General features: G+C 61.9%; 55 protein-coding genes and 1 other RNA gene (2 of these 56 only partly in view). 37 read left to right on the top strand and 19 right to left on the bottom strand.

The features are described from left to right. From AB8A33_RS05865 to AB8A33_RS05875, 3 genes are all read left to right on the top strand, one after another. Nucleotides 1–695, top strand: the 3' portion of a protein-coding gene (locus AB8A33_RS05865) for an SAM-dependent methyltransferase (protein ID WP_439091912.1). Its footprint begins 334 nt before the window's first position; 695 of the gene's 1029 nt are visible here — the last part of the coding sequence; the start codon falls outside the window, past its left edge; the stop codon is at nt 693–695. A 236-nt stretch (nt 696–931) separates the two neighbouring features. Next, nucleotides 932–2146, top strand: a complete 1215-nt coding sequence (locus AB8A33_RS05870) for an efflux RND transporter periplasmic adaptor subunit (protein ID WP_439091913.1) — start codon at nt 932–934, stop codon at nt 2144–2146. Nucleotides 2147–2156: 10 nt separating this feature from the next. Further along, nucleotides 2157–5315 carry a multidrug efflux RND transporter permease subunit gene (locus AB8A33_RS05875; protein WP_439091914.1) on the top strand — a complete coding sequence of 1053 codons (3159 nt, stop codon included), beginning with the start codon at nt 2157–2159 and terminating at the stop codon, nt 5313–5315. A 66-nt stretch (nt 5316–5381) separates the two neighbouring features. Here the strand turns inward: AB8A33_RS05875 and AB8A33_RS05880 are convergent, their stop codons facing one another. The 9 genes from AB8A33_RS05880 to tkt all read right to left on the bottom strand — a co-directional run bounded on the left by AB8A33_RS05880 (nt 5382) and on the right by tkt (nt 15187). Then, nucleotides 5382–6173 (bottom strand): inositol monophosphatase family protein, encoded by a 792-nt coding sequence (locus AB8A33_RS05880; RefSeq protein WP_439091915.1) that lies wholly within the window; start codon nt 6171–6173, stop codon nt 5382–5384. A gap of 102 nt (nt 6174–6275) precedes the next feature. After that, a complete protein-coding gene (locus tag AB8A33_RS05885; protein ID WP_439091916.1) occupies nt 6276–7346 on the bottom strand; it encodes a tetratricopeptide repeat protein in 1071 nt (356 codons plus the stop codon). Nucleotides 7347–7353: 7 nt separating this feature from the next. Beyond that, entirely contained in the window at nt 7354–8037 is a 684-nt protein-coding gene (locus tag AB8A33_RS05890) for a thiamine phosphate synthase (RefSeq protein WP_439091917.1), read from the bottom strand. Between the two features lie 2 nt (nt 8038–8039). Then, entirely contained in the window at nt 8040–9065 is a 1026-nt protein-coding gene (locus AB8A33_RS05895; RefSeq protein WP_439091918.1) for a class I fructose-bisphosphate aldolase, read from the bottom strand. Between the two features lie 166 nt (nt 9066–9231). Next, entirely contained in the window at nt 9232–10299 is a 1068-nt protein-coding gene (gene fba / locus AB8A33_RS05900; protein WP_439091919.1) for a class II fructose-bisphosphate aldolase, read from the bottom strand. Between the two features lie 163 nt (nt 10300–10462). Then, nucleotides 10463–10675 (bottom strand): hypothetical protein, encoded by a 213-nt coding sequence (locus AB8A33_RS05905; RefSeq protein WP_439091920.1) that lies wholly within the window; start codon nt 10673–10675, stop codon nt 10463–10465. Nucleotides 10676–10752: 77 nt separating this feature from the next. After that, nucleotides 10753–11946 carry a phosphoglycerate kinase gene (locus AB8A33_RS05910; protein WP_439091921.1) on the bottom strand — a complete coding sequence of 398 codons (1194 nt, stop codon included), beginning with the start codon at nt 11944–11946 and terminating at the stop codon, nt 10753–10755. A 116-nt stretch (nt 11947–12062) separates the two neighbouring features. After that, nucleotides 12063–13073 carry a type I glyceraldehyde-3-phosphate dehydrogenase gene (gene gap, locus AB8A33_RS05915; protein WP_439091922.1) on the bottom strand — a complete coding sequence of 337 codons (1011 nt, stop codon included), beginning with the start codon at nt 13071–13073 and terminating at the stop codon, nt 12063–12065. A gap of 128 nt (nt 13074–13201) precedes the next feature. After that, complete coding sequence (gene tkt / locus AB8A33_RS05920) at nt 13202–15187, bottom strand: transketolase (RefSeq protein WP_439091923.1); 1986 nt, start codon at nt 15185–15187, stop codon at nt 13202–13204. A 308-nt stretch (nt 15188–15495) separates the two neighbouring features. On the opposite strand from tkt, the gene AB8A33_RS05925 reads away from it, so the two are divergent. The 5 genes from AB8A33_RS05925 (at nt 15496) to AB8A33_RS05945 (ending at nt 17977) form a co-directional block, all read left to right on the top strand. Further along, on the top strand, nt 15496–15825 hold the full coding sequence (locus AB8A33_RS05925; protein ID WP_439091924.1) for a DUF4164 domain-containing protein: 330 nt from the start codon (nt 15496–15498) through the stop codon (nt 15823–15825). Between the two features lie 6 nt (nt 15826–15831). Continuing rightward, a complete protein-coding gene (locus AB8A33_RS05930) occupies nt 15832–16215 on the top strand; it encodes a cell division protein ZapA (protein ID WP_068735170.1) in 384 nt (127 codons plus the stop codon). A gap of 59 nt (nt 16216–16274) precedes the next feature. Beyond that, nucleotides 16275–16434, top strand: a non-coding RNA gene (gene ssrS / locus AB8A33_RS05935) — 6S RNA. 129 nt (nt 16435–16563) lie between these two features. Beyond that, nucleotides 16564–17151 (top strand): 5-formyltetrahydrofolate cyclo-ligase, encoded by a 588-nt coding sequence (locus AB8A33_RS05940; RefSeq protein ID WP_439091925.1) that lies wholly within the window; start codon nt 16564–16566, stop codon nt 17149–17151. 1 nt (nt 17152) lies between these two features. Continuing rightward, complete coding sequence (locus AB8A33_RS05945; RefSeq protein WP_092144867.1) at nt 17153–17977, top strand: TIGR00282 family metallophosphoesterase; 825 nt, start codon at nt 17153–17155, stop codon at nt 17975–17977. Between the two features lie 6 nt (nt 17978–17983). Here the strand turns inward: AB8A33_RS05945 and AB8A33_RS05950 are convergent, their stop codons facing one another. From AB8A33_RS05950 to AB8A33_RS05970, 5 genes are all read right to left on the bottom strand, one after another. Then, nucleotides 17984–19330, bottom strand: coding sequence for a c-type cytochrome (locus AB8A33_RS05950; RefSeq protein ID WP_439091926.1), 1347 nt, complete (start codon nt 19328–19330; stop codon nt 17984–17986). Continuing rightward, nucleotides 19327–21519, bottom strand: a complete 2193-nt coding sequence (locus AB8A33_RS05955) for a molybdopterin cofactor-binding domain-containing protein (protein WP_439091927.1) — start codon at nt 21517–21519, stop codon at nt 19327–19329. Before AB8A33_RS05955 ends, AB8A33_RS05950 begins: the two co-directional genes overlap by 4 nt. Nucleotides 21520–21528: 9 nt before the next feature. Next, the gene (locus tag AB8A33_RS05960; RefSeq protein WP_439091928.1) at nt 21529–21993 is read right to left on the bottom strand and encodes a (2Fe-2S)-binding protein; all 465 of its coding nucleotides are present in this window, start codon (nt 21991–21993) and stop codon (nt 21529–21531) included. A 307-nt stretch (nt 21994–22300) separates the two neighbouring features. Then, nucleotides 22301–23227 carry a polyphosphate kinase 2 gene (gene ppk2 / locus AB8A33_RS05965; RefSeq protein ID WP_439091929.1) on the bottom strand — a complete coding sequence of 309 codons (927 nt, stop codon included), beginning with the start codon at nt 23225–23227 and terminating at the stop codon, nt 22301–22303. A 604-nt stretch (nt 23228–23831) separates the two neighbouring features. Beyond that, nucleotides 23832–25583, bottom strand: a complete 1752-nt coding sequence (locus tag AB8A33_RS05970) for a methyl-accepting chemotaxis protein (RefSeq protein ID WP_439091930.1) — start codon at nt 25581–25583, stop codon at nt 23832–23834. Nucleotides 25584–25594: 11 nt separating this feature from the next. Here AB8A33_RS05970 and AB8A33_RS05975 point away from each other — a divergent pair, with 11 nt between their 5' ends. The 7 genes from AB8A33_RS05975 (at nt 25595) to AB8A33_RS06005 (ending at nt 29702) form a co-directional block, all read left to right on the top strand. After that, the gene (locus AB8A33_RS05975; RefSeq protein WP_439091931.1) at nt 25595–25741 is read left to right on the top strand and encodes a hypothetical protein; all 147 of its coding nucleotides are present in this window, start codon (nt 25595–25597) and stop codon (nt 25739–25741) included. A 27-nt stretch (nt 25742–25768) separates the two neighbouring features. After that, nucleotides 25769–26515: a YebC/PmpR family DNA-binding transcriptional regulator gene (locus AB8A33_RS05980; RefSeq protein ID WP_439091932.1), complete on the top strand. Its 747-nt coding sequence runs from the start codon at nt 25769–25771 to the stop codon at nt 26513–26515. Nucleotides 26516–26600: 85 nt separating this feature from the next. Then, the gene (ruvC, locus tag AB8A33_RS05985; RefSeq protein WP_439091933.1) at nt 26601–27128 is read left to right on the top strand and encodes a crossover junction endodeoxyribonuclease RuvC; all 528 of its coding nucleotides are present in this window, start codon (nt 26601–26603) and stop codon (nt 27126–27128) included. Further along, on the top strand, nt 27125–27742 hold the full coding sequence (gene ruvA / locus AB8A33_RS05990; protein WP_439091934.1) for a Holliday junction branch migration protein RuvA: 618 nt from the start codon (nt 27125–27127) through the stop codon (nt 27740–27742). Before ruvC ends, ruvA begins: the two co-directional genes overlap by 4 nt. Beyond that, the gene (locus tag AB8A33_RS05995; protein ID WP_439091935.1) at nt 27739–28239 is read left to right on the top strand and encodes a hypothetical protein; all 501 of its coding nucleotides are present in this window, start codon (nt 27739–27741) and stop codon (nt 28237–28239) included. The genes ruvA and AB8A33_RS05995 overlap by 4 nt, the downstream gene beginning before the upstream one ends. Then, nucleotides 28236–29285: a Holliday junction branch migration DNA helicase RuvB gene (gene ruvB / locus AB8A33_RS06000; RefSeq protein WP_439091936.1), complete on the top strand. Its 1050-nt coding sequence runs from the start codon at nt 28236–28238 to the stop codon at nt 29283–29285. Before AB8A33_RS05995 ends, ruvB begins: the two co-directional genes overlap by 4 nt. 6 nt (nt 29286–29291) lie before the next feature. Continuing rightward, entirely contained in the window at nt 29292–29702 is a 411-nt protein-coding gene (locus tag AB8A33_RS06005) for an NUDIX hydrolase (RefSeq protein ID WP_439091937.1), read from the top strand. Nucleotides 29703–29920: 218 nt separating this feature from the next. On the opposite strand, the gene rocD is transcribed toward AB8A33_RS06005, so the two are convergent. Beyond that, a complete protein-coding gene (gene rocD, locus AB8A33_RS06010) occupies nt 29921–31138 on the bottom strand; it encodes an ornithine--oxo-acid transaminase (RefSeq protein ID WP_439091938.1) in 1218 nt (405 codons plus the stop codon). Nucleotides 31139–31375: 237 nt separating this feature from the next. Here rocD and AB8A33_RS06015 point away from each other — a divergent pair, with 237 nt between their 5' ends. The 3 genes from AB8A33_RS06015 (at nt 31376) to AB8A33_RS06025 (ending at nt 35474) form a co-directional block, all read left to right on the top strand. Then, nucleotides 31376–34159 (top strand): UPF0182 family membrane protein, encoded by a 2784-nt coding sequence (locus tag AB8A33_RS06015; RefSeq protein ID WP_439091939.1) that lies wholly within the window; start codon nt 31376–31378, stop codon nt 34157–34159. Between the two features lie 319 nt (nt 34160–34478). Beyond that, entirely contained in the window at nt 34479–34925 is a 447-nt protein-coding gene (ybgC, locus tag AB8A33_RS06020; protein WP_439095867.1) for a tol-pal system-associated acyl-CoA thioesterase, read from the top strand. 81 nt (nt 34926–35006) lie between these two features. Further along, nucleotides 35007–35474 carry a nuclear transport factor 2 family protein gene (locus AB8A33_RS06025; protein WP_315843247.1) on the top strand — a complete coding sequence of 156 codons (468 nt, stop codon included), beginning with the start codon at nt 35007–35009 and terminating at the stop codon, nt 35472–35474. On the opposite strand, the gene phnF is transcribed toward AB8A33_RS06025, so the two are convergent. Continuing rightward, nucleotides 35475–36209: a phosphonate metabolism transcriptional regulator PhnF gene (gene phnF / locus AB8A33_RS06030; RefSeq protein WP_068735417.1), complete on the bottom strand. Its 735-nt coding sequence runs from the start codon at nt 36207–36209 to the stop codon at nt 35475–35477. It abuts the gene before it with no gap. A 125-nt stretch (nt 36210–36334) separates the two neighbouring features. Here phnF and phnG point away from each other — a divergent pair, with 125 nt between their 5' ends. The 10 genes from phnG to AB8A33_RS06080 all read left to right on the top strand — a co-directional run bounded on the left by phnG (nt 36335) and on the right by AB8A33_RS06080 (nt 43859). Beyond that, a complete protein-coding gene (gene phnG / locus AB8A33_RS06035) occupies nt 36335–36796 on the top strand; it encodes a phosphonate C-P lyase system protein PhnG (RefSeq protein WP_439091940.1) in 462 nt (153 codons plus the stop codon). A 2-nt stretch (nt 36797–36798) separates the two neighbouring features. Then, nucleotides 36799–37407, top strand: a complete 609-nt coding sequence (gene phnH / locus AB8A33_RS06040) for a phosphonate C-P lyase system protein PhnH (protein ID WP_439091941.1) — start codon at nt 36799–36801, stop codon at nt 37405–37407. A gap of 2 nt (nt 37408–37409) precedes the next feature. Continuing rightward, on the top strand, nt 37410–38516 hold the full coding sequence (locus AB8A33_RS06045; RefSeq protein ID WP_439091942.1) for a carbon-phosphorus lyase complex subunit PhnI: 1107 nt from the start codon (nt 37410–37412) through the stop codon (nt 38514–38516). After that, a complete protein-coding gene (locus AB8A33_RS06050) occupies nt 38513–39397 on the top strand; it encodes an alpha-D-ribose 1-methylphosphonate 5-phosphate C-P-lyase PhnJ (RefSeq protein ID WP_439091943.1) in 885 nt (294 codons plus the stop codon). The genes AB8A33_RS06045 and AB8A33_RS06050 overlap by 4 nt, the downstream gene beginning before the upstream one ends. Further along, nucleotides 39390–40214, top strand: a complete 825-nt coding sequence (gene phnK / locus AB8A33_RS06055; RefSeq protein WP_439091944.1) for a phosphonate C-P lyase system protein PhnK — start codon at nt 39390–39392, stop codon at nt 40212–40214. Before AB8A33_RS06050 ends, phnK begins: the two co-directional genes overlap by 8 nt. Nucleotides 40215–40221: 7 nt before the next feature. Further along, on the top strand, nt 40222–40923 hold the full coding sequence (gene phnL, locus AB8A33_RS06060; protein WP_439091945.1) for a phosphonate C-P lyase system protein PhnL: 702 nt from the start codon (nt 40222–40224) through the stop codon (nt 40921–40923). A gap of 11 nt (nt 40924–40934) precedes the next feature. Next, on the top strand, nt 40935–42089 hold the full coding sequence (locus tag AB8A33_RS06065; protein ID WP_439091946.1) for an alpha-D-ribose 1-methylphosphonate 5-triphosphate diphosphatase: 1155 nt from the start codon (nt 40935–40937) through the stop codon (nt 42087–42089). Next, entirely contained in the window at nt 42086–42664 is a 579-nt protein-coding gene (gene phnN, locus AB8A33_RS06070; protein WP_439091947.1) for a phosphonate metabolism protein/1,5-bisphosphokinase (PRPP-forming) PhnN, read from the top strand. The genes AB8A33_RS06065 and phnN overlap by 4 nt, the downstream gene beginning before the upstream one ends. Nucleotides 42665–42687: 23 nt before the next feature. Further along, nucleotides 42688–43308: a pyridoxamine 5'-phosphate oxidase family protein gene (locus AB8A33_RS06075; protein ID WP_115030117.1), complete on the top strand. Its 621-nt coding sequence runs from the start codon at nt 42688–42690 to the stop codon at nt 43306–43308. Between the two features lie 251 nt (nt 43309–43559). Beyond that, nucleotides 43560–43859 (top strand): HU family DNA-binding protein, encoded by a 300-nt coding sequence (locus AB8A33_RS06080; RefSeq protein ID WP_068735221.1) that lies wholly within the window; start codon nt 43560–43562, stop codon nt 43857–43859. Between the two features lie 260 nt (nt 43860–44119). Here AB8A33_RS06080 and AB8A33_RS06085 read toward each other — a convergent pair whose 3' ends face one another. The 3 genes from AB8A33_RS06085 to AB8A33_RS06095 are packed head-to-tail and all read right to left on the bottom strand — an operon-like array spanning nt 44120 to nt 46505. Continuing rightward, the gene (locus tag AB8A33_RS06085) at nt 44120–44467 is read right to left on the bottom strand and encodes a 5-carboxymethyl-2-hydroxymuconate Delta-isomerase (protein ID WP_439091948.1); all 348 of its coding nucleotides are present in this window, start codon (nt 44465–44467) and stop codon (nt 44120–44122) included. 15 nt (nt 44468–44482) lie between these two features. Then, nucleotides 44483–45268, bottom strand: a complete 786-nt coding sequence (locus AB8A33_RS06090) for an IclR family transcriptional regulator domain-containing protein (protein ID WP_439091949.1) — start codon at nt 45266–45268, stop codon at nt 44483–44485. Between the two features lie 16 nt (nt 45269–45284). Then, nucleotides 45285–46505: an NAD(P)/FAD-dependent oxidoreductase gene (locus AB8A33_RS06095; protein WP_439091950.1), complete on the bottom strand. Its 1221-nt coding sequence runs from the start codon at nt 46503–46505 to the stop codon at nt 45285–45287. A 242-nt stretch (nt 46506–46747) separates the two neighbouring features. Between AB8A33_RS06095 and AB8A33_RS06100 the strand changes: the two genes are divergently transcribed. The 9 genes from AB8A33_RS06100 to AB8A33_RS06140 all read left to right on the top strand — a co-directional run. Then, nucleotides 46748–48448, top strand: a complete 1701-nt coding sequence (locus tag AB8A33_RS06100) for an amidohydrolase (RefSeq protein ID WP_439091951.1) — start codon at nt 46748–46750, stop codon at nt 48446–48448. Between the two features lie 36 nt (nt 48449–48484). Continuing rightward, complete coding sequence (locus AB8A33_RS06105; protein ID WP_439091952.1) at nt 48485–49852, top strand: aromatic ring-hydroxylating dioxygenase subunit alpha; 1368 nt, start codon at nt 48485–48487, stop codon at nt 49850–49852. 31 nt (nt 49853–49883) lie between these two features. After that, nucleotides 49884–51320 (top strand): glutamine synthetase family protein, encoded by a 1437-nt coding sequence (locus tag AB8A33_RS06110; protein WP_439091953.1) that lies wholly within the window; start codon nt 49884–49886, stop codon nt 51318–51320. Between the two features lie 109 nt (nt 51321–51429). After that, nucleotides 51430–52605 carry an ABC transporter substrate-binding protein gene (locus AB8A33_RS06115; RefSeq protein WP_231079751.1) on the top strand — a complete coding sequence of 392 codons (1176 nt, stop codon included), beginning with the start codon at nt 51430–51432 and terminating at the stop codon, nt 52603–52605. A gap of 3 nt (nt 52606–52608) precedes the next feature. After that, entirely contained in the window at nt 52609–54318 is a 1710-nt protein-coding gene (locus tag AB8A33_RS06120) for an amidohydrolase (protein WP_439091954.1), read from the top strand. A gap of 8 nt (nt 54319–54326) precedes the next feature. Next, nucleotides 54327–55196 (top strand): branched-chain amino acid ABC transporter permease, encoded by an 870-nt coding sequence (locus AB8A33_RS06125; RefSeq protein ID WP_439091955.1) that lies wholly within the window; start codon nt 54327–54329, stop codon nt 55194–55196. Beyond that, nucleotides 55193–56194, top strand: a complete 1002-nt coding sequence (locus AB8A33_RS06130) for a branched-chain amino acid ABC transporter permease (protein ID WP_439091956.1) — start codon at nt 55193–55195, stop codon at nt 56192–56194. The genes AB8A33_RS06125 and AB8A33_RS06130 overlap by 4 nt, the downstream gene beginning before the upstream one ends. Further along, on the top strand, nt 56191–56955 hold the full coding sequence (locus AB8A33_RS06135) for an ABC transporter ATP-binding protein (RefSeq protein WP_439091957.1): 765 nt from the start codon (nt 56191–56193) through the stop codon (nt 56953–56955). The genes AB8A33_RS06130 and AB8A33_RS06135 overlap by 4 nt, the downstream gene beginning before the upstream one ends. Continuing rightward, nucleotides 56936–56997, top strand: the 5' portion of a protein-coding gene (locus AB8A33_RS06140; RefSeq protein WP_439091958.1) for an ABC transporter ATP-binding protein. 652 nt of this gene lie beyond the right edge of the window; only the first 62 of its 714 coding nucleotides appear in the window; its start codon is at nt 56936–56938; its stop codon lies beyond the right edge, outside the window. The genes AB8A33_RS06135 and AB8A33_RS06140 overlap by 20 nt, the downstream gene beginning before the upstream one ends.

Genomic DNA, 56997 nt, shown 5'->3' on the forward strand with positions numbered 1-56997 from the left:
CCGGTCTGGTCGATGGTCAGTCGATTCTCGAACTTGGCTGCGGCTGGGGTTCAATGTCGCTATGGATGGCGCGGCAGTTTCCCAATGCACGGATCACTGCCGTGTCGAACTCCAATTCACAGCGCGCCTATATCGAAGGCGAGGCTGCGTCGCGTGGTCTCTCCAATCTGCTTGTCATCACGCAGGACATGAATGTCTTCCAGCCCGAGCAGACATTCGATCGCATCGTCTCGGTCGAGATGTTCGAACACATGATGAACTGGCGCGAGTTGATGACGCGCGTGCGGTCATGGCTGGCGCCGGGCGGCCGCTTCTTCATGCACATCTTCACGCATCGCTCCGGGACCTATCTGTTCGACCGCACTGACAAGGAAGACTGGATCGCGCAACACTTCTTCACCGGCGGGGTGATGCCCAGCCATCATCTCATCCGGCAGTATGCAGATCTCTTCGCTGTGGAGAAGGAGTGGCGCTGGAGCGGCACGCACTACGCACGCACGGCGACTGACTGGCTCGACAATTTCGACTGCAACTGCGACAAGATCGAACGCATCCTGCGACCGGTCTATGGGCGCGACACAGTGCTGTGGATGCGGCGCTGGCGCTGGTTCTTTCTCGCGACCGCGGGCTTGTTTGGCTATGTTAATGGAAGCGAATGGGGCGTGAGCCACTATCGAATGGCCGCCGTTAACTAAACGTATGCCGGTTCCATCCGATTCACGTTCACGTGAGCCTCGAAAGGCTCTATGAGTTCAATACGATAGGCCGTGTGGCAATGCGCCGCCTCGATATGTATTGCGCCGCAGCAGTGCGGTTTTTATTCTAAGCTATCAAAGAAGTTCGATAAATCCGGCTGCGCGCATGAAGACCACAGAGGTCCGGCGTATCCGTTGATGCATGTTCGAATTCGCAACTTGGGATATCAAAGTAAATGACGATGTTGAACGCACGCTCTGCAGGCTTCGCGGTTCTGCTGGCGGGACTCGCGCCCGTGCTCGCAGGATGCAACGAACCCAAGGACGCGGTGGCGTCGGCGCCGCCGCAGGTGAGCGAGCCTGAAGTGAGCATCATTTCCGTCACGCAACAGCGACGTGCGCTGGTTCGCGAATTGCCCGGACGTATCGCGCCGACGCGCGTTGCCGATGTGCGTTCGCGTGTGTCGGGCATTATCATCGAGCGCGCGTTTCATCAGGGCACCGAGGTGAAGGCGGGTGATACGCTGTATCGCATCGATCCGAAGCCGTTCGAGGTGGAATTGCAGTCCGCAAAGGCGTCGCTTCACAAGGCGGAAGCTGCCTATGACCTCGCGTCGATGCAGGCCAAGCGCGTGTCGGGTCTTGCACTGCAGAAAGCAGTCTCCGAAGCGGAAGCCGAGAAAGCAGTCGGTGCACAGCGCCAGGCTGAAGCCGAGATTGCATCCAAGAAAGCCGACGTCGCGCGTGCGCGCCTCAATCTGGACTATGCAACCATCCGCGCGCCGATCGACGGCATTGTCGGAGCCGCTCTCGTGACCGAAGGTGCGCTGCTTGCGCAGAACGACAATACGAATCTCGCCACCATTCAGCAGCTCGATCCGATCTATGCCGATTTCACGCAGTCAGTGTCCGAACTGAATAACTTGCGCCGCTCTTTCGAGACCGGCGATCTCGAGCGGATCGCGCCTGGCGCGGCCAAGGTGAGACTGATGCTTGACGACGGCACGCTCTATTCGCTGCCGGGCAAGCTGCTGTTCTCCGAAGCCAAGGTCGACACCTTCACGGGTCAGGTAACGCTGCGCGGCGAATTTCCGAACCCGAAGCGTGAGCTGTTACCGGGCATGTATGTCCGCGTGCAGATTGAGCAGGGCATCGACACCGACGCCATTGCCGTTCCGCAGCAGGCAGTGCAGCGTAATGGCGGTGGCGGTGCCGAAGTGTTCGTCGTCAAGGATGACGGTCATGTTGCAGTCCAGATGGTACGAACGGGTGCCGTGCAGGACGGTCAGTGGTTCGTGACCGAAGGCCTGAAGGGCGGCGAGCGCGTCGTGGTCGAGGGCTTCCAGAAATTCGCTGCAGGCGACAAGGTCAAGGCGACCGCCTGGACTGATGCGAATGCCACTGCGGGCCTGCCGCCCGAGGGGCAGAAAACCACTCAAGCGCGTCCCTGAGTAAATCGACATGGCTAGTTTTTTCATCGACAGGCCGATTTTTGCCTGGGTCGTCGCACTTTTCATTTGTCTTTTTGGCGCCATCGCAATTCCGCAGCTGCCGATTGCGCAGTATCCGATCATCGCGCCGCCATCGATTTCGATCTCGACCAGCTATCCCGGTGCGTCGCCGGAGAATCTCTACAACAGCGTGACGCGGCTGATTGAAGAGGAGCTCAACGGCGCTGCGGGTATCCTGAACTTCGAATCGACGAGCGACTCGCTGGGTGCCGTCGAAATCATCGCGAACTTCCAGCCCGGCACCGATACCAGCCAAGCGTCAGTCGAAGTGCAGAACCGCCTGAAGCGCGTGGAAGCGCGTCTGCCGCGTGCCGTGATTCAGCAGGGCATCCTGGTCGAGGAGGCCTCTGCCGCGGTGCTGAACATCATCACGCTGCGCTCTACCGACAACAGCCTGGATGAAGTTGGCCTCGGCGACTTCATGATCCGCAACATCCTTGGCGAAATTCGCCGTATCCCCGGCGTCGGTCGTGCCTCGCTGTATTCCACCGAGCGCTCGCTGCGCGTCTGGGTCGATCCCGCCAAGCTGGTTGGCTATCAACTCACCTCGGACGACGTCAATAAGGCGATCACTGCGCAGAACGCCCAGGTCGCCTCGGGCAGCGTCGGCGCCGAGCCGTCGACAGCGACCACCAAGACGTCGTCACTGGTGCTCGTCAAAGGCCAGCTCTCCACGCCGGAAGAATTCGGCGCCATCGTGCTACGTGCCAATTCCGACGGCTCGACCGTGCGGCTGCGCGACGTCGCCCGTATCGAGATCGGTGGCCTCAGCTACCAGTTCACCACGCGCCTGAACGGCCAGCCGACGGCCGGCCTGTCGGTGCTGATGTCGCCGAAAGGCAACGCGTTGGCGACGGCGTCCGCGATCGAAGCCAAGATGAAGGAGCTGTCGAACTTCTTCCCTGCTAACATCGCTTACGACATTCCGTACAACGTCACGCCGGTGGTCAAAGCATCGATCATGAAGGTGCTGATGACGCTGATCGAGGCGGTTATCCTCGTCTTCATCGTGATGTTCATCTTCCTGCAGAATTTCCGCTACACGCTGATCCCGACCATCGTCGTGCCCATCGCGCTGCTCGGCACCTGCACGATGCTGTTGTTGGCTGGCTATTCGATCAACATGCTGACCATGTTCGGCATGGTGCTGGCTGTCGGTATCCTCGTCGACGATGCCATCGTCGTGGTCGAGAACGTCGAGCGCATCATGAGCGAGGAGGGGCTTCCGCCGAAGGAAGCCACCAAGAAGGCGATGGGCCAGATCTCCGGCGCCATCATCGGTGTCACGCTGGTGATGATCGGCGTGTTCGTGCCGATGGCGTTCTTCCCCGGCTCGGTGGGCATCATCTATCGCCAATTCTCGGTCACCATGGTCGCCTCGATCGGGTTCTCCGCGCTGCTGGCGCTGTCGCTGACGCCGGCGCTTTGCGCAACCTTCCTGAAGCCTATCAAGGAAGGACACGGCCATGCCAAGAAGGGCGTGTTCGGCTGGTTCAATCGCAAGCTCGACGCCACCCGCGATGGCTATTCAAGGACAGTGGGCTGGTCGATCCAGCGCACCGGACGCTTGCTGATCGTCTACGTCGCGTTGCTGGTGGGACTGACCTGGGGCTTCATGCGGATGCCGGGCGGCTTCCTGCCGATCGACGACCAAGGTTTCATCACCACCGACGTCCAGACGCCATCGGATTCCTCGTTCGCCCGCACCGAGGGCGCCATTGAGAAGGTCGAGGAATATCTGAAGAAGCGCTCCGGCATTGAGAGCGTCGTGTTTCTCACCGGCTTCAGCTTCCTCGGTCAGGGAATGAACACCGCGCAGGCCTTCATCACCTTGAAGGACTGGTCGGAGCGTCCGCCGAAGGACTCCGCGGCGGCCCTCGTTGATGATATCAACAAGAGCCTGTCATCGATCCGCGACGCCAAGATTTCGGCGCTGCAGCCACCGCCGATCGACAACCTCGGCAACTCGTCGGGCTTCAGCTTCCGCCTGCAGGATCGCGGCCAGAAAGGCTTCGTCGCGCTCAATGCCGCGTCCGACAAGCTGATTGCGGACGCCAATGCCAGCCCAGTTCTGCAGAAGGTATTCGTCGAAGGCCTTCCGCCGGCGCCATTGGTCAACCTGATGATCGACCGCGAAAAGGCCGGCGCCTTCGGCGTCACTTTCGAGGACATCAACAGCACGATCTCCACTAATCTCGGTTCGAACTACATCAACGACTTCCCGAACCGGGGCCGTATGCAACGCGTCGTGGTGCAGTCGGAAGCCGCCAACCGGATGAACGCGGCTGACATTCTGAACTACAATGTCAAGAACAGCCGCGGGCAGCTGGTGCCGTTCTCGTCCTTTGCCACTGTGGAATGGGCGAAGGGTCCGACCCAGATCGCCGGCTTCAACTTCTATCCGGCGGTGCGGATCTCCGGCGAGGCACGGCCCGGTTTCACCTCGGGCGACGCCATCAAGGAGATGGAGCGTCTGGCTGGCCTGTTGCCGCGCGGTTTCGGCTTCGAGTGGACCGGCCAGTCGCTGCAGGAGAAGCTATCGGGCTCGCAGGCGCCGTTCCTGCTCGCGCTGTCGGCGCTGGTGGTGTTCCTGGTGCTCGCAGCGCTCTACGAGAGCTGGACGATCCCGGTGGCTGTGCTCATGACGGTGCCGCTCGGCATCGTCGGCGCCGTACTGGCGGCGAATTTGCGCGGCCTGCCGAACGACGTGTACTTCACGGTGGGTCTGATTACGATCATCGGGCTGGCGGCCAAGAATGCGATTCTGATTATCGAATTCGCCAAGGACCTGCGCGCGCAGGGCAAGTCGCTGGTGGATGCCACAATGGAAGCCTGTTTCCTGCGCTTCCGCCCGATTGTGATGACCGGTCTCGCCTTTATCTGCGGCGTGTTGCCAATGGTCGTTGCATCGGGCGCCGGCGGTGCCAGCCAGCAGGCGCTTGGTACGTCGGTGACCGGCGGCATGATCGCGGTGGTGATCCTGGCGCTGCTGATGGTGCCGGTGTTCTTCGTGTCAGTGCAGCAGCTGTTCTCGCCGGACAAGGCGCCGAAGACGGAAGAGACGAAGCAGCACGAGCCGACCGCATCGCCGTCCGTGTCGCACAGCTAAGGCAATCAAACAAAAAGCCCGGATGGCGCAACGCCATCCGGGCTTTTTCTATTCGAGCGATCAATCTTACTTCGTCAGCGGCCGCAGGATCTTCGTCAGAGCGTCGTGGACGAATTCGTTGCCTGCAACGACATTGCCGGTCGTCAGCACGTCACCGCCATTGATATCGCCGACAGTGCCGCCGGCTTCCTTGATCAGGATCAGGCCCGCAGCAACGTCCCAAGGCTGCAGGTTGCGCTCCCAATAGCCGTCGAGCCGACCGGCTGCCACGAAAGCGAGGTCGAGCGAGGCTGCTCCGAAGCGGCGGAGGCCGGCGACCTTCGGCTGCAAGGCTGCCATTTCGTTGCGTGACAATTCGAAGTCGCCGCGGCCGATATGCGGCAGGCCGCAGGCGATGACGCATTCGTTGAGCTGCTTGCGGCCGGCGACGCGCAGACGCGTGTCGTTGAGGAACGCGCCGGAGCCTTTCTCGGCCATGTAGAGTTCGTCATTGGCCGGATTGTAGATCAGACCGGCAATCACCTGACCTTCGCGCGCCAGACCGATCGAGACTGCGAATTGCGGGATGCCGTGTAGGAAGTTGGTGGTGCCATCGAGCGGATCGACAATCCAGGTATGGCTCTTGTCAGTGCCGTCGCGATTGCCACCTTCCTCGCCGAGAAAGCCATAGCCCGGGCGGGCCTTGTTGAGGTCCGTATAGAGCATCTCCTCGGCCCGCTTGTCGGCGAGGCTGACGAAATTGGCGGGGCCCTTCATCGAGACCTGCAGGTTCTCGATCTCGCCGAGGTCGCGCTTCAGGCTGCGGCCGGCGCGGCGCGCGGCTTTCACCATCACGTTCATAAGGGCTGAATTGATCATGCGTTCGTCTCACGACGACCTGACGGCAGGTCTGATTGGGGGTTGCTTAGGCGATGGGTGCCCTGCGGGCGGCATCTCGTCAAGGCAAGATCGCTGCAGGGGTCATTTCTGGGTTGTGCCCAGCCACTTCTTGGCGGCTTCCTGGGCCTTGGTCTTTTCCTCAGGGGTGGCCTGGGCCAGAAGCTCGTCGAGCATCAGGTCGCCCTTTCCGGCGGTTTTTGCGACGATGTGCCATTTCAGGCCTTCCAGCCGGTCGTCGGTATTGGTGCGCAGCGCCAGCACCCGGGCGAGACGGTTCTGGGCGATCGGGCTGTTCTGCTTGGAGGCCTTGCGGAGCAGGGCGATGGCCGCAGCCTCGTTCTTGGGGGTTCCCGTGCCATTATAGAGCGCGATGGCATATTCGACCTCGGCATCGACATTGTCGGCCAGGGACGCCGCCTGGAGCAGGCGGACCGCCTTGTCGATGCTTTTCTCGACCCCGGTACCCTCCTTGTAGAAGGTCGCCAGCGCGTATTGCGCTTCGGGATTGCCGGCATCGGCAGCGACGCGGAGCAGTTCTGCCGAGCGCTTGACGTCCTGCGGCAGCGTCTGTCCGTCGAGATAGAGAAGCGCCAGATTGTAGGCCGCCTTCGGATTGCCGAGCTTGGCTGAGGAGGCCAGCAGTTTCACGGCCTCGTCGCGTTTGCCGACATTGCCGCGATCCGACAGCCGCAGCATCGCCAGCGCGAACATGGCCTCGCGGTCGCCACGCTCCGATGCGCGCTGATACCATTCAGCGGCCTTGGCGTAGTCGCGTTTTACGCCCAATGCATTGGCATAGAGTTCACCAAGCATGGTCATCGCCTTCGGGTCGTTGTTCTCCTGCGCGCGCTTGCTCGCGAGTTCGAAAGCGGTCTTGTACTGACCGCGCTGATAGGCGCCATAGACCAGATCGGCATTGGGGTCGGTTGGTGCAGCTTCTGCAGGCTGCGCGGGCTTTTCAGCAGGCGGCGTAGGAGCTTTCTTCGCTGCTGTCGGCGCTTTCGCCGGTGCTGGCGCCTTTTTTGGCGCTGTCTTGCTTGCAGCCGGTGGCGGTGTCTGTACCCCCGGTGGCGTCAGCGAAATCTGCGCGGTCGCGCAGGCTGCCCAGGTTGCGCAGCCGGCAATCACAGTGAGGGAACGCAGAATTTTCATTCCGGCGTTATTCCTGTTCGACCTTGGACTGCCCCGAGACGAGCGTCGCGTATCCCTGCTGGATTGCCTTCTCGGCGTCTACCAAGGCTGCAGCAGCACCGCGCGCGTCGTTCCAGATAACGTCTCCGACCAGCACGAAGTCCGCGCCGGCAGCTGCGAATTCCCTGGCCTCATCGAGCGTAGCGGCGAAGCCCACGCAAGGCGGTTCGAACAATTCGGCCCACCACTGCAGGCGTTCAGTGATCGCTTCGGTCGATGGGCGCTGGCCCTTGGTGTCGGGTTCGCCGAACAACACGTAGTCGGCACCGGCTTCGCCTGCAGCCATCGCGTTATGGCGTGTCGACAGTCCGCCGCAGCCTGCAATGCGATCGGGCTTCAGCGAGGGCAGTGCATCCTGCAAGGGAGCAAGACCGGGCAGATGTGCGCCATCGGCGCCGCCGCGTGCCACGAGCTCGACATTGCCTTCGACCAGCATTGCGGCGCCGCTGCTCTGGATGACAGGCGCCAGCGCCTTGATGCGCGTGATCATGGTGCGCTGGTCGGTCGTCGCCAGTCGCACCAGGACGGCAGCGACATCTGCTTTCTCAAGAAGAGCAGGCAGGTTCGCGGCCAGCGCTGATGGATCCTCGACGACGGGAGTCGCGAGATAGAGGCGCGGCATCGGCGGTGGCGGGACGGGTTTGGAAGCCAAGATTATAGCGCCTTCTGTTCTTGATCAGTCGTCCACTCGCCCTTGCTGGCGAGTGAATTCATGTGTGCACGATGGGTGAAGGCCTGCTGACCGGCGGGCACATTGTTGGCTTTGCCGGACCACGCCTTTTGCGGCGCTGCCTGAAGCGCTCGGCCATAGGAGAATGTCAGTGGCCAGGGCAGGCTGCCGATCCTGTTCATAGCGTCGAGATGCGCGGTCGCATCTTCGTCGGATTGGCCGCCGGAGAGGAATGCGATGCCGGGCACCGATGCAGGCACGCAGTTCTTCAGCATGCGCACGGTCTTCTCGGCCACTTCAGCCACACCAGCTTGCGTCTTCGACTTCTTGCCCGAGACTGCCATGTTCGGCTTCAGGATCATGCCCTCCAGCGCGACCCGCTGGACCCGCAATTCCTGGAACGTCTTGTTGAGCACGCGCTGTGTCACCTCGACGCAGCGGTCGATGTCGTGATCGCCGTCCATCAGCACCTCGGGCTCGACGATCGGGACGATCTGAGCGGCCTGGCATAGCGCGGCATAGCGGGCGAGCGCGTGCGCGTTGACGGAGATTGCGGTCATCGATGGAATACCGGCACCGATATCGATTACCGCGCGCCACTTCGCGAAGCGCGCGCCGCGTGCGTAATATTTGGCAAGACGCTCGGCGAGCTTGTCGAGGCCTGCTGTGACCAGCTCACCGGGACAGTTCGGCAGTGCCTGCGTGCCCTCATCGACCTTGATGCCGGGAATAGCACCGGCTTCCTCGATCAGCCGCACCAGTGGCGTGCCATCCTTGGCGTTCTGCCAGATGGTCTCGTCGTAGAGGATCACGCCGGAAATGTAGCTGCTCATCGCCTCGCGCGAGCGAAACAGCATTTCACGATAATCGCGGCGGTTGTCCTCGGTCGACTCGACGCTGATCGCATCGAAGCGCTTCTTGATCGTGCCTGACGATTCATCTGCGGCAAGCAAGCCCTTGCCCGACGCGGTCATGGCGCGGGCGATTTTATTGAGTTCGGCGAGATTCATGGGCATGTCCTGAGTGGGCTAGTCCTGCAGGTCAATCTAGACCGTTCTCGGGCAAAATCCGAGCATCTGGCCGGCCAATGAGCCCGTCCGCATCCGATTCCGGCAAAAATTCAGCCTGCCATAGGCTGTATGGCAGGCTGAAACCCAGTCAATTGGCAGTTTGGGCTCAGGCGATCTTCGCGTTCAGCTCGCCCGATGCGTAACGCTTGGCCATTTCGGCCGTGGTCAGCACCTTTTTGATCTTGCTGGCCTGGCCGGCGGTATTGAATTCCTGCAGGCGCTGCTTGCAGAGCTTCACCATGGCTTCCATCGCCGGCTTCAGATATTTGCGCGGGTCGAATTCGCTGGGGTTCTCGCTCAGCACCTTGCGGATCTGGCCGGTCATGGCCATCCGGTTGTCGGTGTCGATGTTGATCTTGCGGACGCCGTGCTTGATGCCGCGCTGAATCTCGGCCACCGGCACGCCCCAGGTCGGCTTCATCTGGCCGCCGAACTTGTTGATGATGTCCTGCAGGTCCTGCGGGACCGAGGACGAGCCGTGCATCACCAGATGGGTGTTCGGCAGCTTGCGGTGGATTTCCTCGATCACGTTCATGGCGAGGATATCGCCGTCGGGCTTGCGGGTGAATTTGTAGGCGCCGTGCGAGGTGCCCATGGCGATCGCCAGCGCGTCGACCTGGGTTTCCTTGACGAACTTCACGGCCTCGTCGGGATTGGTCAGCAACTGGTCATGGCTGAGCTGGCCTTCCGCGCCGTGGCCGTCTTCGGCCTCGCCCATGCCGCTCTCCAGCGAGCCGAGGACGCCGAGTTCGCCTTCCACGGAGATGCCGCCGAGATGCGCCATGTCGGTCACTGTCTTGGTCACGCCGACATTGTAGTCCCAGTCCGCCGCTGTCTTGCCGTCCGATTTCAGCGAACCGTCCATCATCACCGAGGTGAATCCGGCCTGGATTGCGGTCATGCAGGTTGCAGCTTCGTTGCCGTGATCGAGATGCACGCAGACGGGAATGTGCGGATAGATTTCGGTGACCGCGTCCATCATGTGCTTGAGCATGATGTCGTTGGCGTAGGAGCGGGCACCGCGCGACGCCTGGATGATCACGGGCGCATCGACGGAGTTGGCCGCGTCCATGATGGCCAGGGCCTGCTCCATATTGTTGATGTTGAAGGCCGGCACTCCGTAATCGTGTTCTGCCGCGTGATCGAGCAGTTGACGCAACGTAATACGGGCCATGCAGGAAGCTCCTTGTAAATTGGGACAGGCGCAAACGCCGCGCCGAGGGATATATGGCTCTTAGCGCGAGGAGACGGCGAATCCAAGACGCCATCAGTCGCGCATACAGCCAACGTTAATCGCCACGATGGCCCAGCGTTCCAGCTAATGGAATTCCCGGTAACTAATGTTCGCGAGCTTCGAGTGCCGCGACGTGCTCTTCCACTTCAGTCACGCGCTCGTCGAAATCGCCAGCAGTCGCACGCATCATTACGAGCATGCCGGCAGCGTCCCGACGCTGCTTACGGCCCATTTCTTCCAGCCGATCAAGACGCTGTTCAACCGAGTTACGAAACGACGCAATATCCTTGCGGATCGCGATGAGGGTATCGGTCATTATGCTGATCGCTTGGGGCAGGAACATACCATAAACATCGTGAGCCCCACAAGTATTACGGCAAAAATGCGGAGCTACTACTTCTTCAGCACTTCCACACCCGGCAGCGGCTTGCCTTCCATCCATTCGAGGAAAGCGCCGCCGGCGGTCGAGATGTAGGAGAAGTCATCGGCGACGCCGGCGTGATTGAGCGCAGCCACCGTGTCGCCGCCGCCGGCTACTGAAATCAGTTTCTTCGCCTTGGTGCGTGCCGCGGCGTGCTTGGCCCCAGAGACTGTGCCGCGATCGAACGGCGTCATTTCAAACGCGCCGACCGGACCGTTCCAGACCAGCGTGGCGGCATCGTCGATGGCCGAGTTGATGCGTTCGATCGACTGCGGACCAACGTCGAGGATCATGCCCTCATCGGGGATCGCATCGAGGCCGTAGGCGTGAGACGGTGTGTTGGCGGCGAAGTGGAATGCGACGATGGCATCCACCGGCAGGATGATGGCGCAGCCCGACGCTTCAGCCTTGTCGATGATGCGCAGTGCGGTCGTCGCAAGATCTTTCTCGCACAGCGACTTGCCGACCTTGACACCCTGAGCATGCAGGAAGGTATTGGCCATGCCGCCGCCGATCACGAGCGCATCGACCTTGGTGACGAGATTTTCGAGCAGATCGATCTTCGACGAGACCTTGGCGCCGCCGACGATGGCGATCACCGGCTTGGTCGGTGCGTCCAGCGCCTTGCCGAGGGCGTCCAACTCGGCCTGCATGGTGCGGCCGGCATAAGCGGGCAACTTGTGGCCGAGCCCCTCGGTGGAGGCGTGGGCGCGATGCGCCGCCGAGAATGCGTCGTTGACCCAGATATCGCCAAGCTTGGCGAGTTCGGCGACGAAAGCCGGATCGTTCTTCTCCTCAGCAGAATGGAAGCGCGTGTTCTCAAGGCAGAGGATGTCGCCGTCCTTCATGGCGCCAACGGCCTTGGTTGCGACGTCGCCGACGCAGTCGTCGGCAAAGGCGACCGGCTTCTTGATCACATCGGCAAGTGCCGCAGCAACGGGCTTCAGTGAGTTCTTGTCGTCGCGGCCCTTGGGGCGGCCGAAATGCGCGAGCAGGATGACCTTGCCGCCCTTGTCGGAAATTTCGGTGATGGTCGGCGCGATGCGTTCAAGCCGCGTTGCGTCGGTAACCTTGCCACCATCCATGGGCACGTTGAGATCGACGCGCACGAGAACGCGTTTGCCCTTCACATCGACGTCGTCGAGGGTGCGGAAAGAATTGGTCATGATGTTGTGTCCCAAACGCAGGTCAGCGCACAGCGGCGCGCCGCGAAGCGGGGACCGCTACATTCGTTGCTCCCGGACGCAGCGTCTTGCGCTACGCCCGGGATAACGCTCTTGTTTTAGAGTAGCTTGCCCATCGCGACGGCGGTATCGGCCATGCGGTTGGAGAAGCCCCACTCGTTGTCGTACCAGGAGAGCACGCGCACCAGCGTGCCGTTCTGCACCTTCGTCTGGTCGAAGGCGAAGGTCGACGAATGCGGATCGTGGTTGAAGTCGATCGACACGTTCGGATGGCTGGTGGTACCAAGCACGCCCTTCAGCTCGCCGGCAGCAGCCTTCTTGATGGCTTCGTTGATCTCTTCCTTGGTGGTGCTCTTCTTGGCGATGATCTTGAGATCGACTACCGAGACGTTCGGGGTCGGCACGCGGATCGAAACGCCGTCAAGCTTGCCGGCCAGTTCGGGCATCACGAGGCCGATGGCCTTCGCGGCTCCGGTCGAGGTCGGGATCATCGACATCGCAGCAGCGCGGCCGCGATAGAGATCGCTATGCAGCGTGTCCAGAGTCGGCTGGTCGCCGGTATAGGCATGGATCGTGGTCATGAAGCCGGTCTCAATGCCGACGGTCTCGTTCAGCACTTTGGCGACGGGCGCCAGGCAGTTGGTGGTGCACGAACCGTTGGAGACCACGAGGTGCTCCTTGGTCAGCGTCTTGTGGTTGACGCCGTAAACGATAGTTGCGTCGGCGCCGTCAGAAGGAGCCGAAACCAGCACGCGCTTGGCGCCTGCGGTCAGATGCGATGTCGCTTTTGCCTTAGCGCTGAAAATGCCGGTGCATTCGAGCGCGATGTCGATGCCGAGATCCTTCCACGGCAACGTGTTCGGATCGCGCACCGCGGTGACCTTGATCTTGTTGCCGTTGCCGAGCTGGATGCTATCGCCATCGACAGTGACTTCGCCGGGGAAGCGGCCATGCACGCTGTCGAAGCGCAGCAGATGCGCGTTGGTTTCAACCGGCCCCAGATCGTTGATGGCGACGACTTCGATGTCGGTGCGCTTGGACTCGTAGATCGCCCGCAGGACGTTGCGGCCGATGCGGCCAAAACCGTTGATCGAAACCCGGACTGCCATTCAACTTCTCCCTTTTATTAGGCTCAAACCTCGCGTGAGGGCCTTCATATAGTGACGTGTGACGGGCGTTTCATGCCCTGAATGGAACGCTGGTGCAATGTGTCAAATTTACCAACGTTCCGATAGAGTTAAGCCGCGTTGTGCTTGCTGGTTGCAGCCTCGACCACGGCTTCGGCCGTGATGCCGAACAGCTTGTAAAGCTCCTTGGCCGGCGCGCTCGAGCCGAAGCCCTTCATGCCGATGAAGGTGCCATCGTGTCCGATCACGGCATCCCAGCCGAACCGGACTGCGGCTTCGACGGCGATCTTGATCGGCGCGTCGCCAATGATCGCCTTCTGGCGCTCTTCAGGCTGCTCCAGCAGTAGTTCGAGCGAGGGGACCGAGACGACCCGCGTCGCGATGCCCTTGTCGGCCAGTTGCTTCTGCGCAGCGACGGCGATCTCGACTTCCGAACCCGAGGCGAAGATCGACACGGCGGCTTTGCCCTTGGCCGCGATCAGCTCGTAGCCGCCGGTGGCGCAGAGATTGTCGTCGTGGTGGGTGGTACGCACCGGCGTCAGATTCTGGCGCGATAACGCCAGCATGGTTGGGCCGTTGGTCTTCTCCATGGCGAGCTGCCAGCATTCGGCGGTCTCGACCGTGTCTGCCGGGCGGAACACGCGCATGTTCGGCATCGCGCGCATCGCGGCCAGGTGCTCCACCGGCTGGTGGGTAGGGCCGTCTTCGCCGAGACCGATCGAGTCATGGGTCATGATGTAGATGACCGGAATCTGCGCCAGTGCGGAAATGCGCATCGCCGGGCGTGCATAGTCGGTGAAGCACATGAAGGTCGCGCCGGCCGGAATGAAGCCGCCATGCAGTGCGATGCCGTTCATGGCTGCGGCCATGCCCATTTCGCGAATGCCGTAGTGAATGTAGCGGCCCTTGAAGTCGCCGGGCTTCACCTCAATGGCGTGCTTGGTGCGGGTGTTGTTCGACGGCGTCAGGTCGGCTGAGCCGATCACCATTTCCGGCACGACCTGGACCAGTGCTTCGAGTGCGAATTCGCTTGCCTTGCGGGTCGCCACAGTCTGCGGCTCGGCGATCAACTTCTTCTTGAGCGCCCGAATCGCATCTGCCATAGCGGCCGGCCGAACGTGATCGTTACGGCGAGTGAATTCGCTGCGCTTGTCTTCCGGCAGGGCCTCGAAGCGCTTGGTCCAGTCAGCATGGGCGGACGCGCCCTGCTTACCGACATTGCGCCAAGCCTGCAGGATGTCATCCGGCACTTCAAACGGGCCGTAATTCCAGTCCAGCGCCTTCTTGGCGCCTGCGAGTTCTTCAGCGCCCAGCGGTTCGCCATGGGCCTTCGACGTGCCAGCGCGCGTTGGTGCACCGAAGCCGATGGTGGTCTTGCAGGCGATCATCGACGGACGGTCGGAGGCTTGCGCCTGCTTGATAGCGGCGGCAATGGCCACCTGGTCGTGACCATCGACGTGCACGGCATTCCAGCCATGAGCCTTGAAGCGCGCAACCTGATCGACGCTGTCGGCGAGCGACAGCGGGCCGTCGATCGAAATGCCGTTATCGTCATAGAGGAAGATCAGCTTCGACAGCTTGAGGTGGCCGGCAAGCGCCATCGCTTCGTGGCTGATGCCTTCCATCAGGTCGCCATCGGAGCACAGCACGTAAGTGTAGTGATCGACCACGTCGCCATATTCGGCGGCCAGCATGCGTTCGGCGAGCGCGAAGCCGACGGAGGTGGCAATGCCCTGGCCGAGCGGGCCTGTGGTGGTCTCGACGCCTGAGGTGTGGAAGTTCTCAGGGTGCCCGGGGGTCTTCGAATGGAGCTGGCGGAAGTTTTTCAACTGATCGAGCGTCATCTCCTTGTTGCCCGTCAGATAGAGCAGGGCATAGAGCAGCATCGAGCCGTGACCGGCCGAGAGGATGAAGCGGTCGCGATCCGGCCACTTCGGATCGGCTGCGTCAAATTTGAGAAACTGCGTAAACAGCACGGTGGCGACGTCGGCGGCGCCCATCGGCAGCCCAGGGTGACCGGATTTGGCCTTTTCCACGCCGTCCATGGCGAGGGCACGAATCGCATTGGCCATTTTGGAGTGATCAACCTGCGCCATGTCGGTTTCCGTCTAAATTGAAAGGAATGGAATATTTTGCGTCCGCAAGAGGGGCGGTCTGCAGCGAGATGTTGGGATCGCTTTGGAGAAACTGGTGGATAGCATCTGGGTTCCTGGGAGTCCAAGGTCTCCCGGACAGTTCTGATCTGTGGATATCTACGGGCGGTTTTTGTCGGCTTTGCGGTGCATAGCTTTTAAGCGGCGTTGCGTCCGGCTCGCTTGCAACCTAAGTTTCAGGGCCTAAACGCTTGCGGAGCCGTGGTTTTTGAGCTCCGGTCGCATAACACCCAAGGTCCGCGTAACCCAGTATGATCGAACGCCCCGCCCATCTCACAGCCTCCGATCCCGCCAATGGCGGTGCGGCCGAGATCGACGCTGCCACGCGGCGGTTGATGGCGGCGCTGGATGCTCTGGAAAGTGCGGTCGAGCGCCGCCGTGAGGCGGATCGCGACGAGGATGAGCTTGCCACCCGTATTCAGGCGCTCGGCGCCGACCGGTCACGGCTGGCGGATGAGCTCGATGGCACGCTGGTGAAATCGCGCCGGCTAGAGCGCGCCAATCGCGAGATCGCCGACAAGCTCGATACCGCCATCGGCACCATTCGCGCGGTGCTGGCGACTGACAACGCGCATGAGTAAAGTGAGATGAGCCACGTCAACGTCACCATCAATGGCCGGCAATACCGTATGGCCTGCGAGGAGGGGCAAGAAACCCGCCTGCTGCGGCTGGCGGAAAGCCTAGAATCGCGCGTCGAAAATCTGCGTGGCAAATTCGGTGAGATCGGCGATGCGCGGCTGACGGTGATGGCAGCGCTGACCATTGCCGACGAACTGGTCGATGCCAATCAGCAGATCCGTGCCCTGCAGGAAGAACTCGCCGCATTGCGCGATGTGCGCGTTGTCGCCGCGGATCGCGCGCGGGCGACGCAGACGGCGGTTGCCGCGGCCCTGAATGCTGCGGCAGAGCGGATCGAGAAGACGACGCAGGTGCTCAACCGCACCATCGGCGGCGGCGTTGCTATTGGATAACGTAGGCTGCGGTCCTAACGGCACTGGCGCATCCGTCTCATAACCCCTACATTGCGGAGGCGAGGCTGCGTCGCGCGTCAGGAGCCATATATCCCCGGGGCCTTATCGATCCTTCAGGGAACTGTCCCTGACCAGGTCCGTGGACCTGGTCACATGGTGCCCACCTACTTTCGTAGGTGCTCCGGGATCGAGTGCTTCAACGGCCATCGTGGCTTCGCGCTTTCACTTTCTTGATGGCTGCGCCCGTTTGCGTGGCATTTGCCGTGCATCTTAACCTCGCTCGCCAAAGATGATCGCGAAGACCGGTCCTGCGCTTCCGCAGGCTCTGCGGACAGCATATCGTGCGGCATGTCCGACACGCCGCCCACTCCGACAAAGATTGAGCTCCGCATCGCCGCGTTGGCGCGCCGCACGGCGCTGAGTGAGGCCGAACGGTCGGCAGCCGCACAGGCGATCGCAGCGCGTGGGCTGCCTTTCCCTGTCTGGGCCGGTAGCATCGTCGCTGGCTATTCTCCTATTCGCAGCGAAATCGATCCGATCCCGTTGATGCAGCATCTTGCCGTCCGGGGGGCGCAATTGGCACTCCCGGTGATCATCGCCCGTGATGAACCCCTGATGTTTCGGATCTGGAGCCCGAACGATGCGCTGGTGCGCGGTTCACTAGGCATTCCGGAACCAGCACCCGAGGCGCCGCCACTGATCCCCGATATCCTGCTGGTACCACTCGCGGCATTCGACCGCGCCGGCCACCGCATTGGCTATGGCGCGGGGCATTACGATCGCACCTTCGCGCAACTGCACGCCATCAAGCCATTTATCTCCGTGGGCGTGGCCTTCGACACCCAGGAAATCGAGGCCATTCCCATGCAACCGCACGACGTCGCGCTGGATTATGTGCTAACCGAGACCCGGACGATTGATTTTCGGAGCATTTGACTTGCGTATTCTCTTCATCGGCGACGTGGTCGGCAAAACCGGCCGCGTGGTGATCCTCGAAAAACTGCCGGGCTTGATCCGCGACTGGAAGCTCGATCTTGTCATCATCAATGGCGAGAACGCCGCCGGCGGCTTCGGTATCACCGAGACGATCTATAACGATTTGGTCGACGCCGGCGCCGATGCGGTGACGCTCGGCAATCACGCCTGGAATCAGAAAGAGGCGCTGGTGTTCATCGAACGCGCGCCACGTCTGATCCGTCCGTTGAACTTCCCGCGCCACACGCCGGGCCGCGGTGCTGCGCTGATCGACGCCAAGAACGGTGCGCGTGCGCTGGTGATCAACGCCATGGGGCGTGTCTTCATGGAGCCACTCAACGATCCGTTCAGCGCTGTCGGCAAGGAGATCGATGCCTGTCCGCTGGTGGAAGCCGCGGACGCCATCGTGGTGGATTTCCATGGCGAAGCCTCGAGCGAAAAGCAGGGCATGGGTTACTTCTGCGATGGCCGCGTCAGCCTTGTCGTCGGCACGCATACGCATGTGCCGACCGCTGATCATCAAATCCTCGCAGGCGGCACCGCCTACATGACCGATGCCGGCATGACCGGCGACTATGATTCCGTGATCGGTATGCAGAAGGAAGAGCCTGTCAGGCGCTTCACGACCGGCATTCCCTCCGGCCGTTTCGAGCCCGCCTTCGGCCCGGCGACCTTGTCGGGCGTTGCGGTCGAAACCGATGACAAGACGGGGCTTGCCTCGCGCATCGCGCCGGTGCGGCTCGGTGGCCGACTATCGCAGGCCGTGCCCGAGTTCTGGCTGAACTAGTTCGGCCTACTGCTCCGTCTGCTTGCGGAGATCCGCGACGTCGCTTGCCGTGATCTGCGATCCCTTGCTGCCGAAGCGCGCGGTCACGTAATTCGCGACAGCCGCGATCTCCGTATCTGAATGGCTCTTGCCGAAAGCTGGCATCGACAGCGCGCCTTGCGGCGTATGCCGCTTGGTGCCGGAGATCACGATCTGCGCCACATTCGTCGCGCCGGGATCGTTAACGGCCCACGCGCCGGTCAGTGTGGCCATGGGCGAGAGTGCGCTCTCGCCTGTCCAGCTATGGCAGCTCACGCATGCGCCCTGGAAGACCGTCTTGCCAAGCGCGTTCGCTGTCATGCCGTCCTTGTGCGAGGGCGGTGCGGGTGGCGCGAGTTTTGCGGGCAGGTCAGGCGAGGGCAGCGCCGGCACTGTGCGCAGGAATGCGACCATCGCCTTGATATCCGTCGGCGCCATCTTGCTGAAACTGTGGTCCACGGCTTCGCCCATTGGCCCCGAAGCGGTGCCGTGACCCTTGGCATGTCCGATCGACAAATAGGAAACGACATCGTCGTCGCTCCAGCTCCCAAGGCCTGTTGTCTTGTCCGAGGTGATATTGAAGGCCCGCCATCCGGCGGTCAGGGCGCCAGCGAATTTCTTGCGGTTGTCGAGCGCGAAGCCGAGATTGCGCGGCGTGTGGCATTCGCCGCAATGCGCCAGCGCTTCGACGAGATAGGCGCCCCTGTTCCATTCCGGGCTTTGCGATGTATCGGGCTCGAAGCGCGTATCGGGATTGAACAATGCCGACCAGAACGTCATTGCCCAGCGCTGATTGAACGGAAAGGCCAGCGTATTCTCAGGCGGTGCTGCGCGCACCGGTGCGAGGCTGAACAGAAAGGCCTTGACCGCGAGCGTGTCCGCATCGGTCATGTAGGTGTAGGACGTATAGGGCATGGCCGGATAGAGCCGGGCGCCATCGTGGCGCTTGCCGCTTCGAACGGCGTCGAGAAACTGCTGATCGGTGTAGTTGCCGATGCCTGTCTCTTTGTCCGGCGTGATGTTGGTCGAGTAAAGCGTGCCGAACGGCAGTTTGAACGCGAAGCCGCCGGCATATTCCTTTCCGCCGGGTGCAGTGTGGCAGACCATGCAATCCGCCGCACGCGCGAGATATTCACCGCGCTCGATCGGGCTGGCGTTGGTCATGTTGGCGGGAACGCCGGTGGGATTGGGGCCCTTGTAGTCGGCCAGCGCCACCTTCGGCCCGACCGAGAAGGCCATCGGTCCGGGGCCGCGTACATAGAGCGCAGCGCCGGCGGCGCCGACAACACCGATCAGGATGACGCTGCCTAGAATGCGACGTGCGGCGGGCGTCATGACTTCTTCCTTTCGGCGATCGCATCACGGTCGACCGGCATCCTCCGCAGCGCAACGCCAGTCGCGGCATAGATCGCATTGCGCAGTGCCGGCGGGCCGCCGATCACGCCGCACTCGCCTATACCGCCGGGCGCTTCACCGCTCTTGATGAGATGGACATTGATTTTCGGCATCTGGTCGATCCGAAGCATGCGATAGTCGTGGAAATTGGACTGCTGCACGCGTCCCTTCTCGATGGTGATGTCGCCATAGAGCGCGGCGGTGAGGCCGAACACGATGCCGCCTTCGAGTTGCGCAACAATCGTATCGGGATTGACGGCGATGCCGCAGTCGACCGCCACGTTGACCTGACGCAGACGAATTTCACCCTGCGAATCGATCTCCGCTTCGACCACAGTCGCGATCGAGGTATCGAAGGTGGGCTGGATACTCACGCCGCGTCCGACGCGCGCTGGCAGCGGCTGCCCCCAATTGGCCTTCTCCGCAGCGAGATTGAGGGCCGCCAGCATCCGCGGCGCCTTGCCGAGTAACTCACGCCGGAACACGACGGGATCCTTGCCGGCCTTGCGAGCAAGCTCATCCATGAAGCTCTCGATGGCGAACACGTTGTTGTTCGGGCCGACGCCGCGCCAGAAGCCGGTTGGCACCGCCGGCGGTTCGACGCGGACATATTCACACTGGAAATGCGGGAAGTCGTAGGGCTGGTCCGCAGCACTATCGACAGCGTCGATGTCGATGCCCTTCTGGAACGCAGGCGGCAGCCAGCGCGCGATCACGGCCGAACCTGCGATCTTGTACTTGAAGCCGACCACTTTGCCGTTCGACAGTGTCGCCGAAATGTTGTCGCGATAGACGGGGCGATAAATGTCGTGCTGGATGTCCTCTTCGCGGGTCCACACCACCTTGACCGGTCCATTGACCTGTTTGGCGATGCGCACCGCTGTCACCACCATGTCAGGCTCAAGCCTGCGGCCGAAGCCACCGCCAATCATGTGCTGGTTGACCGTCACCTTGTCGACCGGCAAGCCAGCGGCTTTGGCAGCCTCGGACTGCACCCGCGACATGATCTGCGTGCCCGTCCAGACCTCGCAGGAATCACCCTTGAAGTGCACCGTGCAATTCAAGGGCTCCATGGTCGCGTGCGCAAGGAACGGCATCTCGTAGGACGCGTCGATCCGCTCGCCGGTGGCGAGACCCTTCGCGATGTCGCCGACGGATTTGGCGATCACGCCGTCCGTCTCGCTGGCCGTGCGCAAATGCGCCCAGATGTCCTTCGAACTGATCTTGGCGTTGGGGCCTTCGTCCCAAGTGATATCGAGCGCTTCGAGCCCGGACCTGGCGGCCCACATGTGATCGCCGACCACGGCCACGAGGTCGTCGAGCACCACGATCTGCCGCACGCCCGGAATCTTCTTCGCCGCGCGGTCATCGACCTTGGCGAGTTTGCCGCCGAACACCGGGCATTGTGCCAGCGTCGCGAATGTCATGCCCGGGACCATCGCGTCGATGCCGTAGATCGTCTTGCCGTTGACCTTGTCCGGCGTGTCGAAGCGCTTCAGCGGCTTGCCGATCACCGAGAAGTCTTTCGGATCCTTGAGCGCGATGTCCTTCGGCGGCGTGAGTTTGCCGGCGGCGTCGCACAACTCGCCATAGGACAGTTTGCGCCCGCTGGCCGCATGCATCACTTGCCCGTTCGACGCCGTGCAGCTGGCAGGTTCGACCTGCCACTGTTCAGCTGCGGCTTGCACCAGCATCGCACGCGCAGTTGCGCCGGCATTGCGCAGCGGCTTCCAGAAGGCGCGAACCGAGGTCGATCCGCCTGTCGCCTGAATGACAAAAAGCGGATTGCCATAGAGCTTGTCGCTGGGCGGCGCGTGCTGCAGCGCGATCTGCGCATAATCCGCGTCGAGTTCTTCGGCGAGGATCATGGCGATGGCCGTATAGATGCCTTGCCCCATCTCAACCTGCGGCATCACCAGAGTGGTTTTGCCAGTAGTATCGATGCGGATGAAGGCATTGGGGGCGAACTTGCCTTCGGTTGTATCGGGGGGCTGCGTTGGTTCATTGGCTGCGCGCACAGGTATGCGGAAGGCAAACAAAAAGCCTCCAGCAAGACCGCCAGCGAGGAGATCGCGCCGCGAGAGGCCCGGAACCTTGTCTGCAACAAGCGTCTTGTCCGTAATGGTCATGGCTGGCTCCTACGATTGCCGTTCGGAAGCAGCATGCTTGATGGCTTCGCGGATGCGCACATAGGTGCCGCAGCGACAGATATTGCCGGCCATCGCAGCATCGATGTCGGAATCGTCCGGGCGCGGCGTGGTGGCCAGCAGCGCCGCCGCCGACATGATCTGCCCGGATTGGCAGTAGCCGCATTGAATGACTTCGAGGTCGAGCCACGCCTTCTGCACCTTGGCGCCAACCGGTGTCGCGCCGACGCCTTCGATTGTGGTGATGGCGCGGCCGCTCGCTGCGCTGACTGGTAGCAGGCACGAGCGCACGGCCTTGCCGTCGATATGTACGGTGCATGCGCCGCATAGCGCGACGCCGCAGCCGAATTTTGTGCCGGTCATGCCAAGAATGTCGCGCAGCACCCAGAGCAGGGGCATGTCGTCTGGTGCGTCGAAGGTTTTCTGCTCGCCGTTGATGGTAAGATTTGTCGCCATAGAACCCCCAATCGACCGGCAGCCAATTCGACAGGGATGTCCAATAACGCCCCGTCGGAAGACCGATTGGAATTAGTATAATCTTACAGCCATCATTTCAACAGAAGGAAATATCCCAACTGCGTGATGCAAGCGCGCGCAATTGTTGCGATGAGCAACTATCGATGCAGTTGCCGACAACAGCGCAACTATCACGGGCCGCCAATAGTGCGTATATACGTTTTACTCAAAACTTAGATGCTTTGTTCAAGCACGGCGTTGTCAGGTCGGAGGCAGCGCACAAAGTGCGCTGCCTCCGCTGATATACTCAATACTTTTCCGGCACATACATTTCTGCTGGCACCGGGGTGCGGTGATAGTCGGGATTGCGCACGCGTGCCGGCAGGACCACGGGCGGATGCTCGACCTCCTGATAGGGAAGCTGTTCGAGCAGATGCGCGATGCAGTTCAGGCGCGCCTTCTTCTTGTCGACGGCCTGCACCACATGCCACGGGGCTTCCGGAATATGCGTATGCTCGAGCATCGCTTCCTTGGCCTTGGTGTATTGTTCCCAGCGGGTGCGCGCCTCGACATCCATCGGGCTGAGCTTCCACTGCTTGAGCGGATCGGCGATACGCATCGAGAAGCGCAGGTGCTGCGCTTCATCGGTGATCGAGAACCAGTATTTGACCAAGATGATGCCCGAGCGCACCAGCATGCGTTCGAATTCCGGCACCGAGCGGAAGAATTCCTCCACGTCATCCTCGGTGCAGAAACCCATCACGCGCTCGACGCCGGCGCGGTTGTACCAGCTACGATCGAACAGCACGATCTCGCCGCCGGCGGGGAGGTGCGAGACGTAGCGCTGGAAGTACCACTGGGTGCGCTCGCGCTCGTTCGGTGCGGGGAGTGCGGCAACGCGGCAGACACGCGGATTGAGCCGCTGGGTGATCCGCTTGATGACGCCACCCTTGCCCGCGGAATCGCGACCTTCGAAGATCACCACGACCTTGAGCTTGTTCTGCTGCACCCAGCTCTGCAGCTTCACCAACTCGCCCTGCAGGCGGAACAGTTCCTTGAAATAGAGGCGTCGCTCGATGGTCTCAGCCGGGCTGTGGTCGGACATTTCGTTGGTTAGGGCGTCGAGACGATCGTCATCGATCTCGAGCTCGAGTTCTTCGTCGAAGCCGTCCAGCATTTCTGCGCGAATGCGGTCGTGGATCGCTTGCGCGTCGTCGAGGGAATGTTCGGTCATGGCAGCTCCGCTTGTATCGAATGGGTCCACGGTTATGGACCGATGCAAATGTCAGCGGTGTGACACTGCCTCCCAGGCCCGGGGCGAATGGGGAAATGGCCCCAATGGGTCTCGCCGCCGCTGTCCATGCAGGACGGGGTACCGCAAGCCGAAATTCAACTACGCGTGATTGGCGCTACCTTGAGAGCCAAGCGTGCGCATCTGAGGTCGCGGGGCTCATTGACCAAGGAAAAATGTGATGAATAAATTCATTCTGTTGGGCGCCGCTTTACTGATCGCCGGCACTGCGAGCTGGACCGCGCAGGCCAAAGACGGGCATAGCGCTGCCAGCAAGCATCGACGGATCATGTCCTCTCACGCGCGGTATGAGGGAAGCGCCCCCGTAACGGTCTATCGCGGATTTGGTGCTGGCCCCGGTTCATACGGATACAGCGCGCCATATGGGTATGGCGGCGGTTCATACGGCGGAGATGACAATGCGGAAGGCCGAACGAGCGGCGGCTAGGAGGCTCTGACAGTTTGGGCTGCGAGCCGACTCACAGAGAGATCATGCGGCGCTGCGCCAAGTCTCAGGTAATAGCGCAGCGCCGTGTGCAAACCCAGATCATAATTTGTACGCCGTGCGGAAGCCGCCCCAATGGCGTCCCTTTATGCGCACAGGCACGTCGATCTCGCGCATCATCACGATCTGACCGTTGCCCATGTCGCGGGCATAGCTCTGGATCAGGTAGGAACGGGTGTTGCGACCGGCGGCCAATCCAGCCGGATCGTTGAAGATGCGGCGGTTGCGGCAGTTGGCGGTGTTCCAGGCGACGTCGCCCGGGCGCTGTGGCTTCGAATAGATGCTGTTGTGCACCGGCAGATAGCCGTTGCGGTCGATCATGGCGCAGAATGCCATACGGGAGTCCTTCGCCAGAAAGGCATCCTGGAATTCGGGGAGTGCGCGGTCGGCCCAGCCGAGAATCTTTGTCCGGTACTGTACCGGATTGGAGCCGGGGATCTCGACGTAGTTGTCGTCGAACATGTCGTCGATGCTGATAGCGCCGGATGCAATACCGTCGGCATAGATCTTGTTGAGCGCGGCGCCGGCATCAATGGCGCGGGTGATGAATTCGGTGTTTTCATCATGAATCGCCCATAGCCGGTCTTCGATCCGGCTGACGAGAGCCCCGTCGGGCGCGACGAACAGTGCCTGTGCGCCGGCAGTGGAATGTTCGGCAATGCGCAGGCGGCAGGGGCCGACCTCGCTGAGTTCGGCAGCAACGATGTCGTGCAATGGAAGCCGGTTTGCGTCTGGTCCGCCGATGAGGATGCCGTCCATCGAGATTTCATAGACCGGCGCGCTGATCTGGCCGCCGCGCGCCTGAAGATCGACGTTGAGGTGACATGGCAGCTTTTCGCGTCGTCGCTCGTCTTCGCGCTCGCTCTGTTTGAGCAGCACCGCGCAACGCGACTTCAGCCGCGAGGCAAACATCGTCACGGCTTGGCCGGCCTGCGCGACATGCTCGCCATGGGCAGCCGCTTCCTTTGCAGCGCTATCGATTTCCGCGGCGCTGTCGCCGACCGAGACGATGAACTGCGAGGCGTTGGCAGCGTTATGCGACATCTCGCTGGTCGTTGCGTTCTGCTCGGCGACTGCGCCATTTACATTGGCAAAGACCGGGCGGATCGCGTCGATGGCGGTGGAGATGCGATGCACCGCATCGACCGAACTCGCTGCGTCGCGCTGCAGGGTGCCGATCTTCTTCCTGATCTCTTCGGTCGCGTTCTGCGTCTGCACCGCTAGCGCCTTGACCTCGGTGGCGACGACCGAGAAGCCGCGGCCTGCGGCGCCTGCGCGTGCCGCCTCGATGGTCGCGTTCAGGGCCAGCATCGTTGTCTGCCGGGCGATCTGCGCGATCAGCTCCAGCACATTGCTGATTGCAGCGGAGGAGTCGCGCAGCCGGTCCACATTGGCGCTGGCTTCATGGGCGGCGGCGCCGGCCTCGTCCGCAAGCCGGCTGGCATCGCGCACCTGGGCGCCGATGCCCTTGGCCGAATGGGTGAATTTGTCGGCGGCCTGCGCAAAGGTGGTGGCGGTGGATTGCGCGGCGCTGCTGCGGTCGGCCAGCACATCGGTGCGGGCGCGGATGGCGGAGAGGGTGGTGGCGGTCGATTCGGCGCCGCCGGCGACGGATGTCGCGGCACGCTCAAGCTGGCGGATAAGCGCGCCCAGCTCGAGTTCCAGCAACTCCAGGATGTCCCGAGCGGTATCTGGTTCAGGATGCTGCGGTGCCAAAGAAGGTGCTGTGTTTTCAGCAATTATGACCACTTCAGCCGCTTCCGGCTGCCGCTTGCGGAACAGTCCAAACGCCATCGGTGACCCCAATGAATACAATCTATGCGGGTAACCTTGCACCTCGGCGTGAAGTGATGGTTAAGGTCGGTTGCGGTATTGCGAAGATCTGCCGGTTTCGGCTGCAAATTTTTGATTTTGCCGATTTCGCGGCCTATAACCCCGCGCCGCAGCCCTAAATACCCTGACGATTCAAGAGAGACCGCATGGCCGGACATTCCCAATTCAAGAACATCATGCACCGCAAGGGCCGGCAGGATGCCCAGAAGTCCAAGCTGTTCAGCAAGCTGGCGCGCGAAATCACCGTCGCTGCCAAGATGGGGACGCCCGACCCGTCGATGAACGCCCGGTTGCGCGCCGCCGTGATCGCTGCCCGTCAGGAGAATATGCCGCGCGACAACATCGAGCGCGCCATCAAGAAGGCGATCGGCACCGACGGCGAGAACTATGATGAAATCCGCTACGAGGGCTATGGCCCCGGCGGTGTGGCGGTCATCGTCGAGGCGCTGACCGACAACCGCAACCGCGCCGCCTCCGACATCCGTTCCTACTTCACCAAATCCGGCGGCAATCTTGGCGAAACCGGCTCGGTCTCCTTCATGTTCGACCATGTGGGCGTGATCGAATACGACGCTGAAAAGGCCTCGGCCGATGACATGCTGGAAGCCGCCATCGAGGCTGGCGCCGATGACGTGGTGTCGGGCGAGGGCGGCCATGAGGTCTACGCCTCGCAGGAGACCTTCCGCGAGGTTGCCAAGGGGCTGGAAGCCAAGTTCGGCGAAGCCCGCAAGGCTGCGGTGATCTGGAAGCCGCAGAACACGCTGTTGGTTGATGACGAGACCGGCGAGAAGCTGATCAAGCTGATGGACCTGTTGAACGAGCATGACGACGTGCAGAACGTCTATGCGAACTTTGAGGTGTCCGACGCGCTGATGGCCAAGATGGGCGGCTGAGCGCGGGCTCAGTTTCCTCTCTATTCCTTTGGGACGGCCGCGTGTTTCTATTTCGTTCCGGTCCGAGCGGCGTTATTCCTGTGGGATGACACACCCTGCGATTCGCCCTCCTGTCCGCATCATCGGCATCGATCCGGGCCTGCGCCGCACCGGTTGGGGCGTGATCGAGATCGACGGCAACCGGCTGACCTATATCGGCTGCGGTTCGGTGGAACCGCCGGACAATCTGCCGCTGGCGAGCCGGCTGCTTGGCATTCATGAAGGGCTCGCCAAGGTGCTCGGCGACTTCCAGCCGGCCGAAGCTGCGGTGGAGCAGACCTTCGTCAACAAGGACGGCGTCGCCACGCTGAAGCTCGGCCAGGCGCGCGGCATCGCCATGATGACGCCGGCGATGTTCGGTATCGCAGTCGCCGAATATGCGCCCAATCAGGTCAAGAAGACCGTGGTCGGTGCCGGCCACGCCGACAAGAACCAGATCCAGGTGATGCTGAAGATCCTGCTGCCGAAGGCCGAGCCGAAATCCGCCGACGCAGCCGATGCGCTCGCCATCGCCATTACGCATGCACATCATCGCCAGAGCACGATGCTGCGTCTCAAGGTCGTCGGCGCGTGATCGGTAAACTCAAAGGCCTGATCGATTCCTACGGCGAGGACTACGTGATCCTCGACGTACAGGGCGTCGGCTATCAGGTGCATTGTTCCGCACGTACGTTGCAGGCATTGCCGCAGACTGGCGAAGCCGCGGTGCTCTCCATCGAAACCTATGTCCGCGAAGACCAGATCAAGCTATTCGGTTTTCGCAGCGATATGGAGCGCGAATGGTTTCGCTTGCTGCAGACTGTGCAGGGCGTTGGTGCCAAGGTCGCGCTTGCCGTGCTTAGCACGCTGCCGCCGGCCGACCTCGCCAATGCCATCGCGCTGCGCGACAAGACGGCCGTGGCGCGCACGCCGGGCGTCGGTCCGAAAGTGGCCGAGCGCATCGTCAGCGAATTGAAGGACAAGGCGCCGGCCTTTGCGTCCGTCGATCCGGTGGTCGCGCAACTCGCCGGCGCGATGGACGACAACCGCGCGCCAGGCGCCGTCAGGGATGCGATCTCCGCGCTGGTCAATCTCGGCTATGGCCAGCCGCAGGCAGCGGCCGCCGTCGCAGCCGCGTCGCGCAGCGCAGGCGAGGGTGCGGAGACGGCGCAACTCATCAAGCTCGGGCTGAAGGAATTGGCGAAGTGAGCCTTGCCAGGATCGCCCGCGTGATCGGCATTGTCATTATCTTCGGTGTTGTCGGTTCGCTATCCGTGGCTGCGCTCGTGTCGTTGCTCGTCGTCGGTCTGGGGGCGTCGATCCTGCAATTGATCTTCTCTGTCGCCGATCTCGATGGTTTCAGATCGCTTGTCTCGATTGCACTGTGGCTGCTGGCATTCGTTGCTGCATTGGCGGCGCTTCTGCCGTCGCTTGGTGCCGGCGTTGTCTTCGCGCTGTCGGCCGTTTATGCCGGGCAAAACGCGATCTGGATGGCGTGGCTTGCTGCGGCCGTCGGCATTGCCGGCTTCGTCGGTTTTGGAATGTTCGTTCAGCCCTCGGAACCGTCGGCGGTGATTTTGCCAGGCGTTCAATCATTCACGCAGGCGCTGTCGCTCTCGGTATTGCTCGCGGGTATTGCCGTGATTCCAGCCAGCCTGTGCTGGTGGTTCGCGCGGCCGTTGCACCGTGGTAACGTCGCATCATGAATACGCCACCCGATCGCATGATTACACCTGAGCGCCGCTCCGACGATGTCGGCGACACCGCGCTGCGCCCGCAGTCGCTCTCCGATTTCGTCGGCCAGGCACAGGCGCGCGCGAATTTGCAGATCTTCATCGATGCAGCTCGTAAGCGCGGTGAGGCACTGGATCACACATTGTTTGTGGGCCCGCCCGGCCTCGGCAAGACCACGCTGGCGCAGATCGTGGCGCGCGAGCTCGGCGTCGGATTTCGTGCGACATCCGGTCCCGTCATCGCCAAGGCCGGCGATCTCGCGGCATTGCTGACCAATCTCGAAGAGCGCGACGTTCTCTTCATCGACGAGATCCACCGTCTTAGCCCTGCAGTGGAAGAAGTGCTCTATCCGGCGATGGAGGATTTTCAGCTCGACCTCATCATCGGCGAAGGTCCTGCCGCACGGTCGGTGAAGATCGAACTGTCGAAATTCACTCTGGTCGGCGCCACCACGCGCGCGGGACTGCTCACCAATCCGCTGCGCGACCGCTTCGGCATTCCGCTGCGGCTGAACTTCTACACGATCGACGAACTCGAAAAGATCGTCACGCGCGGCGCCCGCGTGCTGCAGATCGGCATGACGCCCGAAGGCGCCAACGAGATCGCGCGCCGTGCTCGCGGCACGCCGCGCATCGCCGGGCGTCTGTTGCGCCGCGTGCGCGACTTCGCGTCTGCAGCCGATGCTGCGGCTATCGATCGCAAGATCGCCGACCACGCGCTCTCTGCGCTGGAGGTCGACAGCGCCGGTCTAGACGCAATGGATCGCCGCTATCTCACCACCATCGCGATGAACTATGGCGGCGGCCCGGTCGGTGTCGAGACCATGGCGGCAGCGCTGTCGGAGCCGCGCGACGCCATCGAAGACATCATCGAGCCCTATCTGATCCAGTGCGGCTATCTGCAGCGCACCCCGCGTGGGCGGCTGCTCACCTCCCATGCGTTCAAGCATCTCGGTTTGCAGGAGCCGAAGCGCGATGCGAGCCAGATCGGGTTGTTTGGATCGGGCGAAGAGGAGTAGCGCACAATGACCGACAAGATGATCGGCGTGGTGGCCGCGGTGATCCGTGACGAGGCTGGGCGCATGCTGGTGGTGCGCAAGCGTGGCACCGAGGCCTTCATGCAGCCGGGTGGCAAGCGCGATGCCGGCGAGGACGATTTGACCGCGCTGGAGCGCGAGATCAGCGAAGAGTTGGGATGTCGAATGGTGCCGGGTTCTGCGCAAGCGCTCGGACAGTTCGACAGCGTCGCCGCGAATGAGCCGGGATGGCGGGTGCGGGCGAATGTCTATGCGGTGAAGGTCGATGGCGCGATCGCGCCCCAGGCCGAGATCGCCGAAGCGCTCTGGATCGATCCCGCCGCACCGGAGGCCATCGTTTTGGCACCATTGACGCGCGATCACGTGTTGCCGCTCGCATCTCACGGTTTTTCGCAATGACAGTCTCGACGACTTCCCATCTCGACGGCGCCATCGCCGACGGCCTGCATCGCATGCAGGTGCGCGTCTATTACGAAGACACCGATTTGGTGGGAAGCTTGTAATTGCCTTTCGGAGACAGACTTTAACGCGCCCGGTTCTAAAGACCGGACTAAGGCAAATCTTTCGCTTTGCTTCGGCAATCCTCAGACAGTGGGCTTGCCCAACATTGGCGGCCGCTAGGCCTGAACCGTCGATGCGGCGATCTCGTCAAGTACTTCGGTCAATCGGTCTACCGCCCAATCCACCTGTGACTCGTCGACAATCAAGGGGGGTGCAAAGCGTATCGTGTTCCGGTGAGTATCTTTGGTCAGCACGCCCGCCTGAAGCAAGCGCCTGATCACCGTACCGGCACTAGCCATGTTGCGGTGTAACTCGATCCCCGCAAACAAACCGCGACCGCGCACCTCGCGAATGATCGGATTTTTGATCGCAGAGAGCCGATCGAGGAGATGCGCGCCGACAGTCGCGGCACGTTCAATCAATCGCTCGTCGATCAGCGTGTCGAGGGCGGCTAATCCAACCGCTGATGCAATCGGGTTTCCTCCGAACGTGCTGCCGTGATCACCGGGAGTGAAAACCTGCATGACCTCGCGACGGGCGAGGAAAAGCGAAACCGGCAACATCCCGCCGCCGAGCGCCTTACCGAGCATCAGACCGTCGGGTGTTACCCCTTCATGCTGACACGCGAGCAGACGCCCGGTGCGTCCCAGACCGCTCTGGATCTCGTCGCACAGCAGCAGCACGTTGTTCGCCTTGCAAATGCGCGCGGCCTCAGCGAGATATCCAGGGGGCGGCACGTTGATCCCGCCTTCGCCTTGAATTGGTTCGATCAGAAAGGCCGCGGTGTCAGGGGTAATGGCCGCGGCGAGCGCCGACGCATCGCCGAACGGCACGCACGTGAAGCCGGGCGGGAACGGCCCGAAGCCGTCGCGATATTGCGCTTGTGAAGAAAAGCCGACGATCGAGATGGTGCGGCCGTGGAAATTTCCCTCCGCGACAATGATTTCGGCCCGGTCAGTCGGCACTCCCTTGACTCTGTAGGCCCATTTACGTGCCGCCTTGAGCGCTGTCTCGACAGCTTCCGCGCCGCTGTTCATCGGCAATGCGGCGTCCATACCGGTAAGTGCACAAGCCCTGGCGAGGAAGGGCCCCAGCCGATCGCTGAAATAAGCGCGCGAGATCGTATCCAGGCGCTGTGCCTGTTCTGTCAGCGCCTTGACGAGGCGCGGATGGCAATGGCCGAAGCTCGCCGCCGAATACGCTCCCATCATGTCGATGTAGCGTCTACCAGACTCGTCCCACACGTAGACACCAGCCCCGCGGACGATCGTCACCGGCAACGGTGCATAGTTTCCTGCGCCAAAACGGGCTTCAAGACCGGCGAAATCGGTCATGACAAGCGCTCCTGCCGCGTTCCTCCCCCGCGCCGGCGCGGCATGCCATCCCGACCGTGGGTAAAGACGCACAACCCGACTCTATCGTGAGATCACCGCTCATGGCGCGCGCTCCCGATTGGGCGCGCGTAAGGTGAGGCGCGCCTCAACTCTGATGTAGGGAGGCCGACATAAAAAAACAGGTGCGAGGGCTCACGATAGGCACCGCCATCTTTCTCGTTCTGCTATAATTCCTCCATGACGATCGGGATTACCGGGCCCGAACGGAAGACGCCAGGGCGCAACGCCGTGGTCGGGGTGATTGTGACTGCCATCTTCTCCGGAATTTGCCTGATCCTTCTCGCGATTGTCGGCGACTTCCTGGTCGATTGGATGTGGTTCTCCGCGGTCGGCTATTCGCAGGTTTTCTGGACATCGATCGGCGCGAAAGCCGCAGTCTTTTCCGTCGTCTTCGCGGCAACTGCCGTCATTGCGTGGGCGAACGCCCGGCTGGCACTTTTTCTTGTCCGGCGGCGGCGAGGCCGGCTTCCCGTCGACTTCGACTGGAAGCTTGCGGCCACCGCGGTGCTGCCCGATCCGTTCGAATTCATACGTGATCGGTTGCCATGGCGCCTTGCCATCGCTGGCGGCGCCGGATTCCTCGCTCTGCTTGTCGCATGGGAGGAGGTCGGCAACTGGAGCATCATTCTGCAGTTCCTCTATCAGGTGCCATATGGCGCGAATGATCCGCTGTATGACAAGGATATTGGATTCTATCTGTTTTCGCTGCCCGCCTATATCGCCATCAAGAATTGGGCATTGCTAACGCTGTTCATGAGCGTGCTTCTCGCCGCAGTGATCTATTGGCTGCATGGTCAGATCGAATACCAGGTCCAGCGGTGGTCGATATCACCGACAGCGGTTGCTCACGGCTCGGCGCTGCTCGGCTTGCTCTTTGCGGTGAAGGCATGGTCCTACGCACTCGACCGCTATTTGCTGCTCTACGGAGACAATGGCGTAGTGGTTGGCGCGAGCTACACCGATGTCCACGTGCAGCTCCCCGTTCTCTGGTTGCTGATCGGGCTTTCGATCGTCGCGGCATGCGCCGCGTGGGCGAACCTGTGGGCGCGTACCTACTGGCTCCCCACTGCCGCGATGTTGCTCGTCTTCGGGGGCGCCTTCCTGTTGTCCGGCGTGATCCCGACGCTGTTTCAGCGGTTCTACGTGAAACCGAACGAACTGGAACTGGAGCGGCCCTACATCGAACGCAGCATCCGTCTGACCAGGGAAGCCTATAATCTCGACAAGATCGCCGCCAAGCCCTTTCCTGCGGAACAGGACCTTAGCTTCGCGACACTCGAGGCCAACAAGGCGACCATCGAGAACATCAGATTGTGGGACGGGCAGCCGCTGGCGGATACTTACGCCCAGCTGCAGGAGATACGCACCTATTACAAATTAAGCGACCTGGATGTCGATCGCTACTGGCTTCGCGGCACCTATCAGAGCGTGATGCTGTCGGCACGCGAGCTCAGATCCTCATTGCTGCCGCCGAACGCCCAGACGTGGGTCAACCTCCACCTGCTGTTCACACACGGCAATGGAGCGGTGATGAGCCCGGTAATGCACAAGAGCGCTGAAGGGCTTCCGCTGCTTTATCTGCGGGATATTCCTCCCGTTGCGGACGGCGGCCCCGAAATCCGCGAGCCGCGCATTTATTATGGACAAGAGGAGAGCAACTACGTTGTCATCAGGACGACCACGCCGGAATTCGACTATCCGAAGGGGAGTGAAAACGTATACGCCGTCTATGACGGTGCCGGGGGCATACCTCTGACGGGGATGGTGCGAAAAATCATCTTCGCTCACCACTTCAACGACATGAACCTGCTGCTCTCCAACTACATCACCGACGACAGCCGGATCATGATCCGGCGCAATATCGGGGAACGGCTACGCATGATCGCCCCGTTCCTCAGCCTCGACCACGATGCCTATCTGGTCGTCAGCGAGGGGCGGATGTTCTGGATCCAGGACGCCTATACGATCAGCGACTATTTTCCCTCGGCGCAGCCTGCGCCCGGCCGCAAGCTGAACTATATCCGCAATTCCGTAAAGGCCGTCGTCGACGCCTATAACGGCAGTGTCGACTTTTATCTGATGGATCAGGCGGACCCGATCGCGGCTACCTACCAACGAATCTTTCCGGGGCTCTTCAAGCCGTTTGCGGCAATGCCGTCCGATCTGCAAAAGCACATTCGCTATCCCGAGGACCTCTTCCTGATTCAGGCGCAGCTTTACCAGACCTATCACATGGCATCTGCCGATGTTTTCTATAACCGAGAGGATCTTTGGCAGTTTCCGCGCCAGCCGGCCGGCGACGGCGTCGCGCCGATGGTCCCTTACTACATCGTGATGCGGCTGCCCGGAGAAACCCAGGCCGAGTTCTTTATCATGATCCCCATGGTGCCCAGCCGACGCGACAACATGATCGCATGGCTGGCAGCGCGCTGCGACGCTCCAGACTATGGAAAATTAATCGTCTACGAATTTCCCAAGGAGAAGCTCGTCTACGGACCGTTCCAGATCGAGGCGCGCATTCATCAGAACACGGAGATCTCCCAGCAAATATCGTTGTGGAACCAGATGGGTTCACGGGTGATCCGCGGAAACCTGCTGGTGATCCCGATCGAAAACTCGATCCTATACGTGTCGCCGCTGTACCTGCGTGCGGTCCACGGACACTTGCCCGAGCTCAAGCGCGTGATCGCCGCCTACGGCGAGCATGTCGTCATGAAAGAGACGCTTGCCGAGGCCTTGTCCGCGCTTTTCATCGAAACTAACGCGTCGCCGGCATCGCTGAGCGCTGCAACGGAAATGCCACGTGCGAGCCCTGCGGAAAACAGGGCGCAGGAGGCGCTTGATCGCTACAACCAGGCAATGAAGCTGTTGAAGTCTGGGGATTGGGCAGGCTTCGGCATGCAGATCGACACGATGCGCGATCTTTTGGAAAAAATGAGCCGGCAATCGGCGGGACACTGAGCAACGCCGGCAAATTGCCATTCGACAAAGAGAAATTCTCTAGTGATCTCAAATGCCCAAAAAGCTGAGAAATGTCAGAATGGCTTTTGAACGCATTGGGAATCCGGAGACTTCCAATCTGAATCCTGCAACCCCCGAAGATTGCTTCGCGGTTCGAGCCGCTGTCTGGAAAAGCAGTTTGAGATGGTTGCGCCTCCCTGCAACCACGATTCAGGTGCATCTCAAGCAAGGTTCAAGCCCAAAGCGTTTGGTGCTTGCTGAGGAAGGTGTCTCTGTGCAAGACGATTACTTCCCGAAGTGTGATAAGAGGAATCTTCCTGTGACAGCCTCTCTTGATGGCGAAATTCGCGACGGTCGTCATCATATGCGGGTCCGCGTTTATTTCGAAGATACCGACGCCGGCCAGATTGTTTATCACGCGAATTTCTTGCGCTTCATGGAACGCGGCAGAACGAACTACTTGCGTTTACTCGGAACAAGTCAGCAAGAGCTGCTGAAAGAAGCGCGAGAGGATGCGCCGGGCTTCGCCTTCGTTGTTCGTTCGATGAAGATTGATTTTCTAAAGCCGGCCATCTTGGACGACCTGCTTGACGTCGTCACGATTCCACAAGAGGTGAGGGGCGCCTCGATCATGCTAGATCAGGAAGTGCGCCGCGGCGATGAGTTGCTGCTCGAGGCCAAGGTCAAGGTGGCCTTTGTCTCCGGCGGCCGCGCCAAGCCGATCCCGAAAGCGCTGCGGATTGCCATGAAGGCCGATCAGATTTAGCAATCGCCCGATAGGCGGAATGGCATCGACTTCGCGTGCGGCAGGGCTACAATCTCCGTACATCGCAAAGCCGAGGGTCCCATGTCGCGTCCACCGTTTCCGCCCTTCACCCGAGAGACCGCCGCCCAGAAGGCCCGTATGGCCGAGGACGCCTGGAATTCACGCGATCCGGTGAAAGTGTCGCTCGCCTATACCGAGGACTCGACCTGGCGCAATCGCGGCGAGTTCTTTCAGGGGCGCCCGGCGATTGTCGAATTCCTCACCCGTAAATGGGCGAAGGAGCACGAGTATCGGCTGATCAAGGATTTGTGGGCGTTCGACGGCAATCACATTGCCGTGCGCTTTCAATATGAATGGCACGACGACGCCGGCAACTGGCATCGCTCCTATGGCAATGAGCAATGGGAGTTTGACGAGGCCGGCCTGATGCGCCGCCGCGAGGCGAGTATCAACGATGTGGCCATTGCCGAGAAGGATCGCCGTTTCCTGTGGCCAGCGCCGGGGCCGCGTCCGGCCGACGTGCCGGGTCTCGGCACCGACCCGTTCTAACTAAAGCGAGCCGCTATCGACCACGAATTCGACGCGCTCGGCGACGAAGCGCGAATGCGTAGCGCTCAGCGGCGTGCCGTCGGCATCCACATCGATGGAATCGACAATCAAGATCGGGCGCCCGAGTGCGACACCAAGCCGTGTCGCGTCGGTCGCGTCGATGATCCCTGCGGTGACCTTCGTCGAGGCGCGGCGATAGTCCTTGATGCCGTAATGCGCCAGCGCCTTGGTCATCGAGCGTACGCGCTCATAGACCTTGCCGAAATCAGGAAAGCGTTCGGCCGACAGCCAGTTGGTGCCGACGCAGATCGGTGTCTTGTCAGCGAGGCGCAGCGCCTCGATGCGGATCAGCGGAGCGCCGGCTTTGAGGCCAAGCTGCCTGGCGAGATCGCGTGTTGCCACATCGTCCCAGGCTCCGATCAATTGCGCTTGCGGCTCGCGCCCGCCGGCGCCGGCAATCTCCGAGAAGCGCGTGCGTGACCGCAGGGGATATGCAAGCTTTGGCGATTCCACATAGGTGCCGCTACCGCGCTCGGCGCGCACCAGGCCGCGTTCGGCCAGCGTCGCCAATGCGCGGCGCACGGTGTGGCGATTGACGCGGTAGATGTCAGCCAGTTCAGTCTCGCCAGGCAGCTTTTCGCCAGCGCCATAGCGGCCATCTGCAATGCCGCGCTCAATGCCGTCGGCGACGTGCCGCCATAATGCAACGCCTGTTGGCTTATCCTGAATGGTCACAAAATCGGTCCCGGAATGATGTCGACCACGCATTAGCGAAAAATCGTGCCGCTGTCACGAAACGGTCATTGCCTCCGCCTATAAAGTTGTCTAGTAAATCATACAACTTGTTGAGCGGCGGTGACATGACTTCATCCTCCCTGAACCACCAGCAGGCCCGGCGCCGTGAGGCGATGGGGGTGCTTGGGCACTCCGCCACGGCGGATATCGCCGGATATCTCGATGCGGTGGCTGTTCCCGCCCATGAACAACTGCGTCAGCCGGAAAACGGCCTGGTGATGCTGCGCGGCCGGATCGGCGGCGATGGCGCGCCATTCAATCTCGGCGAGGCGACGGTGTCGCGTGCCGCTGTACGGCTTGCCAGCGGTGAGGTCGGCTTCGGCTACACGCTGGGCCGTGACGGCGCGAAGGCGCAGCTGATCGCGCTCTGCGACGCACTCATCCAGACCGTTGAATTTTCAGATGCTGTCGAGACCAAGGTGCTCACGCCGCTGCGTGCGCGCGTCGTCGCCGATAGCAAGCGCAGGGCTGCGGAGACCGCAGCGACCAAAGTCGATTTCTACACGCTCGTACGCGGGGAGGGCTGATCATGACGACAGTTGCTGAAATGCCGGCCGGTTTCGCGGATAAGGTCCTCGCGGCGCAATCGACCTTCCGTTCGGTGATGGACGCGATGGCGCGTCCCGGCACCGTGCAGCGCATTCAGGCTGTTTCGGGCGTGCCTGCGCCAATGATGCGCGGCGCGGCAGCCATTGCCCTGACGCTGTTCGATCAGGACACGCCGGTGTGGCTCGATAGCAAGTTGGTGGCGACGATGGATGTTGCCAAGTGGATCAAGTTTCACACCAGCGCGCCGGTGATCGCCGACCCTGAGATCTGTGCCTTCGCCGTGGTCGCCGATCCCGCTGCGTTGCCGTCCTTCGAGCAGTTTGCATTCGGCTCCGGCGAATATCCGGATCGCTCCACCACGATCATTCTGCAGGTGGCGAGCCTGATCGAAGGCCCGGCCTATGAGCTGCGCGGTCCAGGTATTGACGGCGCCACGATCTTGCGCGCCGCAATCGGCGTGCCGGACTTGTTGGATCGCCTTGCGTTGAATGCCTCGCTGTTTCCCCGCGGCATCGATCTCGTGCTGGTGTCCGGCGAATCCATCGTCGCGCTGCCGCGCACCACGCGCCTCGTCGCGAAGGAGGGCTGAGCATGTATGTCGCCGTCAAGGGTGGCGAACGCGCCATCGAGAATGCGCATCGTCTGCTGGCCCATGAGCGCCGGGGCGATCGCGATGTGCCGGAAGTATCGCTGGCGCAGATCTCCAATCAGCTCGGGCTCGCCGTCGATCGCGTGATGACCGAAGGCTCGCTCTATGATCGGGAACTCGCGGCGCTGGCCATCAAGCAGGCACGCGGCGACATGATCGAGGCGATCTTCCTGCTGCGCGCCTTCCGCGCAACCTTACCGCGGTTCGGCTCGAGTGAGCCCGTCGATACCTCGCAGATGCAGGTGCGTCGCCGCGTCTCCTCGACCTTCAAGGACATGCCGGGCGGCCAGGTGCTCGGTCCGACCTTCGACTATACGCATCGTTTGCTCGATCCCGTGCTGACCGGCGAATCCTCGCCGGAGCAGCCGGCCATGATCGATGCAGAGCCGGGCGCAATGCCGCGTGTGACTGATATCCTCGGTCGCGACGGTCTGATCGAGACCTCGCCCATCGAAGATCCCGAGAAGCCGGTCGGCGATCTCACCCGCGATGCGCTGAGCTTTCCGGCCGATCGCGATCTGCGCTTGCAGAATCTCGCGCGCGCCGATGAAGGGTTTCTGCTCTCGCTCGGCTATTCCTCGCAGCGCGGCTATGGCCGCAACCATCCTTTCGCCGGCGAAATCCGTCTTGGCGAGGTCGAGGTCGAATTCATGGCTGAGGATGTCGGCTTTGCGGTGCCTCTCGGGTCGATCACGCTGACCGAGTGTCAGATGGTCAACCAGTTCAAGGGCTCGGATACCGAGGCGCCTTGCTTCACCCGCGGCTACGGTCTCGCCTTCGGTCAGAGCGAGCGCAAGGTGATGTCGATGGCGCTGGTGGATCGCACGCTGCGTGCGCGCGAACTCGGCGAGGACATCAAGGCGCCGGCGCAGGACGAGGAATTCGTCATGTCGCATTCCGACAATGTGCAGGCCACCGGCTTCGTCGAACATCTGAAGCTGCCGCATTATGTCGACTTCCAGTCCGAGCTCGGCCTGCTTCGCAAGCTGCGCAAGGAATTCGCCGATGCCAACGAGACGCCCGTTGCTCTTCAGGAGGCCGCGGAATGAACGCGCCGACATATAACTTCGCCTATCTCGATGAGCAGACCAAGCGGATGATCCGCCGTGCCATTCTCAAGGCGATCGCGATCCCCGGCTATCAGGTGCCGTTCGCCAGCAGGGAAATGCCGATGCCCTATGGTTGGGGCACCGGCGGCGTGCAGGTCACGGCGGCGATCCTCGGTCCCGTCGACAAGCTCAAGGTGATCGACCAGGGCTCTGACGACACCACCAACGCGATCTCGATCCGTAAATTCTTCGAGAAAACGGCCGGCGTTGCGGTGACCACGAGCACGGGCGATGCGACGGTGATCCAGACCCGGCACCGCATTCCCGAAGCGACGCTGCAGGCGCATCAGGTGCTGGTCTATCAGGTCCCGATTCCGGAACCGCTGCGCTTCCTCGAGCCGCGCGAGACCGAAACGCGCCGCATGCACGCGCTCGGCGAATACGGCCTGATCCACGTGAAGCTGTATGAGGACATCGCGCGCTTCGGCCATATCGCGACGGCCTATGCCTATCCGGTCAAGGTCAATGCGCGCTACGTGATGGATCCATCGCCGACGCCGAAATTCGACAATCCGAAGATGAACAACAGCGCGGCGTTGCAATTGTTCGGCGCCGGCCGCGAGAAGCGCATCTATGCGATCCCGCCCTATACGTCGGTGGTGTCGCTGGATTTCGAGGACCACCCGTTCGAGCCCTACAAGCACAATGCCTGCTGCGCACTATGCAACGCCGAAGATAGCTATCTCGACGAGATCGTCACCGACAACAAGGGCAGCCGGATGTTCGTCTGCTCCGACACCGATTATTGCGAAACGCGGCAATCACAGGGACATCGCGGCAGCGAGAACGCTGCGCCTTATGCGGAGAGCGCAAATGCTTGATGTTACAGCGAATTCAACTGCACCGGCCGTGCGCGCACCTGCGAGTGATGAGCCGTTGCTTGTTGCGGCAAACCTGGGAAAATCTTATGGCCGTCTTGCGGCATGCCGCGACGTGTCGTTCGAACTCTATTCCGGTGAAGTGCTGGCCATCGTCGGCGAGTCCGGCTCAGGAAAATCGACGCTACTGCAGATCCTCTCCGGCCAATTGGCGTCGAGCACCGGCAGCGTCTCCTACCGGATGCGCGATGGCGTGACGCGCGATCTCGCGACCATGGGCGAGGCCGAGCGGCGTTTTCTGTTTCGCACCGACTGGGGCTTCGTGCATCAGGATCCCGCGATGGGTCTGCGCATGGCGGTGTCCGCGGGTGCAAATGTCGGCGAGCGGCTGATGGCGGTTGGTCATAATCACTATGGAAAAATCCGCGACACCGCGTCGTCCTGGCTCGAGCGCGTCGAGATTTCGCCGGAGCGTATCGACGATGCGCCGCGGACCTATTCGGGCGGCATGCGTCAGCGACTGCAGATCGCGCGCAATCTTGTGACCGAACCGCGGCTTGTCTTCATGGACGAGCCGACTGGTGGCCTCGACGTGTCGGTGCAGGCGCGCTTGCTGGACATGATGCGCACGCTGGTTTCGGAGCTTGGTCTCTCGGCCATCGTCGTGACTCACGATCTCGCGGTGGCACGGTTGTTGTCGCATCGCGTGATGGTGATGCAGGGCGGTCGCGTGATCGAGACCGGTCTCACCGATCAGGTGCTCGACGATCCCCGCGAGCCCTATACGCAACTGCTCGTCTCCTCGATCCTGCCGGCGTGAGGTCAACATGATTCCGATGATCGATATCCGCAACGCCGAGAAGACCTTCATCATGCATTTGCAGGACGGCATCCGGCTGCCGGTGGTGCGCAACGTGTCGTTTCATGTGGCACCCGGCGAATGCGTGGTGCTGTCCGGCCCGTCAGGCGCAGGCAAGTCGTCGATCCTGAAGATGATCTTTGGCAATTATCGTTGCGACGGCGGCACCATCGGAGTGCGCCACAAGGGCGACGTTGTCGACATCGCCACGGCTGAGCCGCGGCAGGTGCTGAACGTGCGCCGGGACACCATCGGTTATGTCAGCCAATTCCTGCGCGCGGTGCCGCGTGTCGCCGCGATCGATGTGGTCGCCGAGCCGCTGCTCGCTGCTAGCGTGACGCGCGAGCAAGCGCAGGCGCGTGCGGGTGTGTTGCTCCGTCGCCTCAACATTCCCGAGCGGCTGTGGAAGCTGCCGCCCTCGACCTTTTCCGGCGGTGAGCAGCAGCGCGTCAATATTGCGCGCGGCTTCATCTCCGATCTGCCTATCCTGTTGCTGGACGAACCGACCGCGTCGCTCGATGCCGCCAACCGTGCCGTTGTCGTCGAACTGGTCGCCGAGAAAAAACGTGCGGGTGTCGCCATGGTCGCCATTGTACATGACGACGAAGTGCGGCACTTGATCGCTGACCGGCTGGTGGACGTCGCATCCTTCGCCGCCGCTGCTGCCTGAGAAAGAGAAACATGACCGCATCATCGACCGAAACCGTCATCGGCAACGCCAGGATCGTTCTTGCCGACCGCGTCATCGACAAGGGCTGGATCGCCTTTGTTGACGGTCGCATTGCCGAATTCGGCGAGGGCGATGCGCCTCGTGGCAGCGAGGATATGCGCGGCGATCTGGTGATGCCGGGTCTTGTCGAATTGCACACCGATCACCTCGAAGCGCATTTCATGCCACGGCCGAAGGTGTTCTGGGATCCCATCGCCGCAGTGGTCTCCTATGACGGCCAGCTCGCCACGTCGGGCATTACCACGGTGCTCGACTCGGTGCGGGTCGGCTGCGAGGACTCAAGCCAGGGCATCGACAGCTATGCCGGCGTGCTGGTGGATTCCATTGCTTCTGCCGGCGAAGCCAGTCTCCTGCGGGTCGATCACTTCCTGCATCTGCGCTGCGAGATTCCGATGCCGACCGTGGTCGAGGAAGCGAAGGCGCTATTGGCGAAGCCGAACGTCCGGCTGATGTCGCTGATGGACCACACGCCCGGCCAGCGCCAGTTCCGCGATGAGGAGAAGCTGCGCACCTATTATCGCGGCAAGGGCGGTAAGTCCGACGCCGAGCTCGATGTAATGTTCGCGCAGCGCCTGGCCTGCCAGCAGCAATATGCGGCCGGCAATATGAGGGCGATCGTGGCGCTAGCGCACGAGCGTAACATTCCGCTGGCGAGCCATGACGACACCACGGAAGACAACGTGACCGAAGCCGTTGGAGACAAGGTCTCGGTGGCCGAATTCCCGACGACGCTGGAGGCGGCTCAGGGCCTGCACAAGGCCGGCATCGGCATCCTGATGGGCGCGCCGAATGTCGTCCGCAACGGTTCGCATTCCGGCAATATCGCGGCGATCGATCTCGCCCGTGAAGGCATGCTGGATATCCTGTCGTCGGACTATGTGCCGTCGAGCCTTCTGATGGGAGCCTTGCAGCTCTCGAGCAAGGTGCCTTCGATCGATCTGGCCAAGGCGATCCGCACTGTGACCAAGCGGCCCGCGGAAGCCGTTGGCCTCATGGATCGCGGTGAGATCGCAGTCGGCAAGCGCGCCGACGTAATCCGCGTCCATGTCGCCCATGACGTGCCGGTGGTGCGCAGCGTCTGGCGCGAAGGACACCGCGTGGCATGACCGACACCGCGGCGATATCCGAAGCGCAATCAGGCCGGATCGGCCCCGGCCGGTTGGTGCTGGTGGTTGGCCCGTCGGGTGCCGGCAAGGATACGCTGATCGGTCTGGCGCAGGCCGCCTGCGCAGATGATGACAATGTGGTGTTCACGCGCCGCGTGGTGACGCGCGAGGCGTCGGAATTCGAGAATAATGCGCAGGTCACGCCGGAGGCGTTCCGTCAGGCACAGGCGAGCGGTGCCTTCGCCGTCCACTGGGAAGCGCATGGTCTTTGTTATGCGCTTCCGCGCTCGATCGATGATGCGCTTCGCGCCGGCCGCAATGTCGTTGCCAATATCTCACGAACGGTTATCCCGGCCCTACGTGCCGCTTATGAAGATGTCGTCGTCGTGTCGATCACGGCGCCGCCGGAAGTGCTTGCGGCGCGACTTGCGGCGCGGGGACGCTCAAGCGATGGCCCGATCGGCGATCGGCTCAAGCGCAGCGTCGAGACATCAGGTGCCGACGTCACGATCAACAATATCGGTGTCGCGGAAGATCATGCGGATGACCTGATACGGGTCATCAGGGGTCAATAGATACGGCGGAGGGGAGTGCGGCCATGTCGGTGATCGAAACCATCGAGCAGCTCGAAGAGATCTACGGCCGTTTCGATGACATCGGCGAAGCATCCACCGCCAAGGTAGCGGACTGCGTAACGGCGCAGTACCGGCGGTTGATCGAGGTCTCGCCCTTCGCCGCTCTGGCGACCACCGGCCCGGAGGGGCTGGATTGCTCACCGCGCGGCGACAAACCGGGCTTCGTCCGGATCCATGACGAGCGCACTTTGATGATGCCGGACCGCCGCGGCAACAATCGCGTGGACTCCCTGCGCAACATCGTGCGCGATCCCAACATCGCGCTGCTGTTCCTGATCCCCGGCGCCGGCACCACGCTCCGCATCAACGGGACGGCGCATCTCTCAACGGATCCGGACCTGCTGGCGTCCTTCGCCGTGGAGGAGAAGGCACCACGCACGGTGATCGTGATGACGGTCGGGGAGATCTATTTCCAGTGCGCCCGCGCCATCGTGCGGTCCGATCTCTGGAACCCTGACAAACGCGTCGACCCGAAGACCCTGCCGACGCCCGGCGAGATCCTGGCAGAGATGAGCGAGCGCCGGGTCGGCGGTCCGGAATATGACCGGCAATGGCCGGAAAGGGCGCGCCAGACCATGTGGTGAGGGGGCGAATCTGCGGGTGATTTTGCGGTGCGTTTCCGTCACCTTCGGCGAATCCGTAGGCCCTTTGTTTCAAGTATTTTGCGCTTGCGAGGGTCCCGAAACCCTGCCGTACAAGTCGAATCGGGGTTTGGTGGTCAAAAAACACCATTTTTCCCGGCAAAATCTGTGAAAATTTCATTGAGCACGGGTTTTTTCCCGTAATTCCTCATAGTGTCTGTCTCACCGAATCACGGCAAACCAAAAGGTGCAAAATGGCAGACCAAATGACGAAGTCGCAGCTCATCGAGAAAATCGCTGAGACCACTGAGCTCTCGAAGAAGGACGTCAAGGGCGTCATCGAGACCATGGCGACCCTCGGCTACAAAGAGCTGAAGAAGAGCGGCGTGTTCCTCGTTCCCGGCTTCGCCAAGTTCGTTGTCATCAAGAAGCCCGCCACCAAGGCACGCAAGGGCACCAACCCCTTCACCGGCGAAGCAATGACCTTCAAGGCCAAGCCGGCCCGCAAGATCGTGCGCGCTCGCCCGGTCAAGGCTGCGAAGGACGCGGTCTAAGCGGACCTGCGGCGCGGCTGTCGTGAGGCGGCCGCAGCCAATTCAAATTGAGGACGGCGCGGCTTCCTTGGGGATGCTGCGCCGTTGTCGTTCTGATGAGGCCGTAGGATGGGTTTCGCGAAGACGCTCTACCCATCCTACGTGCTCCGCCGCCACGCCAAATGCTGTCATCACCGGGCTTGTCCCGGTGATCCACGTCTTGGTTGCGAAGGAAGGCGTGGATGGCCGGGACAAGCCCGGCCATGACGGAGAGTTGGGGCTTACTCGTTCAGCCGCTTCTTGTAGGCGATGGGGTCCATGTCCCGGATATCGACGCTGAGGCTCTTGGTCTGTGGCAGCAGTTCGGCCATCGCTGCCCGCAGCGCTTCACTGACGACAACCTTCTGCTCGGGCGTGCGGCCTTCGAGCATCGATACGGTGACATGGCAGAAGCCGTCGTGCTGCCGCGCCACCAGATAATTCGCATAGGCCATCGTGCGGACCTTGATGTCCCCCGCCTGCATCACGCCGGTGGCGGCTGCTGCATCATGCAGGGCCTGCATCAGGCTGGTGGCGTCGAACAGGCTGCCATGGCCTTCGGTGGAGTGTTCGATGACGATATGCGGCATAGCTGTCCAGTTGGGTCAAAGAAGCAGCGACTTTACCGAGTCGGCGGCATCGCGCAGCAGCGGCAGGAAGCGGTCGATCATTTCCCCGGTGGAGACGCGGTCGACATGGGCGCCCATATTGATGGCGGCGACGATCGCGCCATCGTAGCGCCGCACCGGCACGGAGATCGAGCGGAAGCCCGGTTCGGCCTCGCGGTCGACCAGCGAGTAGCCTTTCTCGCGGTCGGTGATGATGGTGGCCTTCAGCAGTTCCTTGTCGGTCACCGTGAAGGGGGTCATCGCTACGAGATCCATGGCCTCCAGCGTCGCGGCGAGGTCGTCGTTGGAATACTTGCCGAGCATGGCGCGGCCCACCGACGAGCAGAACGCGGGCAGCCGGTAGCCGAGATCGATGCCGGCGGAGAACACGCGTGCCGGGCTGGCGCGCGCGACGAAGATCACCTCGTGGCCCTCAAGCACGGCCAGTGAAGAAATCTCCTGCGCGTTGCTGGAGATGCTGTCGAGCACCGGCTGCAGGATGGTGACGACCTGATTGGACGTCATGTAGGAGCCAGCCAGCGCCAGGACGCGGGGCGATAGCGCGAACAGCTTGCCGTCGCTGGTCACATAGCCTTTGCGTTCCAGCGTAAACAGGATGCGGCGCGCAGTGGCACGCGGCAGATCGGCGGCCTTGGCGACGTCGCTCAGCGTCATCGGGCGGGATTGCGTGCCGAACAGTTCGAACACCCTCAAGCCCCGATCGAGGCTCTCGATGAAGTCGGTATTGCCGCGTTCGTCGTCGGGACGCTTGATTTTGGGCATGAGCCGTGAGTCCGCCCTATTTGCCTGCTTCGAATTTTTTCAGATCGAATGACAGGTCGGCGGCCTGCTCCGGCGTCGGCGACAGTGATGCGGTGATCAGGCGCCGCGCGATCATCTGGTCGCCCGGCCGGTTGATACTGTCGACGGCGGTGAGCTTGCCGTCGCGATAATAAAACACCGAGAACTTGCCATCATCCATCGAGCCGCGGATCACCGCGCTATCGGTCGGCGCAGAGAGGCCGACGATCTGCAGCTTGGCGTCATATTGATCCGACCAGAAACGCGGCACCGCATCATAGGCTTCCGGCTTGCCGGCGATCATCGCACCCACAGCCTTGCCCTGATCGGTGGCGTTCTGCACGGCTTCCAGCCTGACGCGGCGGCCGGCGAAGCCGTTGTGGTGATTGCTGACGTCGCCTGCGGCATAGATGTTCGGCGCGCTGGTCAGGCCATGTTCGTCGACATCGATACCATTGGTGCAGGTGATATCGGCCTGCGCGGCCAGCTCGTCATTGGCGATGCCGCCAATGCCGGCGACGATCAGGTCGGCGCGCACCCGCAGGCCGCTGGAGCAGACGACCTCATGCACGGCGCTGTTGCCTTCGATGGCAACGACGGATTCGTTGAAGCGGATGTCGAGGCCATGGGAGCGATGGCTATCCAGAAGGAATTGCGAGATCAGCGGCGATACCGCGCGCTCCAACAGGCGCGACTGCGCCTCGATCAGCGTCACCTTCTTGCCGGCCTTGGCAGCAGTCGATGCCACTTCGAGGCCGATGAAGCCGCCGCCGACGATGACGACATCGTTGGCTGCTTCGAGCCGGGGCTTGAGATGCAGCGCGTCATCGAGCGTGCGCAGATAGACGATGCCGTCGCGCTCATGGCCGGGCACGCTGAGCCGTCGCGCGCGCGAGCCGGTGGCGATGACAAGCTGATCGAAAGGCAGGCTGTCGCCGCCGTCCAGTGCGATCCGGCCGGCCGCGCGATCGAGTCCGATGGCGCGATGGCCCAGCACCAGTTCGATGCCCTGGGTCTTGAAATAGTCCTCGCCGCGGAGGAAAAGACTGTTGTGCGCAACGTCGCCGGAGAGAAATGCCTTGGACAGCGGCGGTCGCTGATAGGGCAGATGGATCTCATCGGCGACGATGCGGATCGGCGTCTGATAGCCCTTCTCGCGCGCGCTGATGCCGGCCTGGACGCCCGCGTAAGAGGCGCCAATGATCACGAGGCCGCTCACGAGCGCGCTCCATGGGTCCGATCCACACGCGAATTCAAAATCTTCGACATCATCAGCTCCTGAATTGCGTCCGTATATTGAACAAGTGTTCGCTCGGCGCAAGGTGATGCTTTGAGCGCGAATTGCTGCGTTTGCTCACTAACGCATCAATTCATGCTGTAAAATTTCGCTTGCTTAGAATTAGTCCAACGATAATATTCGCACGTTCGTTCGTCTATTGAACATTTTGGCGGAGCGGCGGGATGTACCTGGTTGCGAAATTCATCATTGCGGGGGCAATCGCCGTTGGTGCCCCGGTCTTGCCGGCTGTGGCGCGGCAATCTGACCAGGGCGCCCCTCAGGTCGTCCTGACGGGTGGCAAGATCCTCACCCTCGACGGCCAATCGACGATCGCGCAAGCGCTGGCCGTCCGCGACGGCAAGATTCTCGCGGTCGGCAGCGACGCTGCCATCAAGCCGCTCGCGGGTCCGCAGACCCGGGTCATCGACCTCGCCGGCAAGTCGGTGGTCCCCGGCCTAATCGACACCCACGCCCATTTCAAAGCGGCCGGGCTCGGTGACTATGTGGTCAATCTCGGCGGCGCCAAAGACGTGGTCGGCGCGCTCGAGCTCATCAAAGCGTTCGTTGCGAAGAAACAGCCCGGCGCATGGATTACGACCGGCGGCTGGCATCCGCCGTCGCAGCTCGCGGAAAAGCGCTACCTGACCCGCCAGGAGCTCGACAGCGTTTCCCCGAACAATCCGGTCTATCTGCGGACCGTCGGTCACTTTGCGATGGCCAATTCGCTGGCGTTGCAGAAGGCGGGCATCGGCAAGAGCACGCCCGATCCAGCCGGCGGCTCTTTCGAGCGCGACGCAAGCGGCGACATCAATGGCGTGCTGGTCGAGACGGCGATCCCGCTGGTCGAGAACATCGTGCCGCCCTACACCGAAGACGAGGAGTTGCGGCAATATCGTCTCGCCGAGGCCGCGCTCAACCGCCTCGGTATCACCAGCGTCGTCGAGGGGGCGACAAGCGCGCGCGACACGCAGATCCTGCAAAAGCTCGCTCTGGCAGGGGATGCGACAGTGCGGGTCGGAACGATGTTTCGACCGGAGCCGCCCGCGGACTCCGCCGGTTGGGACGCCATCATGAGCGGCAACGGCGCCACGTCGGGCTTCGGCGACGATTGGCTGAAGCTCGGCGGCATCAAGATTTTCTATGACGGCGGCATGACCCTGAAGACGGCCATGATGCGCGAGGCCTATCCGGACTCGCATGACGATTATCATGGGATTGCGCAGGTCACGCCCGAGCGGCTGAAGCAGCTGGTGTCGATCGCCAATAATCGCGGCTGGCGGGTCGGCGTTCATGTCGTCGGCGACCTCGGCGTCGATCAGGTGCTGGATGCGTTCGAAGCCGCCGACAAGGAAAAGTCGATCAAGGATCGCCGCTTCGTTTTGATCCATGCCAGCCTGATCCGCCCTGAACAGATGGAGCGGGCGCGCCGCGTCGGGGCGCGGATCGATTTCCAGAACGCCTTCATGTGGGACAAGGCGGCGACGGTCGCGCGTTTCCTAGGCAGGCCGACAGCGGATCGTGCGGTCCCGACGCGCACCCTGATCGAGAAAATGGGACTGGACAATCTCGGCGCCGGCACCGATTTCCCGGTCAATCCGCTGAACCCGTTCCTCACGATGTATATCATGGTGACGCGGAAGGACCCTGCCGGCCAGGTCTACGGCGCGTCCGAAGCGATCGGGCGCGAGCAGGCGCTTCGTCTCTATACCAGCGCGGCATCGCGCTACATGTTTGAGGAAACGCGGAAGGGGACGCTGGAGGCCGGCAAGCTGGCCGATCTCGTGGTGCTCTCCGCCGACTTCATGACGGTGCCGGACGACCAGATCAAGGACATCACTGCCGATATGACGATGGTCGGCGGCAAGATCGTATTTCAGCGTTAAAAGGCGCATCGCCAGAGTTAAAAAGGAAATCTTGCCATGATGAGCCAAGAGCAGAACGACCTGATCACCCGCATCGGGCCCAAGGCGCCCGCGGGCAAGTTGATGCGCATGTATTGGCAGCCCGCTGCGCTTACCGCCGAACTGGAAGGCGAGCGTCCGATCCGCCCGGTCAAGTTGCTCGGCGAAGACTTCGTCCTGTTCCGCGACGAGCAGGGCCGCTATGGCCTGCTCGACCGCGACTGTCCGCATCGCGGCGCCGACCTCGCTTTCGGCCGTCTCGAAGGCGGCGGCGTACGCTGCGCATTCCATGGCTGGCTGTTCGACGTGAACGGCAAGTGCCTTGAGACGCCAGCCGAGCCGAAGACCTCCAAACTGTGCGCCGGCATCAAGCAGCGCGCTTATCCGGTGGTCGAGAAGGGCGGCATTCTCTGGGCTTATCTGGGCGAGGGCGAACCGCCGGCGTTCCCGGAAATCGACTGCTTCGCGGCGCCCGGCCAGTACACCTTCGCCTTCAAGGGCCTGTTCGAATGCAACTGGCTGCAGGCGCTGGAAGTCGGTATCGATCCAGCGCACGCCTCGTTCCTGCATCGCTTCTTCGAGGACGAAGACGTCAAGGCGTCCTATGGCAAGCAGTTCCGCGGCGCATCCGCCGGCACCGAACTGCCGATGACCAAGATCCTGCGCGAATATGATCGCCCGATCATCAATGTCGAAAGCACCGAATACGGTCTGCGTCTGATTGCGTTGCGCGAGCTGGACGACGAACGCACCCATGTGCGGGTCACCAACCAGCTATTCCCGCATGGCTTCGTCATCCCGATGAGCACGGAGATGACAATCACCCAGTGGCACGTGCCGGTCGATGACGAGAACTGCTATTGGTATGCGATATTCACCAGCTACACGACGCCGGTCGACAAGAAGAAGATGACCGACCAGCGGCTCGAACTTTACGAGCTGCCGAACTACACCTCGCGCAAGAACAAGACCAACGACTACGGCTTCAATCCGCACGAGCAGAAGCACGAGACCTATACGGGCATGGGCGCCGACATCAACGTCCACGACCAGTGGGCGGTGGAGTCGATGGGCAAGATCCAGGACCGCACCCGCGAGCATCTTGGCTCCAGCGACAAGGCGATCATCGCCTATCGCAAGCTGCTGCGTGCGGAGATCGAGAAGGTTGCCGGCGGCCAGAAGCCGATGATGTCGCTCGACGCGGACACCGCGCGCAGCATTCAGGGCCCGGGCACCATGGACGGAATCGGGCCGACCAAGGGCTGGGAAACCTACTGGATGGAAGTCGACGTCGCCCGTCGTCGCGGTGCGCCGTGGATGGCAGCCGCTCCGGCCGACCAGACCGAGCCGGGGTCCAATGTCATCCACCTGCCGGCGGCAGAGTGAAGATCGATCAGAACAGCCGCGGGAGAGTGCGTTGAGTTTCGTTGAACGTCACGGTTTGTGGTCCGCGGAGCAAAAGGAAGCAGCCGTCCGGCTGCGCAGCATGGTCGAAGAGCACAAGCTCGAAGTGATCCGGCTGTCGTTTCCGGATCAGCACGGCATCCTGCGCGGCAAGACGCTGATCGCCAGCGAGGCATTGCGCTGTCTTGAAAGCGGCTGCTCGATCACCACGACGATGTTCGCCAAGGACACGTCGCACAAGACGGTGTTTCCGGTGTTCACCGCCGGCGGCGGCTTCGGCATTCCCGAGATGCAGGGCGCGGCCGACGTCCTGATGATTCCCGATCCCAGCACGTTTCGGATACTGCCCTGGGCGCCTGAGACCGGATGGGTTCTGTGCGACGTGCATTTCGCCGACGGCCGTCCGGTGCCGTTCGCGACGCGCAATCTCTACAAGAAGGTGCTCGGCGATCTCGGCGCACGTGGCTACGATTTCGTCGCCGGCCTCGAAGTCGAATTTCATATCTTCAACGTCGAGAATAACCGCATGAAGCCGGAGGATGCCGGCCAGCCCGGCAATCCGCCGGAAGTCAGCCTTCTATCGCACGGCTACAATTACCTCACCGAGCAGCGCTACGACCAGATGGAGCCGGTGCTCGAAATCATCCGCCGTGACGTGATTGCGCTCGGTCTGCCGCTGCGGTCTGTCGAAGTCGAATACGGTCCGAGCCAGTGCGAATTCACTTTCGCGCCGACGGTGGGCCTGACGCCGGCCGACAGTATGGTGCTGTTCCGCAGCGCGGTGAAGCAGATCGCCCATCGCCACGGCTATCACGCGACGTTCATGTGCCGACCGAAGATTCCCAATGTCGTGTCGTCGGGCTGGCATTTGCACCAGTCGATCGTATCGCGTGCCACCGGCGCAAACGCCTTCATGCCCACCGAGGGCACGCAGCCGCTGTCCTCGTTCGGGCAAGGCTATCTCGCAGGTCTTCTTGCGCATGCGCGGGCGGCGACCGTGTTCACAACGCCGACCATCAACGGCTACAAGCGCTATCGTTCTTATTCGCTGGCGCCGGATCGGGCGATCTGGGGCCGCGATAATCGCGGCGCGATGTTGCGCGTGCTCGGCGGTGCCGGCGATTCCGCGACGCGTATCGAAAATCGCGTCGGCGAGCCCGCCGCCAATCCCTATCTCTATATGTCGTCGCAGATCCTTTCGGGTCTCGACGGCGTCGATCGCAAGCTCGATCCAGGGCCGTCAGCCGATACGCCTTACGAAACCAATGCCGATCTGCTGCCGAAATCGCTGCGCGAGGCGACCTTTGCGCTCAAGGAAGATCCGTTCTTCCGCGAGAAGATGGGTGCGACGATGGTCGACTATTACACGCACATCAAGAATGCCGAGATCGATCGCTTCCAGGCGGAAGTCTCCGATTGGGAGCAGCGCGAATATTTCGAGATGTTCTGACGCGTCATTTCGGCGCGCTGACGCCGGATCAAACGGGCCATCTCGGCACGTTTATTGAATACAGGTTTGCCGAATAGTTTTCTTAACTTTCCAACGGGGACAACCGCAAATGAACAGACGCAGCCAATCCATTCTTGCACTGGCCGTTCTCGGCCTGATGACCGGCACGGCCTCCGCCGACACCATCAAGGTCGGCGTGATCGGCACCATGTCGGGTCCTTACGCACTGTTTGGCAAGAACTTCAAGATGGGCATCGACGCCTGGGTCGCCGAGCATGGCACCAAAGCAGGCAAGCATGACGTCGAATTCATCTATCGCGATGAAGAGAGCCCGAATCCCGCCAAGTCAAAGGCGCTGGCGCAGGAGCTGCTGGTCAAGGACAAGGTGCAATATCTCGCTGGCGTCTATTTCACGCCGAACGCGATGGCCATCGCGCCGCTGCTGGAAGAATCCAAGACGCCGCTGATCGTGATGAATGCGGCGACCTCGTCGATCGTCGAGAAGAGCCCCTATATCGTCCGCACCTCCTTCACGATGTGGCAGAACACTGTGCCTGCCGCGAAAATTGCGTTGAAGAACGGCGCCAAGAAGGTGGCCATCGCGGTCAGCGATTACGGTCCGGGCGTCGATGCTGAAGCGGCATTCAAGAAGACGTTCGAAGGTGAGGGCGGCGCAGTGGTCGAAGCCGTTCGTATTCCGCTCGCCACCACCGACTTCAGCCCGATCATGCAGCGCATCAAGGATTCCGGCGCGGACACCATCTTCACCTTCCTGCCATCCGGCCCGCCGACGCTGGGTTTCGTCAAGGCCTATATCGACAACGGATTGAAGGCCGGCGGCGTCAAGCTGATGTCGACCGGTGACGTCGTCACCGAGCCGGATCTGCCCAACATCGGCGATGCCGGCATCGGTATCCTCTCGACCTATCACTATTCAGTGTCGCACGACTCCAAGGAAAACGCTGCCTTCCTCGCCACCATCAAGAAGGGCGGCGGCAACCTCGACGAAGTCACCATGACGTCGGTCGCGGCTTATGACGGTGCACGCCTGATCTACAAGATGATCGAGGCCACTGACGGCAAGCGCGATGCCGCCAAGGCGGTCGACGCCGTCAAGGACATGAAGTGGGTCAGCCCGCGCGGTCCGGTGTCGATCGATCCAACCACGCGTCATATTCGCCAGAACGTCTATCTGCGGAGTGTGGAGAAGGTAGACGGCAAGCTGATCAACAAGGAAAGCCAGACCTTCGCCGATCAGCCGGACTGGGCGCTGAGCACGAAGTAGGCAATGCCGGGGATTCCGCTCGTTGCGGAATCCCCCTCTTTCTGCGACATCGTCGCGCGACATGAGATTTCCTTCGATATGACCAGCCGCGCGCGTTCGCTTCGACTGATCAATGCCCGCATCTATCGTTCTGCCTGGGATGAAACCCCCGCGGACAGCATCGTCGTCAGCGGTAGCAAGGTGATCTGGATTGGTGCAGCGGATGTGGCGCCGTTCGCCGACGAGACAATCGATCTCGCGGGCGCCACCGTCATTCCCGGCCTCACCGACGCGCATATTCATCTGTTCGCCATCGCCCATGCGCGACTGCAGGTGCCGGTGACGCCGCGCGATGCGCCCTCGATATGCGATGTGCTTGATTTGCTGGTTGCGCGTGCGCGCGCCATTCCACGTGATAAATGGGTCTACGGCGCGGGCCTCGATGAGAACGGACTGGCCGAGCATCGGCTGCCGACACGGGCCGAGATCGACGTCGTCATTCCCGATCATCCGGTGCTGATCCGCCGCTTCTGCGGTCATGTCGCCGTCGTCAACAGTGCCGCGCTGCGACTGCTGGGCATCGACGATGCCACTGCCGATCCGGAAGGTGGCACGTTCGGACGCTCCGAGGATGGCCGACTGGACGGCAGCGCCAAAGAAAGTGCAGCCGAACTGATATTCCGTGCTGCGCCGCCGATGGATCGCAATGAGCTCACCACGGCTCTGCGCGCGACAATTGCCGATAGCGCCAGGTTCGGTCTTGTTGCTGCCGTAGAAGCCGCGGTCGGGTTCACCGTCGGCTTCGATGATGAATTCGCCATCTGGAACGAGATCCGCGGAAATGGCGATGTGCTGCCAATGCGGCTCGGCTTCATGAACCAGCTCGACCCGGCTGAAGCGGCGGCGCGTGGTTTGGTGCGGACGCAAGACGCCGACTGGCAGTCCATGACGCTGAAATATTTCGCCGATGGCATCGTCGGCGCGCGAACTTCGGCGGTGAGCGAGGATTTCTTCGATACGCCGTCCCGCGGCATGTTCATGCGCGATGAAGCCGAACTGCAGCGCGTGGTCGCCGAGGCCCATGCGGACGGCTGGCAGGTCGCCGTTCATTGTACCGGCGATCGCGGAATCGATTGTATCATCGAAGCCTACGAGAAGGCGCAGGCAGCGTATCCCCGCGCCGATGCCCGGCATCGCATCGAACATTACTTCGTGCCGCCCGCCGGCGGACTGGCGCGGATGAAGGCACTGGGCGCGCTCGTCGTCACCCAGCCAAGTTTCCTCACCCGGATGCGGCGCTCGATTGCCGGTGCTTTCGGTCCGCGCGCCGATCGTTGCTATCCCGGCCGCTCGGTGATCGACGCGGGTGTCACTTACATCGCCAGCTCTGATGCGCCGACCGGGTCGTGGTCTCCGTGGGATGGCATCGCCGATGCCGTGAACCGCGCCTCGGACAGCGGTTCGCCGATCGGGCAGGGTGAAGCCGTCAGCGTCCGCGAAGCCATTCACAGCTACACGGTCGGTGGCGCCATTGCGATGAAGCAGGAAGACTGGCGCGGCACGCTGATGCCGGGCATGGCGGCCGATCTGATCGCCCTTGATCGCGATCCCTTCGCCGCCGAGTGCCTCCCTCTGAAGGAGACGCAGGTGCTGCTCACCATGGTGCGCGGCGCCGTCGTCCATGACGCCTTGCCGCAGTCGCCGGAATGGCGTTCGGTCGCTGCTTCGGTATAGGATCAATCATGCGCACCATCTTCAGCATCATGACCGACGCCGTCGCCTATGGGATGGTGCTGTTCATCATTTCCATCGGCCTGTCCATCATGATGGGGCTGATGCGCGTAGTGAACCTCGCCCATGGTGCTTTCGCCATGATTGGCGGCTATCTGGCCTCCTATGCGATCCGCGACCTGCACGTGCATTACAGCGTCGCGATCCTGATGGCAGTGATCGGTACCATCATCGTTTCGGTCCCGTTCGAGATTCTGCTGTATCGTCGAATCTACCGGAAGTCCGATCCGCTGATTCAGGTGCTGATGACCATCGGCATCACCTTCTTCATCATCGGCATCGTCAATTTCATCTTCGGCCCGTCGCTGAAGTCGATCCCGCTGCCGCAGACTTTGAGCGGTCCGCTCGACATCGGCTTCCGCATGCTGCCGACGCACCGCGTCTTTGTCATCGCCTGCGGCATCGTCGTGGCGCTGGCGCTCTGGTTCCTGATCGAGAAGACGGAGTTCGGAATCAAGCTACGCGCCTCGGTGGATCATAGTGGTATGGCGGATGCTTTGGGCATCCGCACCGAAATCATCTATGCAGTGACCTTCGCGCTGGCGATCGGGCTCGGCGCATTCGGTGGCGTGGTCGGCGCGGAGATCCTGCCGATCGAGCCGTTCTATGCGCTGCGCTATATGGTGACGTTCCTCGTCGTCGTCTCAGTCGGCGGCGCAGGCTCGATCCTTGGTGCTCTGTCGGCGTCGCTCCTGCTCGGCCTCACCGACACAACCGGCAAATATCTCGCGCCGGAGTTCGGCGACTTCTTCTTCTATCTGTCGGTGATCGTCGTCGTGTTCCTGTTTCCGCATGGCCTATTCGGCAGGTCGCACGCATGAGCGAAATCGTCGCGACCCAGGTTCCGCACAAGCGCAGCATTCCCTTCGGTCAGGAGGGGGCAGGTGCGCTGAGTATCATCGCGCTTGGTGCCATCGGCTACTTTCTGTATCCGGACGATCTGGCGTTCCTGACGCGGCTGATCGGCATCGCATTCCTGGTGCTGTCGCTCGATCTGGTCACAGGTTATTGCGGCGTTGCCACCCTCGGCCATGCTGCGCAATTCGGCGTCGGCGCCTATGCCGCCGGCATTGCTTGCGTGCGTGGCATTACCGATCCGATCGCGTTGCTGGCGATCGGTGTATTCGCGGGAACGGTCATGGGGCTGATCTCCGGTGCGCTGATCACGCGGTTTCGCGGACTGCCGCAACTGGTGCTGTCGATTGCTGTGGGGCAATTGGTCGCCGCACTTGCCAACAAGCTGTCGTGGCTGACCGGCGGTAGCGACGGCCTGTCAGGCATCACACCGGGCAAGGTGTTCGGCATCTTCAATTTCGACATGTACAGCCGCACGGCATTTTTGTTCTCGCTGGGCGTGCTGGTCATTGTGTTCGTGCTGCTGCAGCGTTTCGTGCGCTCGCCGTTTGGTCTGATGTGCCGCGGCATCAAGGATGACGATCTGCGCGCCAAGATGATCGGCGTCTCGATCTATCCGCGCCTTGTCGCGATGTATGGCGTCGCTGGTGCCGTTGCCGGGATCGGTGGAGCGCTGACGGCGATCAGCACCGGCGTCGTCGGTCTCGATAGCATCAGCTTCGAACGCTCGGCCGAAGTTCTGGTGATGCTGGTGCTTGGTGGTGCAGGGCATCTGTGGGGCGCGCTGGCGGGGACGATCATCTTCATGATCTTCGAGCATATCGTGGCCGCCGCCAATCCGTTTCACTGGATGACGCTGGTCGGCCTGCTGCTGATCCTGATTGTGGTGTTCGCGCCGCGCGGGCTGATCGAACCGGTGCTGTCGCTGGCCTCCCGCTTCAAGCGCAAGGGAGAGGCGGCATGACCAATCTTCTCGAAGCCCGCGGCGTGTCGTGCTCGTTCGGCGGTCTGCATGTGACGCGCGACGTCAATTTCAAATTGACTGCCGGCGACCGCGTCGCGCTGATCGGGCCGAACGGCGCTGGCAAGACCACGCTGGTCAATCTGATCACCGGCGACATCGCGCCGAGCGAAGGCCAGTTCTTCATGGGTGGTGACGAGATCACCGGTCTCAGCATTCCCGATCGCGTGCGTCGCGGTCTGGTGCGTACGTTCCAGACCACGCGGCTGTTTGCCAATCTCACCGTCGCCGACAATGTCGCGCTGGCGATCATGCAGCGCAAGCGCATCACGCGGCGGTTTTTTTCAAGTTCAACAGAGCTGCCGGAAGTGCGTGCGGAGTGGAGTGAGATCCTGAGCCATCTTGGCCTCGCTAAGCTCGCCTATCGCAAGGTGGTCGAGCTCGCTTACGGCCAGCAGCGCCTGATCGAGCTTGCCATCGGCCTTGCGCTGCATCCGAAGGTGCTCCTGCTCGACGAGCCCGCCGCGGGCGTGCCGCATGACGAGGCGCCCAAAATCCTTGAGGCGATCAATCGGCTGCCACCTGATATCGCCGTGTTGATGATCGAGCACGACATGGATCTGGTGTTCAAGTTTGCCAGACGCGTGCTGGTACTGGCGGCCGGGCGGTTGATCTTCGAGGGATCGCCCGATGAGGTCACTGCCGATCACGAAGTGCGCCGCGCGTATTTGGGGAGCTATGCCGATGCCCGCCGCGGCACTTGATATCCAGAACCTGAGCGCCGGTTACGGCCCGACGCGGATCAT

The organism is Tardiphaga sp. 813_E8_N1_3 (genome assembly GCF_051811025.1).
In the GTDB taxonomy this organism is placed as follows: Bacteria; Pseudomonadota; Alphaproteobacteria; order Rhizobiales; family Xanthobacteraceae; genus Tardiphaga.

Bases quoted from the DNA above. Each gene is read 5' to 3' on its own strand.
- AB8A33_RS05870 (WP_439091913.1), top strand. From the start codon at position 932: ATGACGATGTTGAACGCACGCTCTGCAGGCTTCGCGGTTCTGCTGGCG.
- AB8A33_RS05875 (WP_439091914.1), top strand. From the start codon at position 2,157: ATGGCTAGTTTTTTCATCGACAGGCCGATTTTTGCCTGGGTCGTCGCA.
- AB8A33_RS05880 (WP_439091915.1), bottom strand. From the start codon at position 6,173: ATGATCAATTCAGCCCTTATGAACGTGATGGTGAAAGCCGCGCGCCGC.
- AB8A33_RS05885 (WP_439091916.1), bottom strand. From the start codon at position 7,346: ATGAAAATTCTGCGTTCCCTCACTGTGATTGCCGGCTGCGCAACCTGG.
- AB8A33_RS05895 (WP_439091918.1), bottom strand. From the start codon at position 9,065: ATGAATCTCGCCGAACTCAATAAAATCGCCCGCGCCATGACCGCGTCG.
- fba (WP_439091919.1), bottom strand. From the start codon at position 10,299: ATGGCCCGTATTACGTTGCGTCAACTGCTCGATCACGCGGCAGAACAC.
- AB8A33_RS05905 (WP_439091920.1), bottom strand. From the start codon at position 10,675: ATGACCGATACCCTCATCGCGATCCGCAAGGATATTGCGTCGTTTCGT.
- AB8A33_RS05910 (WP_439091921.1), bottom strand. From the start codon at position 11,946: ATGACCAATTCTTTCCGCACCCTCGACGACGTCGATGTGAAGGGCAAA.
- gap (WP_439091922.1), bottom strand. From the start codon at position 13,073: ATGGCAGTCCGGGTTTCGATCAACGGTTTTGGCCGCATCGGCCGCAAC.
- tkt (WP_439091923.1), bottom strand. From the start codon at position 15,187: ATGGCGCAGGTTGATCACTCCAAAATGGCCAATGCGATTCGTGCCCTC.
- AB8A33_RS05925 (WP_439091924.1), top strand. From the start codon at position 15,496: ATGATCGAACGCCCCGCCCATCTCACAGCCTCCGATCCCGCCAATGGC.
- AB8A33_RS05930 (WP_068735170.1), top strand. From the start codon at position 15,832: ATGAGCCACGTCAACGTCACCATCAATGGCCGGCAATACCGTATGGCC.
- AB8A33_RS05940 (WP_439091925.1), top strand. From the start codon at position 16,564: ATGTCCGACACGCCGCCCACTCCGACAAAGATTGAGCTCCGCATCGCC.
- AB8A33_RS05950 (WP_439091926.1), bottom strand. From the start codon at position 19,330: ATGACGCCCGCCGCACGTCGCATTCTAGGCAGCGTCATCCTGATCGGT.
- AB8A33_RS05955 (WP_439091927.1), bottom strand. From the start codon at position 21,519: ATGACCATTACGGACAAGACGCTTGTTGCAGACAAGGTTCCGGGCCTC.
- AB8A33_RS05960 (WP_439091928.1), bottom strand. From the start codon at position 21,993: ATGGCGACAAATCTTACCATCAACGGCGAGCAGAAAACCTTCGACGCA.
- ppk2 (WP_439091929.1), bottom strand. From the start codon at position 23,227: ATGACCGAACATTCCCTCGACGACGCGCAAGCGATCCACGACCGCATT.
- AB8A33_RS05970 (WP_439091930.1), bottom strand. From the start codon at position 25,583: ATGGCGTTTGGACTGTTCCGCAAGCGGCAGCCGGAAGCGGCTGAAGTG.
- AB8A33_RS05975 (WP_439091931.1), top strand. From the start codon at position 25,595: ATGAATACAATCTATGCGGGTAACCTTGCACCTCGGCGTGAAGTGATG.
- AB8A33_RS05980 (WP_439091932.1), top strand. From the start codon at position 25,769: ATGGCCGGACATTCCCAATTCAAGAACATCATGCACCGCAAGGGCCGG.
- ruvC (WP_439091933.1), top strand. From the start codon at position 26,601: ATGACACACCCTGCGATTCGCCCTCCTGTCCGCATCATCGGCATCGAT.
- ruvB (WP_439091936.1), top strand. From the start codon at position 28,236: ATGAATACGCCACCCGATCGCATGATTACACCTGAGCGCCGCTCCGAC.
- AB8A33_RS06005 (WP_439091937.1), top strand. From the start codon at position 29,292: ATGACCGACAAGATGATCGGCGTGGTGGCCGCGGTGATCCGTGACGAG.
- rocD (WP_439091938.1), bottom strand. From the start codon at position 31,138: ATGACCGATTTCGCCGGTCTTGAAGCCCGTTTTGGCGCAGGAAACTAT.
- AB8A33_RS06015 (WP_439091939.1), top strand. From the start codon at position 31,376: ATGACGATCGGGATTACCGGGCCCGAACGGAAGACGCCAGGGCGCAAC.
- AB8A33_RS06025 (WP_315843247.1), top strand. From the start codon at position 35,007: ATGTCGCGTCCACCGTTTCCGCCCTTCACCCGAGAGACCGCCGCCCAG.
- phnG (WP_439091940.1), top strand. From the start codon at position 36,335: ATGACTTCATCCTCCCTGAACCACCAGCAGGCCCGGCGCCGTGAGGCG.
- phnH (WP_439091941.1), top strand. From the start codon at position 36,799: ATGACGACAGTTGCTGAAATGCCGGCCGGTTTCGCGGATAAGGTCCTC.
- AB8A33_RS06045 (WP_439091942.1), top strand. From the start codon at position 37,410: ATGTATGTCGCCGTCAAGGGTGGCGAACGCGCCATCGAGAATGCGCAT.
- AB8A33_RS06050 (WP_439091943.1), top strand. From the start codon at position 38,513: ATGAACGCGCCGACATATAACTTCGCCTATCTCGATGAGCAGACCAAG.
- phnK (WP_439091944.1), top strand. From the start codon at position 39,390: ATGCTTGATGTTACAGCGAATTCAACTGCACCGGCCGTGCGCGCACCT.
- phnL (WP_439091945.1), top strand. From the start codon at position 40,222: ATGATTCCGATGATCGATATCCGCAACGCCGAGAAGACCTTCATCATG.
- AB8A33_RS06065 (WP_439091946.1), top strand. From the start codon at position 40,935: ATGACCGCATCATCGACCGAAACCGTCATCGGCAACGCCAGGATCGTT.
- phnN (WP_439091947.1), top strand. From the start codon at position 42,086: ATGACCGACACCGCGGCGATATCCGAAGCGCAATCAGGCCGGATCGGC.
- AB8A33_RS06075 (WP_115030117.1), top strand. From the start codon at position 42,688: ATGTCGGTGATCGAAACCATCGAGCAGCTCGAAGAGATCTACGGCCGT.
- AB8A33_RS06080 (WP_068735221.1), top strand. From the start codon at position 43,560: ATGGCAGACCAAATGACGAAGTCGCAGCTCATCGAGAAAATCGCTGAG.
- AB8A33_RS06085 (WP_439091948.1), bottom strand. From the start codon at position 44,467: ATGCCGCATATCGTCATCGAACACTCCACCGAAGGCCATGGCAGCCTG.
- AB8A33_RS06090 (WP_439091949.1), bottom strand. From the start codon at position 45,268: ATGCCCAAAATCAAGCGTCCCGACGACGAACGCGGCAATACCGACTTC.
- AB8A33_RS06100 (WP_439091951.1), top strand. From the start codon at position 46,748: ATGTACCTGGTTGCGAAATTCATCATTGCGGGGGCAATCGCCGTTGGT.
- AB8A33_RS06105 (WP_439091952.1), top strand. From the start codon at position 48,485: ATGATGAGCCAAGAGCAGAACGACCTGATCACCCGCATCGGGCCCAAG.
- AB8A33_RS06115 (WP_231079751.1), top strand. From the start codon at position 51,430: ATGAACAGACGCAGCCAATCCATTCTTGCACTGGCCGTTCTCGGCCTG.
- AB8A33_RS06120 (WP_439091954.1), top strand. From the start codon at position 52,609: ATGCCGGGGATTCCGCTCGTTGCGGAATCCCCCTCTTTCTGCGACATC.
- AB8A33_RS06125 (WP_439091955.1), top strand. From the start codon at position 54,327: ATGCGCACCATCTTCAGCATCATGACCGACGCCGTCGCCTATGGGATG.
- AB8A33_RS06130 (WP_439091956.1), top strand. From the start codon at position 55,193: ATGAGCGAAATCGTCGCGACCCAGGTTCCGCACAAGCGCAGCATTCCC.
- AB8A33_RS06135 (WP_439091957.1), top strand. From the start codon at position 56,191: ATGACCAATCTTCTCGAAGCCCGCGGCGTGTCGTGCTCGTTCGGCGGT.